The 57,671-nt window shown below is 40.5% G+C and carries 52 protein-coding genes and 1 pseudogene; 28 read left to right on the top strand and 25 right to left on the bottom strand.

Annotated features, from left to right (window positions below):
* Positions 1 to 151 precede the first annotated feature (151 nt).
* Positions 152 to 1,531 (top strand): SLC13 family permease, encoded by a 1,380-nt coding sequence (locus ACWIX0_RS04815; protein WP_454172419.1) that lies wholly within the window; start codon positions 152 to 154, stop codon positions 1,529 to 1,531.
* 22 nt (positions 1,532 to 1,553) lie between these two features.
* On the top strand, positions 1,554 to 2,567 hold the full coding sequence (locus ACWIX0_RS04810) for a DMT family transporter (RefSeq protein ID WP_454172417.1): 1,014 nt from the start codon (positions 1,554 to 1,556) through the stop codon (positions 2,565 to 2,567).
* 111 nt (positions 2,568 to 2,678) lie between these two features.
* Here the strand turns inward: ACWIX0_RS04810 and gpmI are convergent, their stop codons facing one another.
* The gene (gene gpmI, locus ACWIX0_RS04805; protein WP_454172415.1) at positions 2,679 to 4,490 is read right to left on the bottom strand and encodes a 2,3-bisphosphoglycerate-independent phosphoglycerate mutase; all 1,812 of its coding nucleotides are present in this window, start codon (positions 4,488 to 4,490) and stop codon (positions 2,679 to 2,681) included.
* A gap of 252 nt (positions 4,491 to 4,742) precedes the next feature.
* Here gpmI and thiD point away from each other — a divergent pair, with 252 nt between their 5' ends.
* Positions 4,743 to 5,546 carry a bifunctional hydroxymethylpyrimidine kinase/phosphomethylpyrimidine kinase gene (gene thiD, locus ACWIX0_RS04800; RefSeq protein WP_454172440.1) on the top strand — a complete coding sequence of 268 codons (804 nt, stop codon included), beginning with the start codon at positions 4,743 to 4,745 and terminating at the stop codon, positions 5,544 to 5,546.
* Between the two features lie 107 nt (positions 5,547 to 5,653).
* Here the strand turns inward: thiD and ACWIX0_RS04795 are convergent, their stop codons facing one another.
* From ACWIX0_RS04795 to ACWIX0_RS04760, 8 genes are all read right to left on the bottom strand, one after another.
* Positions 5,654 to 6,265 (bottom strand): HyaD/HybD family hydrogenase maturation endopeptidase, encoded by a 612-nt coding sequence (locus tag ACWIX0_RS04795; protein WP_454172414.1) that lies wholly within the window; start codon positions 6,263 to 6,265, stop codon positions 5,654 to 5,656.
* A gap of 174 nt (positions 6,266 to 6,439) precedes the next feature.
* A complete protein-coding gene (cybH, locus tag ACWIX0_RS04790; protein WP_454172412.1) occupies positions 6,440 to 7,141 on the bottom strand; it encodes a Ni/Fe-hydrogenase, b-type cytochrome subunit in 702 nt (233 codons plus the stop codon).
* Between the two features lie 81 nt (positions 7,142 to 7,222).
* Positions 7,223 to 8,962: a nickel-dependent hydrogenase large subunit gene (locus ACWIX0_RS04785; protein WP_454172410.1), complete on the bottom strand. Its 1,740-nt coding sequence runs from the start codon at positions 8,960 to 8,962 to the stop codon at positions 7,223 to 7,225.
* Positions 8,963 to 9,000: 38 nt separating this feature from the next.
* On the bottom strand, positions 9,001 to 10,134 hold the full coding sequence (locus tag ACWIX0_RS04780; protein ID WP_454172438.1) for a hydrogenase small subunit: 1,134 nt from the start codon (positions 10,132 to 10,134) through the stop codon (positions 9,001 to 9,003).
* Between the two features lie 395 nt (positions 10,135 to 10,529).
* Entirely contained in the window at positions 10,530 to 12,524 is a 1,995-nt protein-coding gene (locus ACWIX0_RS04775; protein ID WP_454172408.1) for an LTA synthase family protein, read from the bottom strand.
* Between the two features lie 381 nt (positions 12,525 to 12,905).
* On the bottom strand, positions 12,906 to 14,576 hold the full coding sequence (locus ACWIX0_RS04770) for a hypothetical protein (RefSeq protein WP_454172406.1): 1,671 nt from the start codon (positions 14,574 to 14,576) through the stop codon (positions 12,906 to 12,908).
* Between the two features lie 81 nt (positions 14,577 to 14,657).
* Positions 14,658 to 15,674 (bottom strand): hypothetical protein, encoded by a 1,017-nt coding sequence (locus tag ACWIX0_RS04765; RefSeq protein WP_454172404.1) that lies wholly within the window; start codon positions 15,672 to 15,674, stop codon positions 14,658 to 14,660.
* 12 nt (positions 15,675 to 15,686) lie between these two features.
* Positions 15,687 to 16,085: a YkgJ family cysteine cluster protein gene (locus ACWIX0_RS04760; RefSeq protein WP_454172402.1), complete on the bottom strand. Its 399-nt coding sequence runs from the start codon at positions 16,083 to 16,085 to the stop codon at positions 15,687 to 15,689.
* Between the two features lie 231 nt (positions 16,086 to 16,316).
* On the opposite strand from ACWIX0_RS04760, the gene ACWIX0_RS04755 reads away from it, so the two are divergent.
* The 3 genes from ACWIX0_RS04755 (at position 16,317) to ACWIX0_RS04745 (ending at position 17,335) form a co-directional block, all read left to right on the top strand.
* Complete coding sequence (locus tag ACWIX0_RS04755) at positions 16,317 to 16,520, top strand: hypothetical protein (RefSeq protein WP_454172400.1); 204 nt, start codon at positions 16,317 to 16,319, stop codon at positions 16,518 to 16,520.
* Positions 16,521 to 16,787, top strand: coding sequence for a type II toxin-antitoxin system YafQ family toxin (locus tag ACWIX0_RS04750; protein ID WP_454172398.1), 267 nt, complete (start codon positions 16,521 to 16,523; stop codon positions 16,785 to 16,787).
* A gap of 173 nt (positions 16,788 to 16,960) precedes the next feature.
* Positions 16,961 to 17,335 (top strand): hypothetical protein, encoded by a 375-nt coding sequence (locus ACWIX0_RS04745; protein ID WP_454172396.1) that lies wholly within the window; start codon positions 16,961 to 16,963, stop codon positions 17,333 to 17,335.
* Here the strand turns inward: ACWIX0_RS04745 and ACWIX0_RS04740 are convergent.
* A complete protein-coding gene (locus ACWIX0_RS04740; RefSeq protein ID WP_454172394.1) occupies positions 17,297 to 19,288 on the bottom strand; it encodes an ABC transporter substrate-binding protein in 1,992 nt (663 codons plus the stop codon). The genes ACWIX0_RS04745 and ACWIX0_RS04740 overlap by 39 nt on opposite strands.
* A 407-nt stretch (positions 19,289 to 19,695) precedes the next feature.
* Between ACWIX0_RS04740 and ACWIX0_RS04735 the strand changes: the two genes are divergently transcribed.
* Positions 19,696 to 22,299: a TonB-dependent receptor domain-containing protein gene (locus tag ACWIX0_RS04735; RefSeq protein WP_454172392.1), complete on the top strand. Its 2,604-nt coding sequence runs from the start codon at positions 19,696 to 19,698 to the stop codon at positions 22,297 to 22,299.
* 998 nt (positions 22,300 to 23,297) lie between these two features.
* On the top strand, positions 23,298 to 26,066 hold the full coding sequence (locus tag ACWIX0_RS04730; RefSeq protein ID WP_454172390.1) for a TonB-dependent receptor plug domain-containing protein: 2,769 nt from the start codon (positions 23,298 to 23,300) through the stop codon (positions 26,064 to 26,066).
* Positions 26,067 to 26,161: 95 nt separating this feature from the next.
* Here ACWIX0_RS04730 and ACWIX0_RS04725 read toward each other — a convergent pair whose 3' ends face one another.
* From ACWIX0_RS04725 to ACWIX0_RS04715, 3 genes are all read right to left on the bottom strand, one after another.
* Complete coding sequence (locus ACWIX0_RS04725) at positions 26,162 to 26,317, bottom strand: hypothetical protein (protein ID WP_454172388.1); 156 nt, start codon at positions 26,315 to 26,317, stop codon at positions 26,162 to 26,164.
* A 131-nt stretch (positions 26,318 to 26,448) separates the two neighbouring features.
* The gene (locus tag ACWIX0_RS04720; protein ID WP_454172386.1) at positions 26,449 to 26,583 is read right to left on the bottom strand and encodes a hypothetical protein; all 135 of its coding nucleotides are present in this window, start codon (positions 26,581 to 26,583) and stop codon (positions 26,449 to 26,451) included.
* Between the two features lie 163 nt (positions 26,584 to 26,746).
* Positions 26,747 to 26,902: a hypothetical protein gene (locus tag ACWIX0_RS04715; protein WP_454172384.1), complete on the bottom strand. Its 156-nt coding sequence runs from the start codon at positions 26,900 to 26,902 to the stop codon at positions 26,747 to 26,749.
* A gap of 26 nt (positions 26,903 to 26,928) precedes the next feature.
* Between ACWIX0_RS04715 and ACWIX0_RS04710 the strand changes: the two genes are divergently transcribed.
* The gene (locus ACWIX0_RS04710) at positions 26,929 to 28,653 is read left to right on the top strand and encodes a cytochrome-c peroxidase (protein WP_454172382.1); all 1,725 of its coding nucleotides are present in this window, start codon (positions 26,929 to 26,931) and stop codon (positions 28,651 to 28,653) included.
* Here ACWIX0_RS04710 and ACWIX0_RS04705 read toward each other — a convergent pair.
* On the bottom strand, positions 28,650 to 28,907 hold the full coding sequence (locus ACWIX0_RS04705; RefSeq protein WP_454172380.1) for a hypothetical protein: 258 nt from the start codon (positions 28,905 to 28,907) through the stop codon (positions 28,650 to 28,652). The genes ACWIX0_RS04710 and ACWIX0_RS04705 overlap by 4 nt on opposite strands.
* 191 nt (positions 28,908 to 29,098) lie before the next feature.
* Here ACWIX0_RS04705 and ACWIX0_RS04700 point away from each other — a divergent pair, with 191 nt between their 5' ends.
* A complete protein-coding gene (locus ACWIX0_RS04700) occupies positions 29,099 to 29,374 on the top strand; it encodes a hypothetical protein (protein ID WP_454172378.1) in 276 nt (91 codons plus the stop codon).
* A 112-nt stretch (positions 29,375 to 29,486) separates the two neighbouring features.
* Positions 29,487 to 29,669: a hypothetical protein gene (locus ACWIX0_RS04695; RefSeq protein WP_454172376.1), complete on the top strand. Its 183-nt coding sequence runs from the start codon at positions 29,487 to 29,489 to the stop codon at positions 29,667 to 29,669.
* Positions 29,670 to 29,671: 2 nt separating this feature from the next.
* Here ACWIX0_RS04695 and ACWIX0_RS04690 read toward each other — a convergent pair whose 3' ends face one another.
* The gene (locus tag ACWIX0_RS04690; RefSeq protein ID WP_454172374.1) at positions 29,672 to 31,528 is read right to left on the bottom strand and encodes an ATP-binding cassette domain-containing protein; all 1,857 of its coding nucleotides are present in this window, start codon (positions 31,526 to 31,528) and stop codon (positions 29,672 to 29,674) included.
* A 249-nt stretch (positions 31,529 to 31,777) separates the two neighbouring features.
* Between ACWIX0_RS04690 and ACWIX0_RS04685 the strand changes: the two genes are divergently transcribed.
* The 7 genes from ACWIX0_RS04685 (at position 31,778) to ACWIX0_RS04655 (ending at position 37,720) form a co-directional block, all read left to right on the top strand.
* Positions 31,778 to 32,266: a YkgJ family cysteine cluster protein gene (locus tag ACWIX0_RS04685; protein ID WP_454172372.1), complete on the top strand. Its 489-nt coding sequence runs from the start codon at positions 31,778 to 31,780 to the stop codon at positions 32,264 to 32,266.
* A 12-nt stretch (positions 32,267 to 32,278) separates the two neighbouring features.
* Positions 32,279 to 32,944, top strand: a complete 666-nt coding sequence (locus ACWIX0_RS04680) for a hypothetical protein (RefSeq protein WP_454172370.1) — start codon at positions 32,279 to 32,281, stop codon at positions 32,942 to 32,944.
* A 12-nt stretch (positions 32,945 to 32,956) separates the two neighbouring features.
* Positions 32,957 to 33,406, top strand: a complete 450-nt coding sequence (locus ACWIX0_RS04675) for a hypothetical protein (protein ID WP_454172368.1) — start codon at positions 32,957 to 32,959, stop codon at positions 33,404 to 33,406.
* Positions 33,407 to 33,416: 10 nt separating this feature from the next.
* Entirely contained in the window at positions 33,417 to 34,235 is an 819-nt protein-coding gene (locus tag ACWIX0_RS04670; protein WP_454172367.1) for a hypothetical protein, read from the top strand.
* 441 nt (positions 34,236 to 34,676) lie between these two features.
* A complete protein-coding gene (locus ACWIX0_RS04665) occupies positions 34,677 to 35,090 on the top strand; it encodes a DUF4492 domain-containing protein (RefSeq protein WP_454172366.1) in 414 nt (137 codons plus the stop codon).
* A 2-nt stretch (positions 35,091 to 35,092) separates the two neighbouring features.
* Complete coding sequence (locus tag ACWIX0_RS04660; RefSeq protein ID WP_454172364.1) at positions 35,093 to 36,604, top strand: cytochrome ubiquinol oxidase subunit I; 1,512 nt, start codon at positions 35,093 to 35,095, stop codon at positions 36,602 to 36,604.
* On the top strand, positions 36,605 to 37,720 hold the full coding sequence (locus ACWIX0_RS04655) for a cytochrome d ubiquinol oxidase subunit II (RefSeq protein WP_454172363.1): 1,116 nt from the start codon (positions 36,605 to 36,607) through the stop codon (positions 37,718 to 37,720).
* Positions 37,721 to 38,055: 335 nt separating this feature from the next.
* Here ACWIX0_RS04655 and ACWIX0_RS04650 read toward each other — a convergent pair whose 3' ends face one another.
* From ACWIX0_RS04650 to ACWIX0_RS04625, 6 genes are all read right to left on the bottom strand, one after another.
* Positions 38,056 to 39,180: an ABC transporter permease gene (locus ACWIX0_RS04650; protein WP_454172361.1), complete on the bottom strand. Its 1,125-nt coding sequence runs from the start codon at positions 39,178 to 39,180 to the stop codon at positions 38,056 to 38,058.
* 120 nt (positions 39,181 to 39,300) lie between these two features.
* Positions 39,301 to 42,675 (bottom strand): restriction endonuclease subunit S, encoded by a 3,375-nt coding sequence (locus tag ACWIX0_RS04645; protein WP_454172360.1) that lies wholly within the window; start codon positions 42,673 to 42,675, stop codon positions 39,301 to 39,303.
* The gene (locus ACWIX0_RS04640; RefSeq protein WP_454172358.1) at positions 42,660 to 43,628 is read right to left on the bottom strand and encodes a hypothetical protein; all 969 of its coding nucleotides are present in this window, start codon (positions 43,626 to 43,628) and stop codon (positions 42,660 to 42,662) included. Before ACWIX0_RS04640 ends, ACWIX0_RS04645 begins: the two co-directional genes overlap by 16 nt.
* A 161-nt stretch (positions 43,629 to 43,789) precedes the next feature.
* Positions 43,790 to 43,921, bottom strand: coding sequence for a hypothetical protein (locus ACWIX0_RS04635; protein WP_454172356.1), 132 nt, complete (start codon positions 43,919 to 43,921; stop codon positions 43,790 to 43,792).
* 115 nt (positions 43,922 to 44,036) lie between these two features.
* Positions 44,037 to 44,822, bottom strand: a complete 786-nt coding sequence (locus tag ACWIX0_RS04630; protein WP_454172354.1) for a hypothetical protein — start codon at positions 44,820 to 44,822, stop codon at positions 44,037 to 44,039.
* 25 nt (positions 44,823 to 44,847) lie between these two features.
* Positions 44,848 to 45,633, bottom strand: coding sequence for a DJ-1/PfpI family protein (locus tag ACWIX0_RS04625; protein ID WP_454172352.1), 786 nt, complete (start codon positions 45,631 to 45,633; stop codon positions 44,848 to 44,850).
* A gap of 133 nt (positions 45,634 to 45,766) precedes the next feature.
* On the opposite strand from ACWIX0_RS04625, the gene ACWIX0_RS04620 reads away from it, so the two are divergent.
* Entirely contained in the window at positions 45,767 to 47,239 is a 1,473-nt protein-coding gene (locus tag ACWIX0_RS04620; protein WP_454172350.1) for an HNH endonuclease signature motif containing protein, read from the top strand.
* Between the two features lie 16 nt (positions 47,240 to 47,255).
* Here the strand turns inward: ACWIX0_RS04620 and ACWIX0_RS04615 are convergent, their stop codons facing one another.
* Both ACWIX0_RS04615 and efp read right to left on the bottom strand, forming a co-directional pair.
* On the bottom strand, positions 47,256 to 47,576 hold the full coding sequence (locus ACWIX0_RS04615) for a hypothetical protein (RefSeq protein WP_454172348.1): 321 nt from the start codon (positions 47,574 to 47,576) through the stop codon (positions 47,256 to 47,258).
* 20 nt (positions 47,577 to 47,596) lie between these two features.
* Positions 47,597 to 48,160 carry an elongation factor P gene (gene efp, locus ACWIX0_RS04610; RefSeq protein WP_454150770.1) on the bottom strand — a complete coding sequence of 188 codons (564 nt, stop codon included), beginning with the start codon at positions 48,158 to 48,160 and terminating at the stop codon, positions 47,597 to 47,599.
* Positions 48,161 to 48,664: 504 nt separating this feature from the next.
* On the opposite strand from efp, the gene ACWIX0_RS04605 reads away from it, so the two are divergent.
* The 6 genes from ACWIX0_RS04605 to ACWIX0_RS04580 all read left to right on the top strand — a co-directional run bounded on the left by ACWIX0_RS04605 (position 48,665) and on the right by ACWIX0_RS04580 (position 55,591).
* Positions 48,665 to 50,254, top strand: coding sequence for a hypothetical protein (locus ACWIX0_RS04605; RefSeq protein ID WP_454172346.1), 1,590 nt, complete (start codon positions 48,665 to 48,667; stop codon positions 50,252 to 50,254).
* Between the two features lie 57 nt (positions 50,255 to 50,311).
* A complete protein-coding gene (locus tag ACWIX0_RS04600; protein ID WP_454172344.1) occupies positions 50,312 to 50,959 on the top strand; it encodes a hypothetical protein in 648 nt (215 codons plus the stop codon).
* Positions 50,952 to 51,386 carry a hypothetical protein gene (locus ACWIX0_RS04595; RefSeq protein WP_454172342.1) on the top strand — a complete coding sequence of 145 codons (435 nt, stop codon included), beginning with the start codon at positions 50,952 to 50,954 and terminating at the stop codon, positions 51,384 to 51,386. Before ACWIX0_RS04600 ends, ACWIX0_RS04595 begins: the two co-directional genes overlap by 8 nt.
* A gap of 22 nt (positions 51,387 to 51,408) precedes the next feature.
* A complete protein-coding gene (gene mshL, locus ACWIX0_RS04590) occupies positions 51,409 to 52,959 on the top strand; it encodes a pilus (MSHA type) biogenesis protein MshL (protein WP_454172340.1) in 1,551 nt (516 codons plus the stop codon).
* Complete coding sequence (locus ACWIX0_RS04585) at positions 52,931 to 54,064, top strand: hypothetical protein (RefSeq protein WP_454172339.1); 1,134 nt, start codon at positions 52,931 to 52,933, stop codon at positions 54,062 to 54,064. Before mshL ends, ACWIX0_RS04585 begins: the two co-directional genes overlap by 29 nt.
* 93 nt (positions 54,065 to 54,157) lie before the next feature.
* Positions 54,158 to 55,591: a glutamate-5-semialdehyde dehydrogenase gene (locus tag ACWIX0_RS04580; protein WP_454172437.1), complete on the top strand. Its 1,434-nt coding sequence runs from the start codon at positions 54,158 to 54,160 to the stop codon at positions 55,589 to 55,591.
* A gap of 13 nt (positions 55,592 to 55,604) precedes the next feature.
* Here ACWIX0_RS04580 and ACWIX0_RS04575 read toward each other — a convergent pair whose 3' ends face one another.
* Positions 55,605 to 56,027: a hypothetical protein gene (locus tag ACWIX0_RS04575; protein WP_454172338.1), complete on the bottom strand. Its 423-nt coding sequence runs from the start codon at positions 56,025 to 56,027 to the stop codon at positions 55,605 to 55,607.
* 50 nt (positions 56,028 to 56,077) lie between these two features.
* Here ACWIX0_RS04575 and ACWIX0_RS04570 point away from each other — a divergent pair, with 50 nt between their 5' ends.
* From ACWIX0_RS04570 to ACWIX0_RS04560, 3 genes are all read left to right on the top strand, one after another.
* Positions 56,078 to 56,320, top strand: coding sequence for a hypothetical protein (locus ACWIX0_RS04570; RefSeq protein ID WP_454172336.1), 243 nt, complete (start codon positions 56,078 to 56,080; stop codon positions 56,318 to 56,320).
* Between the two features lie 225 nt (positions 56,321 to 56,545).
* A complete protein-coding gene (locus ACWIX0_RS04565; protein WP_454172334.1) occupies positions 56,546 to 56,824 on the top strand; it encodes a GIY-YIG nuclease family protein in 279 nt (92 codons plus the stop codon).
* Positions 56,825 to 57,023: 199 nt separating this feature from the next.
* Entirely contained in the window at positions 57,024 to 57,146 is a 123-nt protein-coding gene (locus ACWIX0_RS04560) for a hypothetical protein (RefSeq protein WP_454172332.1), read from the top strand.
* On the opposite strand, the pseudogene ACWIX0_RS04555 reads toward ACWIX0_RS04560, so the two are convergent.
* Positions 57,121 to 57,671, bottom strand: a pseudogene (locus ACWIX0_RS04555) (hypothetical protein); the annotation flags it as partial. The gene ACWIX0_RS04560 and the pseudogene ACWIX0_RS04555 sit on opposite strands and share 26 nt — an antisense overlap.

Raw genomic sequence — 57,671 nt, 5'->3', positions numbered from 1 at the left:
AAGTGTTTCTAAGTGTTTCTAAAGGTAATTTTTTGCAAATATCATACAGATATTTTTTGTTTGTTTTTAGATTTTGGCTTTTTTAGATTAAAATCTAAACTTCATAGCTAATAATTTTTAGCAATTAGATTACCTAATCGTAAGGAAAAATATGGAAACACTACTAGCTATTATCGGTTTTGTGGCACTTATCGCAATGGTTTTATTGCTAATCTTTGACAAATCAACGCCCGCGATGACTTTTATCATCATTTCAAGCATTGTGGGTTTTGGGCTTGTAGGGTTAGAAGCGTTAAATATTGGTGCAGACATTGGCAAGACGCTTGGGCTAAAAAGTGGAATCTTTGGGCTAAAAGAGTTAGGAGATTTTGTCAAAAGTGGCATTAGTAGCGTTTCTGCGACAGCGGCGTTATTTATATTTTCGATTTTATTTTTTACCCTGCTTAGTTCAGCGGGCGTTTTTAATCGTATCATAAACGCGCTTTTGCGCTCTATCCCTGCAAACCCTTATGGTGTTTGCGTGCTAACTGTCATCATAGCAATCATCGCGCATTTAGATGGTTCTGGGGCTTCGAGCTTTCTTATCGCTATCCCCGCGCTTTTGCCCATCTATGTCAAAATGCAAATGCGCACGACAACTTTAATGCTGATTTTAACGGCGAGTATGGGCGTTATGAATCTTTTGCCCTGGGGTGGTCCCACACTGCGCGTAGCAAGTATCATTAGCCACGATGCCACAAAACTATGGCTAGAGCTTATGCCTATGCAAATAGTGGGGCTTATCTTGGCATTATGCTTAGCCATTTATATGGGTTTTGTAGAATCCAAAAGAATCGCGCTAGGGCTAAACCCTGCAAGTGAAAATGATTTTATCGATAGCGCGTTTGAGGATAGCAAAAAAGCGCATTTAACGCGTGATAATAGATTTTGGGCAAATGTGGCGTTGCTTGTTTTTGTGCTAGCCTTGCTTGTGTTTTCTGGACTGCCGGGGTATTTTCCTTTTATGATAGGCGTAAGTCTTGGCTTTATCCTAAACTACCCAAATCTAAAACACCAACAAACCATACTCAAAGAAGCCTCTAGTGCTGCGATGATGATGGCAACCGTCCTGCTTGCTGCAGGCGTGCTTATCGGCGTGTTTGATAAATCTGGGATTATGAAACTTATGGCACAGCTAATCTTAGAGATAATGCCACAATTTATGGGAGGGCATTTGGTGCTTTTGGTGGGGTTAAGTGCTGTGCCTATGGCGTTGATTTTTTGCACGGATTCTTACTTTTATGGATTGTTGCCCATAGTCATCGCTGTGGGAGAGGCATTTGGCATTAGCTCTAGTGCGCTTGGTATCGCTATGGTGGTGGCAAGAAATTGCGCGACATTTATAAGCCCTGTCGTGCCTGCGACACTGCTAGGGTGTGGCTTATCAGGGGTAAGCATAAAAGAGCATATCAAAACCTCATTTTTTTGGGTGTGGGGCATTAGTGCTATTTGCCTTGTAAGCGGTGCTATGCTAGGAATTATTAGCCTTTAGATTTTGGAAATGAGAATCTACTATGAAAACGGACAAAAAATCCACAACAAAATCTACCATAAAATCTGCGACAAAATCCGACACAAAATCCACAACAACGCTTTTTTGGGGCATTGTGCTAATGCTCCTCTCTACGATTTTCCTAGCCCTTATGAACGCGCTTTTAAAATACCTCACTATGCTTGGCTACTCATCGATGGAAAATGTCTTTTTCCGCGCGTTTTTTATGGTGCTTACGCTTTATAGCATAATCCTCTTTTTCCCCGCGCTCTCACGCATTTCCCCGCGCATAAAAAAGCCCAAACTGCAAGCAAAGCAAAAAGGCGGATTTTCCTCACTGCTTATGCGCGGGCTTTTTGGCGGAGTGGCGGTAAGCATTGCGTATTACAATTTCGCAACTATCCCGCTAGGCATCGCTACGGCATTTTTGCAATCCACGCCCATTTTTGTGGTGTTTCTCTCATTTTTCACGCGTAGTAAGCCTAGTGTATTTGCGCTAGTGGCGACTATCGTGGGCTTTATCGGCGTGCTTTTGGTGGCAAACCCTGAAGCGAGCGAGATTCCGCTTTTTAATGCGCTGATTGGCATCATCGGTGCGATTTTTGCCGCGATTGCGTTTCTTACCATTCCAACGCTAAAGCGATTTTACACAAGCGAAGCAGTCGTGCTGTGGTATGGCATAATGATGTGTATCGTGGGAATCATAGGAATGTGTGTTAGCATTGATAAAATGGGGGGCTTTATATTTCCCTCGCTTTTTGCGTGGATTCTCTTTATTTTGACAGGTGTGGTGGGGACAATCGGGCAATGGCTAATGACAAAATCCTATATGTTTGCCTCGCCAAATGTAGTCGCCCCTATCACCTATATGCGCATTGTGTGGAGCGTGTTTTTGGGCGTGTTGCTAGGCGATAGTTTCCCAAACCTCCTGCCTAGCATAGGAATCGCTCTAATCCTACTCTCTGGCGCACTTATAGGGCTAAATGCAATCAAAAAAGATTCTACAAAAGATTCTGTAAGCGATTCTACAAAGTAAGCAAAACTTGTAAAATCTACCAAAAATCTAAACCCCCCTGCCATAGTAAAATCTAAGCAAAATCTACCCTAGAATCTAAGTAACCAAAATCTACCCAAAATCTAGCAGTAGCTATATCAGCGGTGTATCCATTTCTTGTGGGATTTCTAAGCCCATTATTTTTAGCACAGTTGGAGCGATATTATTTAGCCCGCCTTCACTCACGCTTTTTACCCCCTCCGCTAGCACGAAACAATACACATCTCCCACCGTGTGGTTTGTCTTTATCTCGCCTTTGTCATTTTGCATTTCTTCGCAATTCCCGTGGTCGCTTGTAAGCACTACGGCATAGCCACAAGATTTTGCCACTTCATAGATTTTGCCTAGCTCTTTATCCACGGCTTGCACGGCTTGCACGGCCGCTTCATACTTGCCTGTATGCCCCACCATATCGCCATTTGCAAAATTTACCACCACAAAATCATTGCCCTCTTTTATCGCTTCACACACCGCATCTCCCACTTCTGCCGCACTCATCTCTGGTGCTAAATCATAAGTCGCCACTTTTGGCGATGGGATAAGCACGCGAGATTCTCCCTTAAAAGGCTCTTCTATGCCACCATTAAAAAAGAAAGTTACATGGGCGTATTTTTCGGTCTCTGCGATATGGGATTGGGTTTTGCCCTCCCTGCTTAGCACTTCGGCTAGGGTGTTTTGGGGCGTGATTTTGGGAAACAAAATAGGATATGGGAAGCTCTCATCATATTGTGTCATTGTGAGGGTTTGCTCCGCATTTTGAGGGCTTTTTAGCCCCTGCCCAAACCACTTAGGGCGATGAAATTCACAAAACGATTCATCGCTTAATGCTTGGATTATCTCCCTTGCTCTATCGGAGCGAAAATTTATCATCACTAGCCCATCTTTAGGCTCAAATCCACAAAATCCATTAAACGCCATTGGTTTGATAAACTCATCTGTAATGCCCTGTGCGTAGGATTGGCTAATATATTGGTGTGGAGTTAGGTTTGTGGTAGAATCTAGCTTGCCACGCTCGCTATCACTCGCTCGCAATGACGGATTGGTGTTAGAATTTAGACTAGATTCTGATGAGGATTCTACCCTCCCCCTAACCCCCTCCGCAAGGGAGGGGGGATTATTGTTTTTTCTAAAATCTTTGCCACCATTTTCTACGATTTTAGTCTGTGAGGTATTGCTTGTGGAGTTTTTAGCAGTTTGAGGCGAGGTTAGCGCACTTTGCGTGCGTGCCTCGTGGCAAACTGCTAAATCTGCGCAATGATTACCCGCAGATAAATCGCATTCGCCAAAAGCGATGATTTGATATGCTTCTTGTATCCTCTCCCACCGCTTATCCCTATCCATAGCATAGTATCGCCCGCTTATACTAGCGATTTTGATACTCTCTACCTCATCGCATAGATTTTGCACCTGCTCTAAATACCCTAGCGCGGAAGTTGGCAACACATCTCGTCCATCAGTGATTAGATGAAGCCATACGCGTTTGCCAAATCCTGCATAGATTTTTGCCACTGCCAATAAATGCTCCAAATGGCTATGCACCCCGCCATCGCTCATAAGCCCTAGCAAATGCACTTGCTTAGATTTTGTGGCGTGATTTTGCAGTAGCGGATTTTGCGCTAAAGAGCCATCTTGCAAAGATTTTTGTATCCTCACTAGATCTTGATAGAGTATGCGCCCAGAACCAATACTTGTATGCCCTACTTCAGAGTTTCCCATCTGCCCCTGTGGTAGCCCCACAGAATCGCCATAAGTGTGAATGAGGCTATAAGGCACATTTGCAAAAAGCCAATCATAAGTGGGTTTTTTAGCATTTGCAAAGGCATTGTAAGGCGAGGGGGGTTTATGTCCTATGCCATCAGTGATGATAAGCACGCATTTTTGTGGTTTTGTGAGGTTATTTTTCATAGCTATCCTTTAAAATTGCGGTAATCAATCGTTGCAAAATCATAAAATCAATTATGTTATTTAAGCACAAAAGGGCTAATTTTTTTTAACGCTTTAAATACATTTGCATAATTTAGAATCTAAGAATGCCTTTTGGTGTATAATCCGCTTTTTAAGCACCAAATTGCAATGATATAAGGTGCAAAAATGATAAAAATAAGGAACAATATGGAATCAAAATCAAACACAAAATCTAGCAAAAATATGGATTTAATCCCTCCAAAAAGCACGACTTTGCCCCCTGTGCTTAGCATTGCGGGGAGTGATTGTAGTGGCGGGGCTGGCTTGCAAGCGGATTTAAAAACCTTTAGCGCGCACAAACTCTATGGAATGAGTATCGTGCTAAGTGTGGTAGCAGAAAACACACAGCGCGTAATCTCTAGCTATGATTTACCTACAAAATCCATAGATGAGCAGTTTGAAGCGGTATTTAGCGATATAGTGCCACGCGCTAGCAAAATCGGTATGCTAGGCAGTGAAGAAATCTTAGAATGCGTAAAGCAAAATCTAGTGAAATACAAGCCTAAAAATATCGTGCTAGACCCTGTGATGTTTGCCAAAAATGGCTACCCGCTTATGCCAAAATCTGTGAGAAAAAAGCTAGAGGAGATTTTGCCTCTATGTGATGTGCTAACCCCAAATATCCCTGAAGCTAGCGAGCTAGTGGGATTTGAGATAAACGATATGGATTCTATGAAAAAGGGGGCGAAAATCCTGCACGAAAAGGGCGCAAAATCCGTGCTAATCAAAGGCGGGCATAGCATAAATCCTAGCGCTTCAAATGATATTTTTTATGATGGGCGTGAAATCATAATCCTAGAATCTAAACGCGTAGCCACCAAAAACACGCACGGCACAGGCTGCACGCTAAGTAGCGCAATCGCTTGCAATTTAGCTGTGGGAAAAGATACAGCTCAATCCGTGCGAGAAGCAAAAGAATATGTCTTTGGCGCGATACTCCATAGCCTAAATCTAGGCAGGGGAAATGGACCTACAAATCATTTTTTTAGATTTTAGTGGCAAACATTGGATTTTAGAGCGGATTTTAGCGTGGGATTAGATTTTAAAAGCAGACTTAAGGTGGCATTAGATTTTAAGGAAAAAGAGGCTTTATGCCACAAGATTTAATCAAAGCCTTTGTATGAGTTATCAGCGATGTCTTGCAAAGATAGAGGAGAATCTATCTTTGTAGCGACAAAGCCTAAAGATTCTAGCTGTTTTATCGCTTCTGCTTCCATAGTATGCACTTTTGATAATAGCTCGCTTGAAAGCGCGAAAGTCGTATCCTCGCCAATGATTTCAGGGATAATCCCTACGATATGGATTTTGGGCAAATCACCCATAATCTGCGTTAGTCGTAGGGTTTGTAGCATCTCGACTTCGTGCGCACTCCCCGCCCAAGAAACTTGCTTTGGCAAGGCGTCAAAAGGGAAGCTATACACATCGCCTATATCGCCACCGCTGACATCTACGGTATCTAGTATCAGCACAAAATCATATTCTACGATAAGCGGGATAAGGGCTTGGGCTAGCGTGCCACCATCGATAAACTCTAAGCTATGTTTTGGATTCTCGCTAGAATCTAGCTCGTTATATTTTGGTGTGATAGATTTTGATGGAGGGGTAAATGATGGAGGGGTAAAAGTGTAATTTAGCTTTAGGTAGTTCATCAAATGCACGCCTATGCCCTCATCGCCAAACAAAATATTGCCAATGCCAAGCACAAGGACTCTCATAAAACCCACCAACCTGCATAAATCAAACAAAGCCACGCAAAATAAACAAACTACAACATAAGCCCACAAACAAAAAAACGCAAGAATCAAACACGATTCTTGCATTGTAAAATCTAAAATGAAAAGGCTTGCTAGTCTAAGGCGACTTAAGCAATCATAATCCTAGATAAAATGCTAGACTTTTAGCTTGCCTTGATAGCGCACACCGCTTACGATACTATCTACACCACCATTTGGATATTTCACAGAATTCCAAACCGCTAGATAAATATGCACAGGGATAAACACAATAAACGCCCAAGTAAGTATATGGTGTATCACGCGCACATTAGCTATCCCACCGCACACGACTTCTACCCATTTAAAGCAAGCCCCTAGCACGCCACCTAAACCACTATGATAGACATTGCCATAAAGTGCTACACCTGTAAGGCTGATAAGTAGCACTAGCACGCCTAAGAAAAAGTATGTAGCAAATTGCAATGGATTATACGCACCATCGATATGTGGATGCTTGCCAATCCAAATATAAGTCTTTACCTGCTCTATCCACACTTGAGGTTGCAAAAACTGCCTAAAAGAACGCCTCTCTTCACTGCACCCATCTTTGTCAAAGAAAAACAAATACACACGGAAAATCGAAATGCCAATCAGCACAAACCCGCATATAAGGTGCAAACTCCTCACATAGCCCTGTGTAAATCCTGTGGGCTCGCCACTAGGAGTGGTTTGCAAAAATGGCATAGCAATGTAAAATCCCGTGATGATAAGCGCGAAAATGCTAAACGCCCTAAGCCAATGAAAAATCCTCGTAAGCAATGAGAATTCTTCGTGTGCCATAAACTCTTTTTCACCCGAACCAATCGCTTCTCTCATTGTATCTCCTTATTTTAGAATCTAAAAAGATTCCCTCCAAAAATACAGCTAAAATATAGCAAAATCTAGTTAGATTTTGGGTTAGATTCTAGCAAATGCTGGCTCAACTTTATATTGCGCAATCTCGTTGCCTTTCGTATCCATTAGATGCACCGCGCACGCGATACAGGGGTCAAAAGAATGGATATGTCGTATGATTTCTAGAGGCTGAGTTAGGCTTGCTACTTTTGTGCCTATTAGGCTCATTTCATAAGGTCCTTTTTTGCCTTGAGAATCCCTAGGTCCGCCATTCCAAGTGCTAGGCACGATGGCTTGATAGTTTTGGACTTTGCCATCTTTGATTCTTACCCAATGGCTTAGCATACCGCGTGGGACATTGCCGATAAATCGCCCTTTGTAGTCTTTTTTCTCATCGATTGAGTAAGTCGCACAAGTGCGAGTATCGACTTTTAGATTTTCTATTAGCGCGTTAAATGCTTTTAGCCCATTATCCACGATGACTTTTGCTTCTATACAGCGAGCAGCCGTGCGTCCTAGCGTGCTAAATAATGCCCCCACAGGCAACCCTGTCTGTGCTAAAAACTTCTGTGCCACAGGCGTGATGTAGGGATTTTTGGCAGCTAGTCCTACTACCACTGTGGCTAGAGGTCCTACTTCCATAGGCTCTCCATCATAGCGAGGGGATTTTATCCACGAGTATTTGCCATCTAGTTTTAGATTTTTGCTCTTTGTCTCTTTGCCATCTGCACCGATACTTGTGCCATCTTCAAAGCCCGTGTAGTTTGGCGTAGTCTGCCCATCATAAGGGTGCAAGCCTGCTTTATCGGTATTTTCATATTTATACCAAGAATGCGTTACTTCCTCTGCGATTAGGCTTTCATCGATTTCGTGCAAGGTGTTTAAATCGCCATTTTTGACTACACCTGTGCTGTATAGATACTCATCTTCTCCCACTTGGATTTCTCTAAATGACAAGAAGTTTTTCACCCCACAGCCCACTTGCGTTACAGAAGGCTCATTTGCATACACTTTGCCAGCCATTACCAAATCCGCCCAATAAGCGCGATTTACAAAATCAGCCACCGCGTCAAATTTGCCTTTCCATTCACCTAGCCTACTAGGGTCTAAAATATCCATTACAGAAGTTATACCACCTACGGTTAGGCTTTGAGGGTGAGGCTGCTTACCACCAAATACCGCCATCATTTTTGCCGCTTCTCGTTGAACTTCAAGGAGTTTTAGGTAGTGAGAGAGGACGATTAGATTTTGCTCAGGCGAAAATCTATAAGTCTTATGCCCCCAATACGCGTTTTGGAATGGTCCTAGCGCACCTTGCTTTACAAAATCCCCCACTCGTTTTTGCACAGCTTTTAGCTCATTTTCTCCCGCTGCCAAAGGCAAATCGGTGTATAAATACGCTTCTTTTGCTGCTTTTGCAGGATCAGCTTTTAGCGCGGATGTAATATCGCACCAATCAAGCCCGTGCAAAGTATAAAAATGCACAACATGGTCGTGCAAAAACAACGCCATATTCATTAGGCTTCGTGTTAGTTGTGCATTTAGCGGAGCTTTGATTCCAAGCGCGTCTTCTACCGCCATAATCCCCGCTTTATAATGGCTATAAGTGCAAACTCCACAGATTCTTTGCGCGATAAACCCCGCATCTCTAGGGTCGCGCCCTACGATGATTTTTTCTAGCCCTCGCCATAGCGTAGATGATGAAAACGCATCTTGAATCACATTATTATCATCTACAATCACTTCAATCCGCAAATGCCCCTCAATCCGCGTAATGGGATCTACTATTACTCGCTTTGACATATTCGCTCCTTTGATTAGATTTTGTGTTAGGTTTGTCGCTATTTAGCTTTTTGCGTGCTAGAGACTATGGCGTGTGCTGCGATACCCACAGCCGTAGCTGCTAAAATCACCGTGCCTACCGTATCAGCAGTCTTATCTGCCCCATACCCGCCAAATGCTGTATGGAAAGGCGTATTGCCAAGTGGTCGCTCAAATGGACTCATCGTATCCCAAAAATTTGGCTCTGAGCAACCGATACAGCCGTGTCCTGCTTGTATAGGCCAGCTTGTGTGCGAGTTAAATCGCAATTTTGAGCAGTTATTAAAAGTATATGGTCCTTTGCACCCGACTTTATAGAGGCAGTAGCCATTTTTTGCTCCCTCATCGCCAAATTTTTCCACAAATTCACCCGCATCAAAATGCCCTCTGCGCTCGCACAAATCGTGGATTCTGTGCTGATATGCCCAAGTAGGACGCCCAAAGGCATCAGTAGGAGGTAGCTTACCAAACAATGCAAAATAAAGCACATTTCCTACGATATTTTTTTCGCTAGGCGGACAGCCGGGGACTTTTATCATCGGTTTAGAGATGATTGCATCTAGTGGCTGGGCATTCGTTGGGTTTGGATATGCTGCTTGCACGCCACCATAGCTTGAGCAAGTGCCAATCGTAAAGATTGCTGCTGCGCCTGCTGCTGCGTCTCTGCATTCTTGCGCACCTGTGCGTCCGTGCGCGCCTATGGTTAGGAAATATTCGCTACTGCCTTTTGGGATTCCGCCCTCTACCATTAGTATGTAGTTGCCTTTGTGCTTTTGGATAGCGTTTTCTAGATTTTGCTCGGCTTGGTAGCCAGAAGCTGCCATTATGGTTTCGTGGTATTCTAGGTTGATAATATCAAACAAAATACTATCAATACTCGGGTCTTCGCTGCGCAATAAACTCTCAGAGCACCCCGTGCATTCTGCCATATGAAGCCAAATCACAGGCAGACGATTTGCTACTTCAGCAGCGCGCGCTGTAAGCGGGACAAAAGACGCAGGAAGCGATAGCGCAGCCGTCATCGCCGTAGCCCATTTCATAAAATCACGCCTACTAATGCCCTTTGATTCTAGCTCGTTATGCAGATTTTTATCTGCATTGTGAGCGGGCAAATGACTCAATCTATCTAGCCTATCTTTTGCTTGCTGATACATAGTATCTGTGGCATTTGTGCTAGCTTCCATAGAATCCACTATGCCTATGGAATCCCCTAAATGCTTGCTTTCTACGCTACTTTGCATAATGACACTCCTCATTTAAGATATTGCAAAACAAATCTTAAAATACTAAGATTTGTGAGAAAATATAGTAATACTATTTTTATTAAATCTACCTTAAAGCAATATCATTATTACAGCAATTTTGATAAAAAGGTAAAAATTATGCTTATCTTTTGAGGGATTTTACGCAAAAATATCTATAAAGTGTGAATATTTCTATCAAAAAGTCAATTATTTGTTAAGTTTATCATTCTCACAAACGCCACAAAAAATACCATCAAAACGCCACATTACACAAACCACAAAATCTACTATGCAACAAATATATGTCATTCTTTATGAAAGTTAAGCCTATCTAAAAATTGCATTTGCCTTAGCCTTTCATATTTTTGTCTAAAATCTCGCTTTTCTTGTGGGATTTGCTCAATGTTATTTTGGACTTCTAGCAATGCTTTTAAATCTTTAGCTTCGGTATGATATTTCCACCTAAACATAGAATCATTATAATAGATTCCCGCTCCATCAGCCCAAATGCTAGCATTTATCCCAAACTCACGCTCATTAGCCTTTCCTAACATATTACGGCCACCAAGCGAGATATATTCTGCATTATCCAAAAAAAGCTCAAAAATGGTAGGAAAAATATCCTTGTGAGAACCCACGCGCAACGCATCATAGTTTATAGCCCTACCGCTAGATTTAAGAGAATCTTGCAGTGAAGTTGGGATATAAATATATAGCGGGGTAGCAAAATTTAGCGCATTATATCGCGTAGCAAAAGCTCTCAAATCCCTCAAATGATGATCTCCTGTGGCAAACACCACCACATTGTTGGCTACTTTTGAGTGTTTTAACTCGCTTAAAAATTCGCCAAACGCATTGTTTGAATACAGCAGTGAGCCTAGCACTTTTTTGGTTTTTGCGTTTTGGTTAAATACATTTTGGACTTCGCTACTTAAGTGTTTTGCATTGATTTCATCAAACTCACTTGGAGTGATAAATGGCGGATGATTAGAAGTGGTAAGCGTGAAAATAGCAGTGGGTTTGGTAGCGTGATTTAGCACTTCTATAATGTCTTTATAGATATATTCATCATTGATTCCAAAGCTATTTTGATGCGCGGTGGCGTCTTTGTATTTGGCGATTAAGTGGGGCATATCATAGATTTTATCTATGCCTTGATTTTTTATGTATTGTGAGATATTTACCCACGAGCCAGAACTAGAAGTGATAAATATCACTTCATAGCCATTGTTTTGAAGCACGGATAGCGGTGTGTGCGCTAGCTTTATTTTTTGTGCTTTGCCTGTGGATAGATTTATTGTAGGGCTTAAAAAATACAAATCAAAAAATGACGGCGCAGTCCCGTTATTGGAGCTAAAAAATCGCCAAAAGATAAAATCTTGCCTATTTTTTGTTTGCGCAAAACTGCTTGTCAAATGCTCTCTTAACGCGCCCAAAACATCAAGTCTTATCGTATCATTTGTTGTGTTAGAATCTATTAAGCCATTTATCCCACCAAAAGAATAATCCAAACTAAGCGCACCACTACCAAAGCTCTCCATTAGATTTATCACAATATGTGGTTTTGGCAAATGTGTAGCAATATTAGATTTTGGTGTTGTTGATTTTAGGTAAAACATAGATTCTTGCAATGCTAAAAATTCTCTATAAAAGCTCTCTTTGTCCCCTATGTCATAGTTGCTATCGTTTTTGTATTGTGATAATGCCCAGCTAAATGCCAAAATCGGGTTTGGATTTAGCGCATTTATCGAAGCAAAGGTAGAAATATTGCTATCTTTTTCGCCTAAAGGAAATGAGCTAAAAGAGCCTCTAGCACCGATAAAAAGCACGCATAAAAGCACAAGATTTGCTAACAAAAAATAAGGAAGCCTTACTAAAATCTTTTTTTGCAATATCTTAGCATTTACCACACCATAACCAAACGCTATGACAAAAACCACCGCAACCAAAATCCCCACAGGATAATCTCTAAATATAATCCCCAAAATCTCTTTTGTATTGTCATCTTTTATCCCAAAGATAAAAATATCAATCTTTGTTTTATACATTTCATAATAATAAAAATTGACAATGCCAAAGAGGGCGCACACAAACCCAAGAATAAAAGCATACGCATTGCAAATACGGAAAAAAATCTTATGATTTTTTAGCCAAAAGCTAATAGGTTTTAGCACATAGACAAACGCCACATACACAAAAAGTGCGATGGCAACCACTCGCGTATCATACAAAAACCCATATTTGTGCAAGTTTAGCTTATCGCTTAGCCCCACGCTAGGATCTACAAAGGCGAACTGCATACAAAATCTAGCAACACTAAAAACAATTATGCTAAATGCAAAAAGCACAAAAATAGAAACAATATAATTTAGATTAAAAAGGTGTTTATTTCGTGTAGGGGGGGGGGGGCAAGTAAAGAAGTATCGCTATGAGGTTGCATTGTTTGGCACTCCTTGAAGTTGTATCTTTGCGCTACTTAAAAGACTTAAAAAACTCGCGATAAACTGCTAGCAAAATCAAACATAAACGCAAATAATGCAAAATAAAATTTGGGATTTTATCAAACAAATACCAACATATACCAACTTAGAAAATATCACCTTGCTAGATAAATATACTATCTTTAAGCCCACCACATAAGCGACACAAACGCCACAAGCGTCATAAATGGTAGCTACTTGCTACCATTTTAGTTTGCCCGTGCGATTTTCGTTTTTTAGGATTTTTACCATATCATCGTGGGCTTTGCATTCTAGCTCGCTTCCATAGAGTTTGCAGATTTCATTTAGATAGTGCGTGCCTTGCTTGCTATTTTTGCTTAAAACAGCTTTTTTGTAGCCATCAAATGACATATCAAGTTTTAGTTTTCTCTCATAGTTTGTTTGCTTGATTAGTCGCTCTAGCTGTTTTGTATCTGCGATGATTTGTGGGAGCATTTTTTCACAAAGCGCAGAGATTTCCTCATAGCGTTTTTTAGATATTTCAGCTTGTGCAAACACCCCAAAAAGCGTGTCAATCCCAAAATCTACCGCCTTACAAAATCCTACGACTGCGATAGAACCCACAATGATACATAGCGTAGGTGCGACAAATACCGCTAAAAATGGCGTGATAATCGCGCTTAGGGCATTTCTTAATGGTTCTTCCATTCCTGCGATAGCCACGACTATCGTGGCAGAAAATAACCCCTTTATGATAGTTTTTAGGCATTCTTTAAAGCTAGAGACTTTGCCTGTGATATAGTCGGTTATGGCGTTATATATCGATTTTGTAGCACTTCGCAACTCTTTCCAAATATGTTTTAGCTTCCCTGCGATAGATTGGAAAATCTGCCCCAAAAGCCCCATAATCGTATCGATTGCACCAAATCCACTTCCACGCACAAATACACCTTTTAGCTTGCTTATCACATTGTTTATTAGCCTTTTGATTCTCGTAGTTATGCTGACATTTTTGTCGCCATAAAAAGCGTCTTTGATTTCATAGATTGCGCCATTTGCTAGCGTGGCTAGTGCCATCACTATCGCATCTGATGCCCCTGCTTGCGCGATATGTGCGCTAGCCGCTACGCTTTGCGTGATGACTGCTGTGGTGCGCGGATTTTCACACATTATACGATTGCAAAGATTATTTGCCTCTAGCATTTCTAGTGCCTTTTGTGCCTTTGCTTTTTGCGCTTCATCTTTTGGATTTTTTACCATTTTTTCTAGCTCGGCTTTATGCCTTTTGTAGTCATCAAGTGGCATTTTTAGCAAATCATTATTGTCTAAATACCTATCCTTTAGCAAATTTTCTGTTTTTTTTATCACTTTTAGTTGCTCTTGTTTGATGATTTTGCCATTTTTAATCGTTACAGTATCGGTATTTGTATGGTTTTGTAGTTTTTTGCGATTACCCTCACGCGTATCACTATTTATGAGATTTTGCATACTAGGCGAGTTAAAATCCATATTTTTGACTTCATCGCCATAATTTGCCATTATAAAGTCATATTTTGCCTTGTCTTTAGCGTCAAGATTTTCGACTTTTTTACCGCTTCTTTGCATATTTTGAATCTTTTGAATCTCATAAAGCGTATCGGTAGTATAGGTTTTTTCGCCCTTATTAAAAAGCGCACTTGAAATATTTTGCATACCGCTATCTAGCTCCTCAAAATACTGCCCAAAGGCTTGTGGATTCTTTTTGTGTTGATTATAAACCCTTATAGATTCATTAGTCATTCCTACACTTGCGCCATAAGCCTCATAAGTATTTAGACTAAATATATTTAGCCCAAATCTTGCCAAAGTTTGATTCCCTATTTCATCGGTGATTTCTTTTATGATTCCATCGTATTGCATTGTAGCTGACATTTTCTTACTCCTTAGATTTTGTTAGATTTCATAGCAGAATCAAAGGGCGATTTTACGCCCATTGATTCATCTTTTTAGCGACTATTCGCCAAATTTGCTTTGCAATTCGTCCATTAGCTTTTTTGTCTCTTTTTGAGTGGCGATGATTTTTTTGGTAGTAGGTTCATCATCAAACAAAATGGGTGCATTTATGATGGCTTGCGTTGCCTCTGCAAGTTGAATCATATTTTTTGTGTTTTCTTGCTCATCTTCGCTCCATTCTGCAATTTCAATGCCTTTATTTTTGATGATATTTTTCACTAGACACATTGCCTCGCCGAAAGATTGCTCAATTTTTCGTAAGTTAATTTGCGTCTCTTTTGCCCTGTCAGCGATTGCTACCCAAAGCGATTTTTCAGCATTTAAATTCTCACAAATTACTTCAACCGCACTATGATAGCTCATTGCGTTATATTTTTTACTCTCCGCAGATTTTGCCCATATTAGCGTAGCTACGGCGATGACAGGTGCAGCTATGATACCACCTAGCACGGCAGTCCCACCAGCCACACCTAGCCCACCAGCAGCCAAAGAGCCACCGCCTAGCCACGCTAAAGTCGCATTTGTAGCAGCTATGCCACCAAGAGAGCTTATCGCCGTGCCTGTGGAGGCTGTGGCTAATAGCCCTACTGTGCCATACGCACCAAACCCAGCCATAGCTCCAGCCACTCCACCGCCTACAAGTCCGCCAAGCGCAGTTTGCAAATCGATGAGATTTTGCCTAGCTTCTTTGAATTTTGTCAAATCAAAATCTTTAAGAAACTCGCCTAAATCCTTTTGCTTTTCAAGTTTTAGCTTATCAATAAGTTTCAAATATCGTGGGAAAGTTTCCTCAATCACAAGCTTTTTATATTCTCCAAGTTCAGCGAAATTTCGCTCTGCCTCGTCTTTACGCTTTTTTAGAGTTCTCTCACTTGATTCATACTCCTCTTTTGCTTGCTCGTGCCAATACTCTGCCCTTTCTGAATCTTGATATGCGTCATAGATTTTCTTGCCACCAAATATCGCAGATGCAACTACTCCAACTCCCGCTAAAACAGGTATCAATGGTAATGCCATTTTGGGCTCTTTTTATGTGTTTGTAATGTTTATTCTAAAATTCTCGCTAATGCCTTGTTGCTCTTGTAAGATATTGCAACATTTTGCATTTAGCTTATAAAACTCCGCCTTTGATAAAACGCTAGAAAAATACTTCTCAAACATTTCATCAACCCTGCAAACTAATGGGCGCACTTCATAGATTTTGCATTCATTTGTAGCTAAATCTAAATGCTTACACACGCCATCTCCGCTATGATAATCGCTTAGCTCATCAATGTGAGCTATGCTTTTGCAGCAAGCCCCACATTTTGTGCATTCAAACGATTCTAGTTTGCCCTGTGCGTTTTCTAACGCCTTTGTTTTTTGTGAGCTGTTTAACGCTTTTGTGTCTTGTGAGCGTTTTAACTTTTGTGTCTTTTCTAACTCCATTTTCCTCTTTATCCACACCCCCTAAAATCTAAAATATAATGCAAGTATTTGCATTTGATATTAGACAAAAAAAAAAAAACGGATTTTAAATATGCGTGGGTTTAGCGTGGTGGTTTTTAAGGATTTTGGTAAAACCGCTAGCTAAATCCCATCGCTAAATCTCTAGCAATGACAAAATCACTAGAATCTGCTATAATCGCGCATAAATCTTTCAACTACAAAGGATAGCAAATGACGCTTACCATAGAAAACGCTGACAAAGAGCTAACAAAAATCATCAAAAGCATAGCAAAGCTCACAAAGGCAAAAGTAAAAATAAGCCGTGAAAAAGGCATAGACAAGGCTATAAGAGAGTATGAGAGAGAAAAGGATTCTCTTAAAAGTTACAAAGATTTCGCAGAATTTGAAAAAGAACTCTTAGGAGAAAATGTCTAAATGTATATGTTTAAGCCTACCTCACGATTTAAAAGGCAGTATAAAAAGCTAAGCACAGATGATAAACAAAGCGCAAAGGCAGTGATTGATACACTTTTGAGCGGGGAATCACTAGAAATAAGACACAAAGACCACAAATTGACAGGGCAATATGAGGGGTATAGAGAATGCCATATAAAGCCAAACTTGCTTTTAATCTACAAAAAAGAAGAGCGGGTGTTGATTCTTACTTGCCTTGCGATAGGCTCGCATAGTGAGCTATTTTGATATGTGCTTAAAACACTAGATTTGCACAAATCTAGTGTTTTAATAGATTCTTATGCGCTACCTTGCTAATCCCGCACTTTTTATCACCATACTAAAGCGTGCGCAAAATATCTAAAATGCAAGGGGCAACGATAAGATATTTTGTTTGCGCTTAATTATGGCAATTAGCGTTATTGCGAGCATTTAAGCGCAATGCGTGGCGATACACAAGCATAGATTCCCAAATAACGCTTTTTGTCGTTTGTGGTTATGGATTGCCACGATTTTGCTTACGCAAAATCTCGCCAAAATCTCTCAATAACAAAAAATTACAAAAAAATATAATTACATTAGATTTCCACGAAGTTTTGACAAATCCGCTCGCAATGACAAATCACAAGCATTCTTACACGCAAATCTTCCTTGCTAAAATTTACAATAAAAATCGTTGTGGTGGGGGCTTGGTGGTTTTGTTAGATTTTGGTGTTTTGTGGCACAAGCGATTTTGTGCCACAAAGACAAGCCCAAACCTACTCCCAAAACTCCCATACGGGAATCTCATAGCTTAGCCCGCTAACGCCTTCCACGCCCTTAATTTGTGAGCGCGCTATCGCTTTGTTGCGCTCTATGGCAAGCGGGATATACACGCCACTTTGCAAAAGCAAATCCAACGCCTTATGGGAGAGAATCTGCGCTTTTTGCGCGTTTGGCTCGGCGACTACGCGCAAGATAAGCGCGTCTATTTCATTTTTGTTTTCTAAGCCACTTTGCGCGATGAAATCCCCGTGCCCTGTGGGCGTGGTGTAGGAAACAAGCATTGAGAGAGGCTCATAGGGCGCGCCCCACGACTCGTTAAAGACTATATCAAACTCGCCATTTTTCTTGCGATTTTGGAGCATACTAGGCTCGAGCGCACGCAAAGAAAGCGCGATATTCGCGTGCTTTAGCTGGGATTGGAGGATTTGGGAGAGCATTTTTTGGCTGGGTTTATCGCCTGCGAATGCTATCTCTAGTGTTAGCGGGTTTGCCTGCGTGTAGCCCAAAGTAGCGAGAATCTCGCGGGCTTTTTGTAGATTTTGACTATATTGCGCGGGGGTTAGATTTGTGGATTTTGGTTTAAATTCTGAATTTGGCGCATTGATTTTTCGCGCTATGTTCGCGTTGTCATTTTGCGTTTGCGTAGCAAGCAAAAAATCTCTGTTGTTTGATATTTGAGATACTTCGGCTTTTTGCAAAGCCTCAGTATGACAAATATTGCCACCATTTTTAGATACTTCGCATTGCGTAGGGCGACAAAAATTATGGATTGCCACGCTATCTTTGCTCGGTTGCAATGACGATTTGAGAGAATCATACCCACGCTCTAGCCCCGCTCGCGCTACGGGAGAGGGGATAAAATCCGTGTAGAGAAAAATACAATTTGCAGGGCTTGCTAGCTCGCCATACACGGCGTTGATGAGCGTTGGCTTATCGATTGAGAGCGCGATAGCCTCACGGAGTCTAGAATCTAGACGCGTGGAGTTTAGCATTAGGCTTAGCACAAACGCCTCCCCTCCCAAATACGCCTTGATTGCGGGGGGGTTTCCCGCAGTATTTTGCGACTCCCCCATAGATTTTTGCGCTGATTGCTCCATAGCCTCTTGGAAAATGCGCGTGGGAATCTCATCATACCCATAGAGCATATCCACCTGCCCCGCGCGCAACGCCGTCATTTTGGAAGTGGGCTCAAAAATCACCTTGATACGCACAAAATCATAATAAAATCCGCCCTCATTTTGTAGCCTTTGTGCGTCCCAATAATGCGGATTTTTGGCAAATGTATCGAATGCCCCGAGCTTTGATTCTATTAGCATATACGCGCCCGTGCCGATGGGCTGTGGATTATGCTTTACTAAGTCCAAATCAGGCGGAAACGCTTTGGGTGCTAGGAAGCGATACGGGCGCACCAACGCTAGCTCGCTTAGCGTGGGCGCATAAGGGGCGTTTAGCACGAGGCGCACGCCGTAGTCATCGAGCTTTTCTACGCGCTCTATGTGGCGGGCTAGCCCACTCCACGAATGCCGTGCGCGGTTTTGCAAAATCGATGTAAAATTTAGCACCACCGCATCGGCGTTAAACTCCTCGCCATTTGAAAATCGCACGCCCTCACGCAAGCTAAAAGTATAGATTTGCCCATCTTTATCCACGCTCCACGAAGTCGCTAGAGCAGGGATAATCTCGCCATTTTTACCCACGCGCACCAAGCCTTCATAAAGCAGATTTTGCGCAAACATCGCGTTTTTGTTGTAGCCTTGTGGGTTTAGCGCACCGACATTTTCTTTATATGCGATATTGAGGGTTTTTTGGGGGTTAGCGTTTTGATTATTAGCAAAATCTTTGCCCGCATTTTTATCCAAATCCTTGCACGCAAAATATGTGCAAACAAGCAAGCCCAAAGACAATATCCCAAGTGCGACTACAAATATGACTATGATTTTAAAAGCCCTTTTCCACACTTCGCTAAATCCGCTCATTTTGCCCATTTTGTGCCTCGTTTGCATAAAGTTTTTTGTTTTGATTTTGCGCTATTTTTATCGCACACAAAACAAGCGCAAAATCTAAAAATTCCTAAAATCTACATAAAAATGCGTTCATTCTAGCCACAAAATCTTAACACAAATATTAACAAAATTTATATGGTAATACTAAAATAAATAAAAATTTGCTACAATACAAAAAATGCACAAAAATTGTGTAATTTCGTAAAGTTTTGTCAAAAAAGCTAGTTTTGATTTTGCAAATTTCTATCAAAATGTCAAATCATTGGCTATACTGACAAAGCTTCTTGTTTTTATAAAAAGCAGGACAAACGATTTTTGCGATATTTGCAAGCATTTGCAAAAAAGCACAACTTAATCAAAACTACACAAAATTCTACAAAGGAATCCAAATGAAACCTAACCATACTAACCCCCCTAACCTCATCAAAAACCCAAAATCCAAAATACCAAAAACCCCCATAATCCTAAGCATTTTAACCGCTAGCTATCTCTACGGCCAGATAAATAACCCACAAAATCTAGCACAAGAAAAAGACATACAAACTCCACAAAATCCACGAGAAACTGCCCAGCAAACGCAGGATTTGCCATACGAACCTTTGCAAGAATCTGCTCCACAACAATCAAACTTGCAAGGCACAAATCAACAAGAACCAAGCCCACAAGAACACGATGTGCAAGAACCCAATCCACAAGAACACATTTTGCAAGAATCTACCCCGCCAAATGCCCCTGAAACAACAACACAAAAAACAATGACAACGCCAACGACAAAAACCCCCACCACACAAACCACACAGCAAAAGCCCTTTGAGACAAAGGAACTAGATAGGGTCGTTACCACAGGCACGGCACTCCAAAGCGATATAGCCACGATTCCGGGAAATGTCTCTATCATCACGGCAAAAGCCATAAACTCCGCGCCAAATACCAAAATCACGGACATTATCGCTACCCAAGCAGGCGTGCATATCGATAACAACACTAGCTTCAACCCACGCCCAAAAGTAAAGATTCGAGGTATCAACTACGGCACGCTAGTGCTGCTTGATGGCGTGATTTTAAGCGATTTAGAGGGCGAGGCTAGAATCCTAAACCAAATCTTTCTAAACGAAGTGGAGCGCGTAGAAATCGCTAGAGGCGCGTCCTCTGCAGTATATGGCACAGGTGCGATAGGGGGCGCGATAAATTTCATCACTTCTATGCCAAAAAAGCTAGAAATCAAAGCAAATGCAGGCTATGGAAGTGCCTTTGTCGATGGGGAGGCAGATAGGCACACGGCAAGCGCATATTTAAGCATAGGAAATGCGTTTTTTGACAAACGGCTAAAGGTAAAAATACACGGCGGATTTAGACGGACAGAATCCTATGCAAACTCCCCCGCATACCTTAATAGCGCACCAAATAACGGCGTTAGCGGATTTTGGCAAGACAAAAGGGGGCGATATATACTTGGCACAAATGGCGAGAGAGAAGTAAATATCTATGACATAGGCTTAAAAGCTAGCTATGAGCTAGGCGAGCGAGATGAGATAAGCGCGACATTTAGGTTTTCAAACCACAACTACGATACCAAAAACTACAAAACCTACTTAAAAGATTCTAGCGGGAATCCTACTTTTTTGATAAATGGCGAAAATAAATTTATCGGGGCAGGGCAGACGGGGCTAGGGACTTATTCACATATCTTAGGTAGCCTAAACTACCTCCATAGCTTTGATAATGGCGTCTTGCGCGTGCAGGCTTCTAGTCTAAATCTACTTAGCAAGTGGCAAGATTCAGATTCTAAAGCTACGCAAAAACCAACCTTTGAAAGCGGGCAAGGCAGGGGGCAAGACATTGACACAAGCAATAATTATTTAGATTTGATTTATGAGGATTTTCACTATGATAGGCAAAAATTTACACTAGGTGCGCAAGCTCGCTACCACCGCATAGCCCAAACCACGCCAAAGCTTACAAATTGGCGGGATTCTAGCACGCGCAATGACTACTACAACAAATACGGCGGGGAAGCCTTTGTCGCGTCTATCTATGGCGCGCTAAATTCTACTTGGGTGGATTCAGCTAAGTATGGGACATTTGGCTCTAGTATCGCAGGCAGGTTTGATAATTGGGTAAATTTCAATAACTACATAGAGGACACAGAAAATTCTAGCAATGCCGAGCTAAACAAAAAATTTGATTTGACTTACTTGCCTGTATTTAGCCCAAATATAGCCCTGCACTACACGCCACTAGACACTTTTGCTGATAGCACCAAATCCCCGCAAAGCCTTATGTTTAAAACAAGCGTGGGCTATGGGTTTAGAATGGCTACGATGAGAGAAAAATATTTTTTTAACTTCAGCGCAAATGGCGAGCAAAGAGCGCATAACCCAAATCTAAAACACGAGCAAGCCATTAGCTTTGAAATCGGCACAGAGTATAAAAGCAAGTGGATAAATACAAGCCTATATTTTTACAACATAGAAATGTTTGATATGATATACCAAGCAGGCGATGGCTCTAGCTCTAGTCCATACAAGCGCGAAAACGCGGGCAGGGCTAGAATCAACGGCATAGAATACACCTTAGAGCTACCCATATATCACGCACTAAACTTCGGTGCAAACTACACATTGACAAACACAGAGTTTTTAACCAATACGCAAGGCAATAGCGCAAAACCTAGCACCAAAGGCAATAGCTTCCCCGCTATCCCCAAGCATAGCGCAAATTTCTCGCTAAACTACGCACCAAACTATGGAATCTATGGCTCTTTGTGGGCGCACTATACAAGCGCATTTTTTTATGATGATGCAAATACGCGCATTTGGGGGCTATTTGGTAGCTATGATGAGCAATTCACACTCAATGCAAAACTAGGCTATGCTTTTAGAAATGGCATCGATTTATCCGCGCAATTTCTAAATATGACAAACAATCGCTACTATGACTACTACATAGTCCCCGGAGCTAGCTTTTATCTCCAAATCGGGTATAAGCTGTGATTTGTCATTTGTCATCGTTAGATTGTAGATTTTGCTTAGACTTCGTTTAGATTTTGCGCTGATTTTGCCTAGAACCCGTTTAGATTATGCTTAGATTTTGCGCTGATTTTGCCTATTAGATTTTGATTAGATTCTGCGTTGATAGAATCTAAATCGTGGCAATCTATGTTTATGACAAAGTTTTTTTGCCATTTCGAGTGGATTTGTCAAATCCGCGTGGCAATCTATGGTTTTATCATAATTAGCTTTTTTTATTTTGTCATATTGAGGGCTTTAGCCCGAAATATCTCTAAAATCTAAAAACAACAAGAGAGATATTTCGCTAACGCTCAATATGACAAAAGTGGCGTTTGTCATATTGAGTGAGTGAAAAAAAAGCGTGGCAATGTTTTGCAATGACGATACCTACCCTCTTAATCCCTCTCCGCAAAGGAGGGGGAAAATCTGTCATTGCGAGCGGATTTGTCAAAATCCGCGTGGCAATCTATGGTTTTGTCATAATTAGCTTTTTTATTTTGTCATATTGAGGGCTTTAGCCCGAAATATCTCTAAAATCTAAAAACAAAAAATGAGATATTTCGCTCAATATGACAATATCCCGCTCATTGAGAATGAATAAAAATCCGCATAGCAATCATAAAATAGCCCAAAAATAACTCACAAAATAATCAACAAAACAATACGCATAAATAACCCAAATCAAAATCCCCCTGCAAATAAAAAATAGAGCAAAAGTAAATGGCTTTATGCAAAAATGCTTGCTAAAAATCATCAAACCCATTGCCAAAACCTACCAAAATCAATCTCTAAATATTCTACAATCTTTTAGAAATCCTGTTGAAAATCCCTTGTTTATGCTCTTTTGAGTGATTCTCATTATGCGCTTATTTTGAGAATGATAACATTCTTAATTTTTTGGCGATATTTTTGCAAAAATAAGCTATTATTTCGATTTTGCTTCTCACATACAAAATCATACAAAAACTAGGAGTTTTGCTATGCTACACACAAAATCTTGCCCAAAATCTTATGAAAATATTTATCCAAACGCTTGCCAAAATCTAGCGCAAAATCTACCCCAAAAAATATCCGCAAAATCCCCTTATATTCGCTTTTTATGCTATTTCATATCATTTAGCTTGAGTTTTGACAACGCATTTGGCAATCAAACTTCTAATAGCATTGTATCCCCCCCCCCCCCGATAGAATCTACTCAAAACCATAGCGCAGACTCCACGCAAAACTACAAAAATATCCAAGAAAAAATGCTAGAAAAAGTCGTAGCCACAGGGTATAAGGAGCAGGATTTTGCCACGCAAGCAGGTAGCATAGATAGAAAACTCCTAGACTCGCTCCCTGCGGGAAATGGCGATATAATCTCCGCGCTTAAAGTCTTGCCAAATGTATCGAGCAATAATGCCTCTGCTAGCTCTAAAACTCCCGGGGAAATAAGCCCTGCAAATGTAAGCATAAGCGGAGGTTTGCCCTATCAAAACAATTTTTTACTTGATGGGTTTGAAATAAATAACGACTTAGACCCCGCAGGCTCAAATTCTAATACACAGCCTAGACAAAGAAGCGCACTATCTCAAGGGCTAAATGTCGATACTAGCCTGCTAGATTCTATCACCGTGCTAGATAGCAATGTAAGCGCGGCGTATGGGAGGTTTAGCGGGGGTGTGGTGGAGGCAAATATCCGCAAGCCACGACTTGATAAAGGAATCACAAATGGCTGGCACGCAAATGTATCGTGGCAATACACTTCAAGCGCGATGACAACATATTATGAGCTAGAAAATAGTGCGTTAGCTGAACTAGGAGGTAGCGCAAATGAAAATTATCAACCAAATTTTTACAAAAATCTTATTCGTGCAAGCGTTGAGGGATGGATAACTAAAAATTTAGGGCTTATCACAAGCTATTCTACCGTGCACTCTATTATCCCACTTCAAAGCTACAACAACGGCACAAGCGAACAAAAACAAGACCAAAAACGCATAAGCGATAACTACTATTTCAAGCTAAACTATAATCCATTAGAAAATCTTACTTTAGAATACAGCTTTGCATATATGCCACAAAACAATACTTACTTCACACCAAATTTTAAAAACTCCCGCTACACAATGCGACAAGGTGGAATCCAAACGGGCGCAAAAGCACTATGGCAAACAGCTATGGGGCTATGGAGCAATACTTTAAGCTACTCGCGTTTAGAAAATTCTCGCAAAAGCGATGCGAATTATTACACAATGATAAACGGTAGTGAGGGGCAATATGGCTCGGTAAATCAAATCCAAAATACCCTAAATCTAAAAACAGATTTTGCTTTTTCCACACTTCGTCTTGGAATCTTTAGTCAAGAGTTTCGCACGGGGCTAGAGCTAATCTACGCAGACGCCACAAGAGATAGGATAGAGGATTCTCACATGTATATTTATGGGGGTAATCCACAAAATATCACAACGGGTTCGTGGAATGGCTTGCCCGATAGCTTTGGTTTTATCTCGGCAAACACTACGCAGTTTTATCATACGATGGGAATCATAAAAGCAGGAAAAACAGGTTTTGATACTTTTACTTATGGGCTTTTTGCAGAGGATAGTGCTAGCTTACGATTAGGCGCAGATAGGGAGGGAGGCGAGCTAAAAGCTAGATTTGGGCTAAGGCTAGATGGCGATGACTATATGAAAAAACACAAAATCGCCCCTAGATTTTCGCTAAGCTACATTACCCCCGCGCCAAAAGACTACCAATCCACATTTACTTTTGGGGCAAATCGCTACTATTCGCGCAATTTGCTTGCATATCGATTCTACTCTGATGCAATAAATAATCGCGTGGCATATTGGCGTTGTAATCAAAATGACGCGTGGAATGAGCTAGTCTCTGGCGTTACACCAACTTGTAATGGCGGTAGCCCTAGTTTTGGAACTATAAGCAATGGAATCGTCCAAACAGGCAATAAAATCCGTGATTTAGAAGTCCCTTATGATGATGAGCTAATGGGAGCTATTACCCAAAATCTAGGGAGTTTTAGCGCGACTTTGAAATACATTCATAGGTGGGGCAAAAATCAAATCACTACTTCTTCGCTTGCTAGCACAAGTGAATATTGGGGTAGCACATATATGTGGGGAAACGATGGACAAAGCAAAAGCGATATTGTTAGCTTTATACTGCAAAATAGCATTCCACTAGATACTTGGGGGATAAAGCATTTTTATCTTTTCGCGCTAGATTGGAACAACACTTCGCGCAATTTTAACACCCATAGCGCGGATTATGATTTAGATGATAATATCGTGTATAACGGTGTTTTTACGACTTATGAAGCTATGCCTGCCCAAAAATATAATCAACCTCTAACCCTAAAGCTAAACACCACGCATACATTTAATCTATGGCGCACAAAATGGCTATGGAATAACTTTTTTAGCTGGCGTGGCAAATATCAAAGAATCATTTTAGATAAATTAAGCAGTGGCACTTGTGGTGCTGCAAATACAGGCGGTTGCTATCAGTTTAGCGACAAAACACTTGGCAATATTTTTAATTGGGATATGCGTTTGGGATTTGAGATAGATTTGTATAAGGGGCAGACTTTGTATGCAAATTTTGATATTTATAATGTGCTAGGGAGCAAAAATCTAGTAACTCTAAGCGGGGAAGATGGCGTGCTACTCTATGGCGTGCCTAGCAATGCCTATGTGCTAGGATATTCGCTAGGGAGGCAGTTTTGGGCGCAAGTGGGGTATAAATTTTAGAGATTTTGCGTTAATCGATTTGATACTTTGCCACAAATCATCAATAAGGAGGCATAAAGGAAGCATAATTGGTTTAATATTGCCATATCACGCTGTCATTGCGAGATTTTGCGCGTAGGGTAGAAGCGTGGCAGTCCAAACGCCACTTTTGTCATATTGAGGTTTTGAAAAAGCCGAAATATCTCTCTTGTTGTTTTGCGCTTGAGATATTTCGGGCTAAAGCCCTCAATATGACAATGACAATGTGTCATTGCGAGCGCAACTCGTTGCGCGTGGCAATCTATAAAGTATAAACTTTCAAAATAACGCTTTTTGTGGTTTTTTCATTATAGATTGCCACGAAAATCCTAACGGATTTTCTCGCAATGACGATACCCACCCCCTAACCCCCTCCGCTAAGCGATCGGGAAATAACTACATTGTCATATTGAGCGATAGCGAAATATCTCTTGTTGTTTTTTTGCTTGAGATACTTCGGTCGCTCCGCTCCCTCAGTATGACAATGACAATTTATCATTGCGAGCGCAACTCGTTGCGCGTGGCAATCTATAAAGTATAAACTTTCAAAATAACGCTTTTTGTGGTTTTTTCATTATAGATTGCCACGAAAATCCTAACGGATTTTCTCGCAATGACGATACCCACCCCCTAACCCCCTCCGCTAAGCGATCGGGAAATAACTACATTGTCATATTGAGCGTTAGCGAAATATCTCTTGTTGTGTTGCGCTTGAGATATTTCGGGCTAAAGCCCTCAATATGACAAGGTTGTAGATTGCCACGACTTGCCATTAGCACGGCTTGCAATGACAAATAACGCCAACTACACAAAATCACACTAAATCACACTAAAAGGATAGAAAATGCAACAATCAACAAAAATGCTAAACACGACATTTAAACGCCTTAGAGACGCCCTCACGCACAACGCTATGGAATCCATAATCGCCGTTGTTATCGCCATTTGTGTCGCCTTTGTCGCGCTAGCAAAGGCAAACGCAAAAAGCACCGCCCAAAGCTCTAACATAGACTATGCCAAATATCGCGCTGCGTATGCCAAGCCTGTGGAGCAGTGGGCAAAACCTACGCTAGATAAAAGCGTAGAGAGTGAATGGGAGGAGTTTGCCCCCCTACCAAAATCCGCGCCTTTTCCAAAAGAAAATCCATACTCCTATGCCAAAAAAACGCTAGGCGAGAAACTATTTAACGACACGAGATTGTCTAAAAGCGGGCAGTTTGCGTGCGCTAGCTGTCATCATAAAGAGCTAGGGTATAGCGATGGAATGCCAAACTCTATGGGGCATAATGGACAAAAAGGGCGCAGAAACGCGCCAAATATTGAAATGAGCGGGTTTTTTCCATTGCTGTTTTGGGACGGCAGAGCGCAGGGGCTAGAAGCACAGGCACTAGGACCAATGATAGACCCCGTAGAAATGGCAAATACCCTAAAAAATGCGGAAAAATCTATCAAAGAAGCGAGCGAATATTACGCGCTGTTTGTCGCTAGCTTTGGGGATAGTGAGCTACAAAAAGCGTGGGCTTTAAGCGAGCCTAATGCGTTCAAAGAAGCAAAAGGGGAGGATTATGAACGATTTGTGCAAGAGCATATAAGGGAGGATTTTGGAGATAATGCGCGGGATTTGGATGGCGGGGAATCTAGGCAAAAATCTAGCTTAGATTCTAATTTGGATTCTAAAGTAAAAAATCTAGCTAATGAAATCAAACAAGAATCCAAAACCCCCCTGCCAAAAACTACAAAAGCAAAAACTACAAAAGATGAAAAACCAATGCCACAAAACGCAGATGATAGCCACTCAAAGCTATCCCACCTCCCACCGCTAAAGCGCGATGAAGTCAAAGCCCAAGCCCAAGCGGTATTTGGCAACAAAGCATTTCATAAGCTCACTAGAGTAGATTCTAGCAAAATCGATTTTAGTCAAAATGCTAGCAAAAATGTGGTAGCCGATTTTATCCCAAAATCTAGCCCAAAATCCACTACAAAAACCCCTGCAAAGCCACTAAGCAGGGCAAATATCGCCCGCGCAAAAGCCCTAATCACCATAGAAAATATCACTAAGGCAATCGCTACTTATGAGCGCACTTTAGTCCCGCAAAATACGAGGTTTAATCGTTTTTTAAAAGGCGAATATAGCGCACTAAGCGATAAAGAGCTATTTGGGCTAGATATTTTTCGCAACAAGGGCGAATGTATGAATTGCCATTATGGAGCGATTTTGAGTGATAAAAAGTTTCATAATATCGGTGTGGCGTTTTATGGGAGGGGGCTAGAGGATTTGGGGCGATATGAGGTAAGCCAAAATCCCATTGATAGCGGGGCTTTTAGGACGCCTAGTTTGGTAAATGTCGGCAAAAGCGCACCATACCTGCATAATGGCATCTCGCCAAACCTAGTAGGGCTTATTCATCTTTATGATGCGGCATTTCCTTTTGCAGATACGAAGCGATTTTCTATCGGCTATGATGCGAGCAATGACAGCCTAGCTCCAAAACTTGACCCGCTTATCCGCGAGCTAAAACTAACCGTAGAAGAGATAGAAGCCCTAGAGGCATTTTTGCTTACGCTTTAGTGTTGATTGTGGTTTTTTATAAGACTTATGTTTTTGCAAAAATTTGTGATTTTTTTAATTATAGATTGCCAAATAACGCTTTTTGTGGTTTTTTGATTATAGATTGCTACGATTTTGCGACTTTTTAACAAAATCGCAATGATGGATTTATCTTGGATTGCCACGCGGATTTGACAAATCCGCTCGCAATGACAGATTTTCCCCCTCCTTTGCGGAGGGGGATTAAGGGGGTGGGTATCGTCATTGCAAAACATTGCCACGCTTTTTTTCACTCGCTCAATATGACAAACGCTACTTTTGTCATATTGAGCGTTAGCGAAATATCTCTCTTGTTGTTTTTTGCTTGAGATACTTCGATTTCTTGTGAAACCTCAGTATGACAAATAAAAAAAGCTAATTATGACAAAAACCATAGATTGCCACGCGTTGCGTTGCAACGCTCGCAATGACAGATTTTCCCCCTCCTTTGCGGAGGGGGATTAAGGGGGTGGGTATCGTCATTGCAAAACATTGCCACGCTTTTTTTCATTCGCTCAATATGACAAACGCCACTTTTGTCATATTGAGCGTAGCGAAATATCTCTATTTTTGTTTTTCATTTGAGATACTTCGGGCTAAAGCCCTCAGTATGACAAATAAAAAAACTAATTATGACAAAATCATAGATTGCCACGCGTTGCGTTGCAACGCTCGCAATGACAGGGGAGGTTTGTCATATTGAGGTTTTGAAAAAGCCGAAATATCTCTCTTACTGATTGTCATATTGAGCGTTAGCGAAATATCTCTCTTGTTGTTTTTAGATTTTAGAGATACTTCGGGCTAAAGCCCTTAGTATGACAAGATTTTGTCATTGCGAGATTTTGCGACTTTGTTACAAATTGCAAAATCGTGGCAATCTACGATTTTTTGCAAAAAACCTTAGTTTGACATTTTTAACACCTAATCAATACAAAAAAACCAACATAGCAAAATCTATCTCACAAAAATTGACAAAACCCCACTTTAATGCTAGCTAAACTCAAATATACGCTTCCAAAAGGGATTTTGTATAGGCACTTTTGGGCGAGGCAAACACCTCATCTACACTCCCGCTCTCTACCACCACGCCACTCACACCACCGATATTTTTTGCCACACTTGTGCCATCTATCCCATTCTCACCCCCGCCTTCACCCCCATTTTTACTCCCGTGCAAGCCATCTAGCTTCGCGCTATTTGCTAGCACTATCACACGATGACACATAGCCTTTATCACGCTCAAATCGTGGCTGATAAACACATAGCTTAGCCCATATTTTTTTTGCAAATCCAAAAGTAGCCCCAATACCTCTTTTTGCGTGCTTTTATCTAGCGCACTTGTGGGCTCATCTAGCAATAAAATCTTAGGATTTTTTGCGAGAGCCCTAGCGATAGATACGCGCTGTGCTTGCCCACCGCTAAGGCTCTCTGGATAGCGATACAAAAACTCCTCATTAAGCCCCACGCTTTTTAGTAGCCCTAAGATACGCGCTATTTTTTGGGATTTTGCGTCTTTTTTGTTTTGTTTGCCATCGCCTTTGTCCTCCAAAGCATTTTCATCGCCCAACGCCTCTAGCAAAATCTCAAATACGCAAAATCTAGGATTTAGCGAATTTAGCGGGTCTTGAAAGACGATTTGCACGGCATTGCAAAAGGATTTATCACGCTTTTTTGGAGGCAAAACTACGCTAGATTCTAATATAGATTTCACGCTAGAATCTAAGTCGTTTGAAAAAACGCTTGAATCTACGCTTGACATAAGGTTTGACTTTATAGAGATTTCCCCGCTATGTGAGATAAGCCCTAGTATGCCTAGTGCTAGGCTAGATTTGCCACTGCCACTCTCCCCTATAATCCCCAAACATTCCCCACGATATAGCACCAAATCCACCCCGCTTAAAACCCAAAATCTTTTATGCGTAAAAAAAGCCCTTTTTTCATAGCAGATTCCCACCTTGCTTAGTCGCAGGATTTCTTTTTTTTGTGGGATAGATGTGTTTTTTTCAAGTTTTAGGGCGTTTAGTAGCATTTGTGTGTAGGCGTGATTTTGGCTAGATTTTGTTGCGTCTTTGCTTTGTTGGATTTTTTCTTGCATACCCAAAATCTTTGTGGGTGGATTTGTCGTAGCAGAGATTATCTCATTTGTTTTTCTTTGTTGCAATATCTGCCCATCTTTTATGATGATTAGATTTTGCGTGCAATACCTAATCACCCCCAAATCGTGGCTAATCATTATAAGCGCGACATTTTTTAGCCCCAAAAGCAAATCCAAAATCTGTCGCTGAATGCTCGCATCTAGCGCAGTCGTAGGCTCATCACAAATAAGCACTTTTGGGCTAAGCACAGTCATCATTGCGATGATTGCCCGCTGTCTTTGCCCGCCACTTAGCTGATGAGGGAAGCGCGATTTTAGCTCGCTTTTTAGCCCCACGCTATGCAATGCCTCATCGATAAGATTTGATATGTCGTTTTTGGATAGATTCCCTACTTTGTCTTTATGCAGGATAAACATTTCGCCTATTTGTTTTTGTATGGTGTGAAGCGGATTTAGCGCGCTTAGGGGGGATTGTGGGATATAGGCGATTTGGTGTCCGCGAATAAGTTGCAAATCTTTCGCATAGAGAGAATCGCTAGATTTTGTATGTTTAGCATTGCTTAAAATCGCTTTGTTTTCAAAGAGGATTTCCCCGCTTATGTGTCTTGGGCTAGCTAGCCCTAACAGGAGTTGGGATAGCAGGCTTTTGCCACTGCCACTCTCGCCTAGTATGCCTAGTCGCTCGTTTTTTGCGAGGCTAAAGCTGATATTTTGCAGAGCAAAATCCCCAAAAAAAGCATTTAGATTCTTTACTTGTAGCATTTACTGCCTTTTTGCTGTCGTTTTTTATGCTTGTGGTATAAATCCAAAATCTTAGCACACCACTACCAACTATCACGCAATTACCGCGCAATTTATCACGCAACAAAAAAGGGTTTTACCAAAATCCTTAAAAACCACCACACTAAACCCACGCATATTTAAAATCCGTTTTTTTTTTTTTTTGTCTAATATCAAATGCAAATACTTGCATTATATTTTAGATTTTAGGGGGTGTGGATAAAGAGGAAAATGGAGTTAGAAAAGACACAAAAAACAAAGGCGTTAGAAAACGCAAAAAAGACACGAGAGTTAAAACACTCACAAGACACAAAAGAGTTAAATAACGCACAAAAAACACGAGTGCTAAGAAACGCAAAATACACACAAGCGTTAAGCGATGCACAAAAAACAAAGGCATTAAGCAACGCACAGGGCAAACTAGAATCGTTTGAATGCACAAAATGTGGTGCTTGCTGTAAGAGTATAGCACACATTGATGAGCTAAGCGATTATCATAGCGGAGATGGGGTGTGTAGGCATTTAGATTTAGCTACAAATGAATGCAAAATCTATGACAAACGCCCCATAGTTTGCAGGGTAGATGAAGCGTTTGAGAAGTATTTTTCTAGCGTTTTATCAAAGGCGGAGTTTTATAAGCTAAATGCAAAATGTTGCAATATCTTACAAGAGCAACAAGGCATTAGCAAAAATTTTAGAATGAACATTACAAACACATAAAAGGAGTTAAAAATGCCATTACCATTAGCTATACCCGGTGCAATATGGGTAGCAGGCGCAGTAGTAGCAGGAGTAGGAGCATTAGCGGGCTTAGTTTATGCGTTCGGCGATGATGATAAAAAACCAAATAAGCCCAAAACAAAACCCAAGAAAATCATATTTTTGACGGGTGAAACGGGCGTGGGCAAAGATACGATATGGCATATACTTAAGGGCGGAAAATTTGAAAATCATGATGCCACTAGCAAACTTGAAAAAGATGAGTTTGAAATTTTTGAGAACAGGATATGCCTTATAAATACCGCTGGGGCTAGAGATAATGATGATGAAAATCTGCGAGCAAGGAGAGATTTGCAAATAGGCGCAATATATATTTATGTGTTTAGGGCTAATGATTATTTCGCAGATGACAATATCAAAAAGCAAATAGTTCTTGATTTGGAAGCACATAAAGAAATGTGCCAAAGAGAATCTTTTGAGCTTAAAATTATCGGCACACATAGGGATAAATGCCCCAAAGATATAGGCGAAGCCCAAATACAAAAACTAATCAATGAAATTGGCGACAAAGGCAAATATAAATGCCAAGTTTTTGATTTAACCCAATTTAATGGTAAAACAAAACAGCGCGAGTTATATGACTTTATCACAACTTCTAATGATTTAACCATAAGCTAAAGGGGACGACAAATGATAAGTGCTACTATACAAGGCAAAAATAAAGCAAATAATCGCCAACATACAACCGCACAAAATGGCAAACTTATCACAGGTGAAGCACAAAAAAAATGTGTAAATGCGATTTTAAAAGATTCTCAAAATGTGAATGTTGATGGGGAATATTATTGCGAACTTGAAAATAGAAAGTTTTTTTGTGCTTTGTATCACCCCGAATACGATGATATAGGACGGAGGCGAATCGCCCTAATCGTGTGGGACAAGGACACTTCAGACGAACTTATACAAAAAACACTTGAAGTGATGGGGCTTGAATACAATCACTTTTTGGAGCTAAAAAGTGAATTTGAAGCTAGAGTTGAATCTACTCAACAAGTCGGTGCGAACAAAAATAAACTTGTCGCTATAATGGGTGGCATAGCTTTGGTAGCATTTGTCGCCTATTTGCTAACAAAAAAATAAGGAGTTAAAAATGGAAAAAGAGCAAGAAAAAGTTTTGATTATAGATGAGAAAACGCAAAATGCGATGAGGCTAGACCCTGAATATGCGGAATTTAAGGAAGAGATAGAAAAGGAGGATTTTAAGATAATCTGCCTTGATGATACGCAAAACAAGGAGCTATTTAGTGGTGATAAAAATTCACCTATTGGAAATTATCAAGGAATAGCGGTTAGGAGTGATTTGTATCACACAGATAAATGCTACTATCCTATGTTGGATTTTGCGGAGAGTTATTTTGAACATTTAAACTTGGTAATGGAGGATATGGCAGCGTGTATGGGTGCTAGCGTGTGGGAGTTTAATTATTTGGAGGAACAATTTGAATCAAATAAGCAAAGCAGTGGTTTTGATGCTAGTGTAAATGTAAATGTCGCAAACAAAGGAGGAGGTGGCTTAGGATATGGGCAAACTAATGCAAGTGGCAATATTGACGAATGTAAATTTTCTAACTTTACAAAAACCAAATTCCCAACAAATAGAAAAAAATCGCCACAAGAATTTGAGGCGTATATCAAAGAACAAGAAATAAATATAGATATATTTGAGCCACATTTTAAAGACAGAATGCTTCGATATATAAAAGGCGAAAATGTGTTGGATTTGGAAAAAACGATTGATAAAAGTAAGCGCATTTCGCAGTATGTTAAAACCTGCCATAAATTAAGTGTAAATGCTAAAGTATGCAGAATTTTTGATATGAAATTCAAGCTAGACTTAAAATCCGAGCTAAATACCGAGCGCAAATATCGCACAAAGTTGTTTTATAAAATGATTTTCAATAAAGCATAGAACTCAAAATAAAGTAGGAATGCAGATATAAGAATGCTACTAAAAAACGAAAATCGCACGGGCAAACTAAAATGGTAGCAATGGTAACAAATAGATTATTTATTGGATTTAAGAAAAATTAGCGCGATTTTTTATACAGTTTAGTCGGCGTTTGGCGTGGTATTTATCGCGTCATTTAGCACGCTTGTATGACTTGTATAAATGGTAAAAAAAACATCTAAAGCTACACGCTAGATTTTGCAAAATCAAATATATGCCTTCGTATTGCTTAATTCTATTTTCTACACAAAAACTACATATTTACTCGATTTTTTACACATTTTTGTAACAAACTCTCAATACAAATTAACAAAATAGGCTTATAATTTCGCCTTTTTGATAATCTTTTTATAGATTCTGCTTTATAGATTCTGCAAGTCAAATACTTAAAAACGGGGCGAAATGACATTCCTAAAAAATATCTTTATCTTTTATGTCGATGGGTTTAGAAATATGACGCTTGGTAGAGTGCTGTGGGCGGTGATAGCTATCAAACTCATCATAATGTTTGGCGTGCTCAAAGTCTTTGTCTATGATACTTCGCTAGCCACTCTAGGCACAAGCGAAGCAAAATCTCAATTTGTGCTAGGCAATCTCACGCAACAAAGCGATTTCACGCACACAGGCGACAAAAATATGCCCGCAACAAATGCACATTTTAAAACCCCCGCGCCAAACACAAATACCACCGCAGACACCGCCCAACTAAACCAAAGCAAAATCCAACCAAAATCACACGATACCGCGCACATAAACGACATAAATCCCACACACACAAATCCCACAAATTTCACAAATCCCACACAAAAGGAGTAAATATGGAATTAAGTGTCGATTGGAGTAGAGCGCAGTTTGGACTCACCGCGATTTATCACTTTTTGTTTGTCCCGCTGACTTTGGGGCTTAGCTTCATCGTAGCGATTATGGAGAGTATCTATGTCAAAAGTGGCGATGAAAAATGGCTAAAAATTACGAAATTTTGGCTCACCCTTTTTGGCGTAAATTTCGCTATCGGTGTCGCCACAGGCATTATAATGGAATTTGAGTTTGGCACAAATTGGGCAAATTATAGCTGGTTTGTGGGCGATATTTTTGGCGCACCACTTGCGATTGAGGGCATTATCGCGTTTTTCTTAGAAGCGACATTTTTTGCGGTGATGTTTTTTGGGTGGAATCGCGTCTCAAAGCAATTCCACCTCCTCTCCTCGTGGCTCGTTGCCATTGGGAGCAATCTCTCTGCGTTTTGGATATTAGTTGCAAATGGCTGGATGCAATACCCTATCGGCACGATATTTAACCCCGATAGTGCGCGAAATGAGATGAGTAGCGTGCTAGAGGTGATTCTCTCCCCTGTGGCAGTGGCGAAATTCCTCCACACTATTGCGAGTGGCTATGTGATTTCCGCGCTTTTTGTGATGGGCATAAGCGCGTGGTTTTTGCTTCGCGGGCGGCATATTTGGGAGGCGAAAAGGTCTCTCATAGTCGGGGCTAGCTTTGGGCTTCTCACTTCGATTTTTCTCTTTTTTAGTGGCGATGAGAGTGCGTATCAAGTTACCCAAAAGCAGCCGATGAAACTCGCCGCAATGGAGGGAATCTATGATGGCGAGCATAGGGCGGGGCTTGTGGCATTTGGCATACTAAACCCTGAAAAAAAGCTAGGCGATGAAAAGCCGACATTTTTGTTTGATTTTACCATTCCCTACGCGCTCTCAATCTTAGGCACGAGGGATAGTGGCGGGTTTATTCCCGGGATAAATGACTTAGTCTTTGGCAATGAGGAAAAAAATATCCCCTCTCTAGATTCTAAAATCGCTTCAGGCAAGCTCGCCGTGCAAGCCTTAAAATCCTACAAAGAAGCAAAAGAGCAAAATGACACGCAGGCTATGGAGGAGCAAAAATCTATCTTGCAGGCAAATATGAGCAATTTTGGCTATGGCTACTTAGAATCAAAAGAGAGGGCTGTGCCACCTGTGGCGATTACTTTTTATAGCTTTCATTTGATGGTGGCGTTAGGTTCTGCGTTTTTTGTGCTTTTTATCGTGGTGCTGTATCTCTCTATGGCAAATGATGTGCAAAAGTTTAGAAAGATTTTATGGTGTTGCGTGGTGGCGATACCCTTTGGCTACATCGCAGCAGAGGCGGGCTGGATAGTCGCAGAGGTGGGCAGGCAGCCGTGGGCGATACAGGATTTGATGCCTGTGCATATCGCTGCGACAAACCTCTCGCACACCAACATTCAAATTTCATTTTTCTTATTTTTGTTTTTATTCACTGCGCTCTTACTCGCCGAGCTTGGCATTATGAAAAAAACCATAAGCAAAGGATTTTAGATGTTTTTTGGATTAGAATTAGCGCATTTGCAAGTGTATTGGTGGGTGTTAGAGAGTTTGCTAGGCGGGCTTTTGGTGTTTATGTTTTTTGTGCAAGGTGGGCAAGGGCTTATCGATAGGCTATCAAGCAATGAAGAGGAAAAATCCCTGCTTATCAATACTTTGGGCAAAAAATGGGAGCTAGGATTTACCACGCTAGTGCTTTTTGGCGGGGCGGCGTTTGCGGCATTTCCGCTGTTTTATGCTACGAGCTTTGGCGGGGCGTATTGGGTGTGGCTTGCGATACTCTTTTGCTTTATTGTGCAAGCCGTAAGCTATGAATACCGCAAAAAAGAGGGCAATCTACTCGGCGCAAAAACCTATGAAGTGTTTTTGAAAATCAACGGGATTTTGGGCGTGTTTCTTATCGGCGTGGCGGTGAGCACATTTTTTAGCGGTTCATATTTCACTCTAGATTCTCAAAATTTTGTAGAGTGGCAGAGTGAGTGGCGCGGGCTAGAAGCGTTGGCAAATCCGTGTAATTATTTGCTAGGCTTTGCACTCGTGTTTTTAAGCAGGATTTTAGCGGAGAGCTATTTCATAAACGCCATAGCAAACGAAAATATCACGCAAAAATCCCGCAAAGACATAGTAGTAAATACGGCGTTGTTTTTGCCATTTTTTCTTGGATTTTTAGCGTGGATTTGTTTGAAAGAGGGCTTTGGCATAAGTGAGAGTGGCGAAGTGGTAATGGTGGAGAATCTGTATTTGCAGAGCTTTTTGCAAAATCCATTGATTGTAGTGTTGCTTCTTATAGGCGTGGTGTGCGTGCTAGCGGGAATCTTTTTTAGCATTAAAGGCACAAAAGGGATTTTTGCTTTGGGCGTGGGCGTGGTGTGCGCGGTGATGGCGGTGTTTTTGAATGTGGGCTTGGGGGATAGCGCGTTTTATCCTAGTCTAAGCGATTTGCAAAGCTCGCTTACTATCGCAAATGCAAGCTCAAGCTACTACACGCTAAGCGTGATGGGCTATGTAAGCCTCACAATCCCCTTTGTGCTAGGCTATATCGTGCTTGTGTGGCGCAAAATGGATAGCAAAAAAATGGAGCTAAGCGATTTGGATTCGCATTCGTATTAGGTTTTGGTTTTTATGGTGCAATCGTGTGTGAATCGTGGGTGCGAAGTTGCTTTAATCTTGTGCGCGAAATTGTCTATGATTTTGCTTGTTGGGGTTTGCTAGATTTTGGTTTTTTTGTTAGATTTATATTCGTTTGAAAATTTTCTAAAAAGGAGCGTGTGAAATGCTATGGTCGTTATTTTTGATATGCTTTTGGCCTTTAGTCATCTTTTTGGCATATAAATTCATCGGGCTAAATATCAGCGAGCTAGATAGACGCGGGGAATAGTCGCTAAATCGCATTGTTTTATGTAATTTTTTGCGTTGTTTTTTTGCATTATATAGAGTTTTGAAACTTAGCGCGTTTGTTTATGTTTGATTCTAGGGTCAAAGGCATCGCGCACGCCCTCGCCTATAAACACCAGCACACAAAGCAAAATCCCCACGCCCAAAAATCCGCTTATGGCTAAATGTGGGGAGGTTAGGTTATTTTTTGCTTGCTCTAAGATTTCGCCAAGTGAGGGGCTACCCACAGGCATACCAAACCCCAAAAAATCAAGCGTAACAAGCGTGCTAATGCTCCCCGCCATAATAAAAGGGATATAAGTTATCGTAGCAACCATCGCATTTGGCAACAAATGCCTAAACATAATCCGCGCATTGCTAAGCCCTAATGCCTTTGCCGCTTTGACATACTCCATATTTCTAGCTTTTAGAAACTCCGCACGCACCACACCAACAAGGCTTATCCAGCTAAACGCAAGCACGATACCCAAAATCCACCAAAAACTAGGCACAATAAAGCTAGACAAAATGATTAGCAAAAACAAAATCGGCACGCTAGCATATATCTCTATGCCCCTTTGCCCTAGCAAATCCACAAGCCCACCATAATACCCACAAACCCCGCCCACACTCACACCGATAATCACGCAAAACACGCTAAGCACTAGCCCAAATGCGATAGAAATCGCAAGCCCATAAAGAAGTCTAGCAGCGACATCTCGCGCTTGGTCATCGCTACCTAAAATATGCTTAAAATCAGGTGGCGTAGGGGAATTGGTATCTAAATCTAAAATAATCGTATCATAAGAATATGCAATCAAAGGTTTTAGCACAAAGCTATCTTTTAATAATTCGTTTTTGACAAAAGGATCATTATAGTCTGGCTCACTCTCAAAATCCCCTCCAAACGCACTCTCGGGGTAGAATTTTAATAACGGGAAATAAAAGCTATGATTGTGATAAATTAGTAAGGGCTTGTGATTGGCGATTAACGGGGCAAAAAGCGAGACAAAGCACAAAAACAAAAACACATATAGTGAAAAAAACGCTCTTTTATTGCGCTTAAAAACTTGCCATTTTTGGCTAGCTATGGCGCGCTTGGTAGAGGATAGGGTTGGCTTAGTTAGCGTGGGGTTTGTGGAATTTGGCGTGAGGTGTTGGGCATTTTGATGAAGCGTTTGTGGGCTATGTAGCATATTTATCCTTAGAAATCATAAGTCATTTTGTCGCAAAGTTTTATAGCTTTTAAGTGGGTTTTGATTTGGTGGGTTTGGTTGGTTTATAAAGTTGCCATTTTATCAAAAACAATGTTTATGCTAAAGATATTTTTGCAGGATTTGGGATTTGGTGCGTTCTAACGCGGGGAGGGTAGAATCTAGCGCGGATATTTTGGATTCTATGCTCTCAATGCAGTTGATGATTTTTTCTTGCTCGCGTAAAGGTGGCAAGGGGATTTTAAGCGATTTGATTCGGCTAATCGAAGCGCGTAAGTTTCGACTAAATCCAAATTTGCGCCCTTCATTTTCTAGCCCAAATCCCGCGATTCGCATATTTGTGCTTTTGTCTTTAATGCGTAGCACTCCGCAATGGTCGGTAGGATAAAACGGCGTATTTTTCGGCACAAAACCTATCATAAAGTCGCCATCAATCCCCCAAAGCACGCTATCTCTGTCATAATCGCCTAGTTTTTCTAGCAATTCTTTGTTTATAAATCCAAAGGGTTTGGTTACATTTGCGCTATACACAGGGATTTTGCCTTGCTCGTGCAATTCACTATCAAGCACTCGTTCGCCGATTGTTAGCTCAAAAATGTCGCCATTGCTTAAAGCGACTTTATCCCAACCCTGTTTTGGTGGTGTGGGGAGGGATTTTAGTAAATCCGTCATTGCGAGATTTGACGCAGTCAAATCGTGGCAATCTATATTCTTGTCATATTGAGGCTTTGAAAAAGCCGAAATATCTCTATTTTGTGGATTTTTGGATACTTCCCCTTCGCTTTGCTCAGGGTCAGTATGACAATCGGTGTGGATTGCCACGCTCATTTCATTCCCTCGCAATGACGAATCGGGGGATTGCACCCACCCCCTAACCCCCTCCGCAAGGGAGGGGGAAAGAGAGAGTGGCGACTCCGCAAGGGAGGAATCAAAATAAGCCCCTCCCCTTAGCCGAGAGGTTTGGGGTGGTGTGTCATTCACAAAAGACAAATCAAGTCCCCTCCCGCAGCACGAGGGCGATTTAGGGGTGGGTAATATTTTAAAATCAAGGTTAGATTGTAGCGTGGTGATTTGGGATAATAGAGATTCTATAAGTAAATCTGTGTTTGTGGATTGCCACGAATCGCTTCGCGATTCTCGCAATGACGGCATAGATTCCCCCTTGATTGCAGAGGATTCTCCTCTTATTTCCCCCTCCCTTGCGGAGGGGGTTAGGGGGTGGGTATCGCTTATGCCACATTTATTTAAAATCGCGCTAATTAAATCCCTATACAACGCGATTAAGTCTTTTATATGTTGGCTTTGGGATTCTACGCTCTCGCATTCGCTTATGATTTGGCGTTGGATTTCTAGGGGCGGTTTGGGGATTTTTATATTTTTAAATTCTGTTTTTTGTAAATGTTTTAAGCCCATTCCTTTAAAGTAAAATTCGTTAATTATAGGTGTAATATTTTCTAAAAGCAAGTAAATAAATTTTGTAAAAAATTCATTTTCATTACGGCTTTTAATTGCGTAAGTATCGGTAGAATAGGCACTTTCCCCGTCATAAAATTGCACTAATGCGTTTCCGCCTGTGGATAAAAATATATTTTCTCCGCTTATCAATGCTTCATCGTAGCGATAAATGTTTAGCCCACTTGTGTAAAAAGGATATTTGCCTTTTGTGTTTTCTTTGACTTGATTGACTTGAATTTTTGATTTTGGATTTTCTGCTATTGCTTCGCCTAATCTTACCATCTCAAATTTAGAATTTTCAAAAAGATTATTTGCGCTATTTTGCGTGGCAGGATTTAGACTAATCGCTTTGCTAAACTCTGCGCGGGTAAAATCAAGCATAGATTTTATATCGCTTACAAAAAGACTATAAGAATCTGCTTCTTTGCTTTGTAGATTTGATAAAATCGCTTCTAGCTCACTATGTATATCTTGCGAATCTAAATCTTGCTCTTGGGCGCGTATAAAAGATTTGATACCAAAGGCAAGTTTGCTTTTGTCCTCTTTGTCATTTGGATTATAAAGTGGGGTGCTAATGTATTTGACAGAGTTGATATTGCGCAGGGCTTCTTTGCTTTTCTTTTCCTCATCGCTGTCATCTTTGCCCTCTTTTAACTCATCGTTTTCTAGCGTGGTGGTTTGGTATTTAATCCCCTCATCGCCCTTGCGTTTGCTCCAATCATAGCCTAAAAATTTGACTATATTTGCTTTGTTGCTTTTGTTTTGGGTGTTTTTGTCATTTGGGCTTTTTAGCACAAGCACTTTTTCATCGCAAATAAGCGCGTAATAAAGCATTTTTTCTTGCTCTAAATGGCGAATCTGCGCTAAAAACTGCTTCACATAAAATGCCTTTGTAGCTTCTTTAAATTCTGTGCTTTTTTCAAAATTATGAAGGGCTTGTTTTGATTCTTTTGGGCTTAGGTCTGGCATAAAAAAGCTTGATTGCTCAAATAAATCTTTTTTGTCGCTTTCTTTAATAGCTACTTTTTTAAACACTTTTGGTTTAGTGGAGTCAAAATCGCTTTTGTAGTCTTTGAAAACTTCATTTTGTGCTAGATTTTGTGCTAAATCGCCTCCACCCATAAACGCTCTAAACTCATCATAATCATAGCCCACAAAATCACAATATTCCCTCAAAAAGTCTTTTTTATCAAAATCATTTGCTATTCGCTCGTCATCAAATTTTGTTTCTTGCAAAGCGCAAATCAAATCTTTGGCGTATTTTTCTACCCTCTTGGCAAAAAGAATGATTGTCTGTGTGCCTGTGGAGCCAAAAGTGCGTGAGTTTAGCTCGACAATGGCGAGAAGTTTAAAATGTGCAAATAAAATCTCGCGCGTTTTTTCATAGATTTGTCCTTTTTGCAATACACTTACAGGTAAGACCAGCACCAAAAGCCCATTTTCTTTTAAAAACTGCTTTGCACGCTCGATAAAAAAGCATTCAATAGAGCCATTTTTGTCATAGCTTTTAGTATCGATGCTTTGACTTAGCTCAAAATTTGCTAATGCTTTTTGTGTAAGTGTGCTTAAAAAGCCTTTGACAGAGTAGGGTGGATTTGAAATGATTATATCAAAACTGCCATTTTCAAAATCCCTAGCAAATGCTTCTTTGACAAAATCTAACGCGTCTTGAAAAATCACTTGCGTTTGACTTGCATTATGCAGGACACAGGCTGTTTTGGCGACTTTGCTTAAATCTTTGTTTTTCTCGATGCCATAAAGTTTAGCATTTTGATTGTGCGTGATAAATTCTGTCAAAAAATGTCCCGCTCCACAAGCAAAATCTAGCACTTTTGGCTGTGATGAGAGCGTAGGCAATGAGGAAATAATAAAATTTGTAATAGGCGTAGGGGTAAAAAATCGCCCCTCTGTTTGATGCACAGAGCGGTTTAAAAATCCCTCAAACAAGTCGCCTAAAAATTGATTGTTTTCACTTTGGGTAATATAAAAATCTTGGATAAGGTTGCTTATTTGAATAAGCACTTTGAAGTTAATAAAAAATTCCTCCTCATTTTCGACTTCGATGAAGTTAAATTTTTTGATATTAAAATACTTTGTTTGTCAAAAATGCTTTCAATTTTGGCTTTAAATTCTCCTTTGTAGCGTTTGGCTTGGGTAAAAAGAGAATCTATTTGACTTTTTGAGATATTGACAACTTTTTTCTTAAAAAGCGTGTCAATGCCTTTTTCGTAGAGATTTAGCAATCTATCTATGTAGTGAAAAGGATTGTCATAACTCACGCCTTTGTAATAAAACTGCAAATCTTGCGGGTTGCTTTGCTCATCGATGATTTTACATAAAAATAAATCCACAAGCACATAAAATGTGTTTTCGTAGTTGCCTATGGCGTTATTTCGCAAAATAGTAGCAAATGTGTGATAAATGTTTGCAATCTCGTTGTAAGGGACGACTTGTAAGTCGCTAAGTGTGTATTTTTCTTTGCCTACTAAATATGGCAAAATATCATCTTCAAGCAATCCTTTTGTCGTAGTGGCAAACTGATAAGTCTCGCTCCACACTTTGAAATAATCTTTAGCATTGGCGTTTGCAGAATCCTCAAAGCCTAGTTTTTGTTTGTCTTTTTCTACTCCGTCATTTACAAGCTGTAAATGCTCTTTATTGTCTTTGGTAGTGATAATGTGGCTTTTGTAAATAATTTTGTTTGACGCAAAATCAAAATCATACGCTAAAAGGCACAAAAATGGTGTTTTATTTACCGCGTAGTAGCTAAAAAGCTGTCCGCCATCTTTAAGCATATTTTGCCATTCTTTGTCAAATTCTTTGCCATAGGTTTTGTTTTCAATCAAAATAAGATTTTCAAAATTTTGATTAAGCACCAAAATATCACCATAGACTTTCGGTTTATGTCCGACTTTGAAAGTCGGCTCTAAGATGATATGCCTTGCTTCATAACCTTTGCTTAAAAGTCTATCCACAGCCAAAAGGCAGACAAAATTTTCATTTGAGCTTAAATTTGTCGTGGTGTGGCGGTGGATAATAAAGCCATTGCTTGGTTTATCTTTGCTTGGATATTCTCCCTCGCTAAACCTCTCATCAAGCGGGAGGTAGCTGATTGTTTTTGCTTTAAAATCAACTTTTAGAGTAGTAGTATTCCCCCCCCCCCCGCTAGGGATTTGCGCGCTTTGAAAGTTTTGGTGAGAATCTGCGCGCTAGATTCTACAAATCCAAGTGAGAGAAGCAAATCTTGCAAGTTATCTTTGGTTATCATACAATGCCTTTTTTATAAAGAATTTCACACAAAATCAATCACGCTTTTAATGTAAAATACAAAGATTATGTTATCTAATAATCGTAATTTTTTTAGCACAGTTTTGCTTGTGGCATTATTGCGCGTTTATGATTTCATCTATGATAGGCTCTAGCAAGTCTTTGCGGGCAAAATCTAGCTTTTGATTTTTTAGCAATGCTTCTTGCTCGGGGGTTTTATCCTCTTTGGCTCTTAGCATAGCGCGATATGCCTCCATACGCGCTCTATCGCCACTATCTAGCTTATCAAAGTCAATCCCACCCTGCAAAAAGTAAAATCTAATGCCTTTTTGCTCATCGTTGGTTAGATTTTTGTCTAGGGCTTTTTGGTAGTTTAGCGCGTTTTTGGGACTGCTAAGCCCGATGATAAGGCAATATATTTGCGCGATATTTGGGTAGATTTTGGAAGTTTTGGTGGTAGCGTATTTATCTTGTGGATTTTGCGTAGATTTTGTGGCTTTTGTGGATTTTTGGGCTTTTGTGGCGTTTTTTTGGCTTGCCAAAAAATCTTTTAGACTTGCCCCTATGCTTAGCTCCCCACCATACAAAGCACCTGCAAAAATGATGATTTGGTATGGTTTTAGGGCTTGTGCTAACATATCCTTTGCATCGTATATGTCGCAGTTTATGCAGTGTATCGGGCTATTTTTTGCGTTTTTTATATTTTTTTGTATTGTTTGTTTTTTTGCGCCATCTTTTTTTTCACTTGCTTTTTTTGCACTCTCTTGCGTATTTTTCATATTTTTTATGGCTTGTGCTAGCCATTTAGCATATTTTTTTGTCGCTCCATACTTGCTTTTATACACGATTGCTAGGGTTTTTTGTGTATTGTTGATTTTTGGAGATTGCGCAGTTTGTTGCATATTTTTGGGTGTTTGGGGCTTTGTTTTAGATTTTGTCGCGCACAATCTTAGCATTTGATTTGAGATAAGGCACAAGCATTTGTTCGGCTATCTCGTTTGATTTTGCTTGCCCCAAAAGGTAGCTTATGATTTCAAGGGCAAATAAAATCCCTGTGGCAGGACCCGCTGCGGTGATGAGATTGCCATTTCTCACGACACTTGCATTTGGCTCATACTCGCCATTTAGGGGCTTTGGCTGTGGTGTTTTTCTTGCTTTGTTATCGTTTTTGTCCGTGCTAGATTCTGCGTTTTTGTCTGCATTATCGCTCGCAGACTCATCTGTGAATGCCTCACAGCTAGGGTAGCACGCAAACTTCCCACTTAGCACGCCTGCGCTATCTAGCACGATAGGCGAAGCGCAAATCGCGCTTACTAGCTTGCCCTGCGCTTTAAAATCTTGCAAAATATCGCGCAGTTTTTGACTAGATTTTAGGTTTAGCATTCCCTGCCAGCCCCCTGCCAAAGCTACGCCATCAAATCCCGCCAACGCACTAGAATCTAGCCCCTCCAAAGACACTTCCGCGCATATCTCTACGCCGTGCGCCCCTGTGTAGATTTGCACCTCTGCGATTTTTGCTCCGCTTAGATTTTGGTTTGCACCATTTCCACTTGCGCGCAAATCCTTTTTCACCCCTACTTCGTTAGAGCCATTAACGCCAGCGATGACTACCTCCACCCCAGCCCTACGCAAAGTATCTACAATGCTTACAAACTCGATTTCTTCAAACCCCTCTGCCAAAGGCGCTAACATTTTTTTTACTTCATTGCTCATTTTTTACTCCTTTTTAAAATTTAAATTCTATATTGAGGCTAAATATACAAAATCGCAAGGTTAGATTATATAATACTTAAGACTATAAACTTTTAAATCCTACAAAAATAGCAAGGGATAAAAAAGGACAAATATGAATCTCATAGATGATTTTACGCAAACCAAAGAATGTATTTATAAAGATGAGTGCTACTCTGTGCGGGATAATGGAGCGGTTTTGCGCCACGCTAAAGCAGGAAAAAAACCACGAAAGCTAGATAATATTTGGACTTTTGGTAAGGCAAATCTACAAAATGGATATTTATATATTGGAAATGCTCGCGTGCATAGGATTGTAGCCCTAGCGTTTTATGGAGAGCCACCGACAAAAGAACATATCACAGACCATATAGACACCAATCGCCAAAATAACCGCCCACAAAATTTGAGATATTTGACACGACTTGAAAATGCCTTGCTAAACCCCATCACGCGAAGCAAGATTGAATATTATTGCGGAAGTATAAGGGCGTTTTTGGAAAATCCAAGTATGTTGAGCGAGAGAGCAAAAAATAATGAGGATAAAAATATCGAGTGGATGCGGAGTGTAAGCACAGAGGAAGCACAACATTGTCTAAAAAACTTGCAACTTTTATCATCGCGCAAAAAAGATTTACACCAACATTTTGTGCGCGATGAGCATTCTAGAGAAAACCACAAAATGGGCGAATGGATTTATAAGCCTATTTATCCACAAGAAATTAACAACTATGACATAAAAGCATTATCGCCAAATGTAGCAGTGCAACGATATTGGACAACGGCTAGTGAATTTATATTATGTCCGAAAGAAATTAGCGATACGCCTTTGGAGGATTATTTTAGAAATCTAAAACGAAACGCGAATCTCACAAAAAATCATTTTAATTCATCTCGCATAGTAAAATTTGAAATGAGTGAGAATAAAGATGCGATTTTTGTGCTTTGTCAGATTAAAACAAAAAATAAAAAACCTTATGCAGTTACAAAAATAATCTATGAAAATAAATTTTTTGTGCATATAAATTGTGGCTATATCGCAGAGCAAGAAAAAACACGATATAAAGAGCTGATTCCAAAGTTAGAGGAAGCACAAAAAGCAAAGCACGACTTTTTGCTACAAATCCGCGAACAAGACATACAAAGACAGCAAGAGACTATCGCAAATGAGATAAATTTCAATATTGCAGATTGTGATATACAAGCAATATCGCCAAATATAGCTAAACAGCGAGATTGGAGGACACCCACAGAATTTCCCCTCTGCCCTAAAGAATCCAGCCAAACGCCATTAGAGGAGTATTTTTATAAGCTACAAAAAGGTGCATTGTTTTCACAAAATAAAAACAACTCCGCGACCGTGCTAGATTTTGCCCTCTCTAGTGATACAAAATCTTTGTTTGTGGTTTGTGGATTTCAGCAAGACACTATTAAGCCCTACGCACTTGTAGAAATCATCTATGAAAATAATATCTTTGTGCATATCAATCGCGGTAGCTTTTTTGAGGAGCAAGGCGCGGAAAAATATTTCACACTTGCACAAGGGCGTGAATGGCGTGGTGGCGAGGTGTTTGATGATTTTTGCTAGATTTTGTGGGTAAAATCTATCTCTTAGTCGCATTGATTCCTGCATTATAACTTTGCCAAAAAAGCATTTGATTTTGGGCATTTTGCAGTTCTTTCATTTGATAGTATTGCACTTGGTCGGGCGTGAGAGTTTTTCTGTTTTCTGTGTGTTTACCACTAGAATTATAGCATTCTACATAGTTGCCATCTTCGCTTATTTTTTCGATATATCGCCTACAATTTGAATCGCCCATTAGGTAATAATTCCCGCTTGAGACTAGATTTACAGTGGCTTGATAGCACCCGCTTAAGCCAAAGCACCCAACTACACAAGGCACAGCCAAAATCTTTTTTGCCATTTTTGTCCCCTTTTTACTCCCTACTTCACTTTCTCCACATATTCGCCTGTTTCGGTATTTACGCGGATAGTCTCGCCCTCTAGTATGTGAAATGGTATCTGCACCACCGCTCCAGATTCCAAAGTGGCGGGCTTTTTGCCAGCAGATGAGGTGTCGCCCTTGAAGTTTGGCGGGGTTTCTATGATTTTTAGCTCGACTATTTGAGGCACACTCACGCTTATCGCCTTGTCGTTGTGTAGCAGGACGCTGACATTCATACCATCAAGTAGCCATTTGGTTGCTTCGCCCACCTGCTCGGCACTCATCGCGGTTTGCTCATAGCTTTCCGTATCCATAAACTGATAGCTGTCCCCATCGTGATAGAGGTATTGCATAGGCTTTTCTACGATGTTTGGCTCTTCGCATTTATCGCCCGCGTGGAAAGTCTTTTCGATGACTTTGCCGTCCAAAAACGACTTGATTTTGGCGCGCACAAACGCCGCTCCCTTGCCCGGTTTGACATGCTGATACTCTACGATACGATAGGGGATTCCCTCGATTTCGATTTTTAGCCCTTTTTTAAGCTCGCCCATTCCTATTGCCATTGTTGCTCCTTTGATTAGATTTTGGGGGCTTCTTGCCACATTATGATTGCCCCGCTTTTGATTTTGCATTTTAAGTTTAAATTTTAAAACGCAAGGGGCAGAATTGTAACAAAGATTTTGCAACAAGGCAAGTTTTGGGGGGATTAGGCTGTAAGTATCATAGCTCCAAATAGCATTTACGCCCTATGCTTTTGCGAGGTGTTAGGGCGTGAGATTTACCTCCAATCTACCCACATTTATTAGACATAGCCACAGGTTGTAGTCGCTGTTTTATTTTTGACTTTTTGATTATGTTTTTGTATATCGCAACATTTAGCATTTATCGTGTGGCGAAAATGCCAAATAAAGTTACCAATCTACCCAAAAAAATAAAAAATAGCGAAAATTTTTCAAAAAAGATAAAAATTATTTGACAATGCGTAGATATTTTTGTATGATTCCCGTTTTTTTTGATTCCACAAAATCTACAAAAAAGCTATAAAATTACAATATTTAGGGATATAAATGTCTCATATTTCCATAAAACGACTTGCTTACTATCGCCACTTCGCACACCAAACTACTCAAAATGAAAATAAAAGCGAAGCTAAAAATGGTGATGAAAATCCTAAAATCTTGCTAAATTATGCCCTAGCACCTATTAAGCCCAAAGCCTCTCTTACAAAGATTTCTTGTGCAAAATTTAGCGAGCTAATAATGTGCAATATCCAAGAAAAAGAGCTAGAGAGCCTAAGCAAATGGCATAATACCCAAATAGCTAGCGACTACGCGCCACACAGCGATATTTATGCCACGCTTTATCAGCATTGTCTAAAAAAAGGGATTTTTGAAAATGACATAAAATATCTACTATCTTTTGTGAAGTCAAAAAATGGGCATTTGCGAGTGTTTGCGATGAGGGAGGAGGAAGCGTATTGTGATATTTTAGTCCCTTTTTTGCTTTTGCCTTTTTCACTTCAGCAAAATCCTAATGGCGTATTTTTGCTAGATAGTTGGCTTATGCTGTATAAAAATGGCGAATTGCTTTATGATAGCTATTGCCCTAGTGTAGCCGAGCTAAAAACAGGGCTAGCATTTCTAAATGTAGCCTATGGCAAGCAAAATCCACAAATCCTATATTTAGATGGATTTATCGAAAAAATGCTAGATTGCGCTAAGCAAGGCGAGTCCCAAGACACCATAGATCCTAATGATTTTAGTGATTCTAGCGATTTGCAAGCCCTTTTATCTCTAGCAAGTTTTAAAAAGATAGAATCAACCAAAGAAAAACTATGTTTTGATTTTGTGCTACAAAGCGAGCTACAAAGCCAGACACAAAATCAACCACAAAACCAACATAACCTAGATTTTGCACATACGCTAAATATCCCAGATACTCACCCACCCTACCAAAAAATCCACACCCCACACATACCAAAGCCACTTTACAACACTTCAAAAAAGCATTTTTTACAAACTAATAGCTTTTGGGCTAGCATAAAGGCGTTTGCTTGTTGCGCGCTTGTTTTTGCCCTGCCTTGCTGTAAGCTAGGCTATGCCTCATACCTCCAATCACAAGCCACTAAACTAAAAGAGGCAAACACCATAACCAACCAAAATCTACAAGCAACAAACAATAAACATACTCTGCAAAATATCGAACATCTACATATCGCCCTGCGCACTCTAGCGCAAATCCGCAAGCCATATACGCCTAGACTTGAGATTATTTCAAATATCTCTACCATAGCGAGCAAAAACGCCGTGTGGATAGGAAATCTAGCCATATATTCTAATGAAAATAGCACTATGCAATCTAGCATAGATTTTCGCCCAAATTTTCAAAACAACTCTCAACAAACTTTTAGCGAGGATTTGCAAAGCGTTTTTGTAGAACGCAGTAAAAACCATAAAACACCAAATACCATAATGCTAGGAATCTATGCAAACAAGCCAACACATATACAAAACTTTATCAAAGAGATTCAAAGTAGCGCGTATTTTGCGTTTGTGGATTATCAAACAGATATAAATGATTTGACAAATGACGCTCAACAAGAACCTAAAGATATTTTTAGCGCAAATATTTTCGCACAAATTGCCACCACATTGTAGCTTTCATAGTTGCAATCAACATGTAAAAAAGATTTTCAAAACGGGGTAAAAACCAAAATGCTAAACAAACATTTTTTACAACGAACCACAAAAAAAGCCACGCATATTTTTATCGCCCTAGATACGCATTTTGCGCATAAAAATAAAGAAGCGATTTTAGCATTTTGCCTGCCTATTTTATTATCTGTATTTGTTTGCTTTATGTGGATTTTCCCTCTAGCTGATAGCAGACTAGAAAATGCAACTTTTGCATTGCAACAGCAAGAAAATCTAGCAAACGAGCTAGCAAAAATATCAACCCAAAACATAGACATAACAACAAACAAAAAAATGCTAGATTCTTTGCAAGAAAAATCCCTAAACAATGAGGCGTTAGGCTATCTTTTAAAGCCATTTAGATTTGAAAAACTCTCTAACCACGCTAATAATCCTAAAAACACCTCCGCAAACCCCGCACCACAAACCCAACCACAACGCACAAAAAGTCAAAATCTACCCCCGCAAAATCTTACGCAAAACAATCTATTTTTTAGCACCACAGGCGATAGCGAGGCATTAGAAGATGTGCTAGAGATTTTAGAGACAAATCCCTTTATCTTTATCCAAAATCTATCCATAAACGCACCCTTTGCAAGTGCTTTAGAAATGAGGGTTGAGGCAATCAATTTTGGCGAGATATTTGATAGGATCGCGCTAAATGAATAAGGTAGCAGATTTTCTAAAAAGCATTTTTTCTCGCATTGTAATTTCTACTGCTTCTACTGCGATTATGTTTTGCTTAGCGCATTTGCAAGCAAAAGAGTCGATAAATCCACACGAATTTGAAGCATTGCTAAAACCAAAACTACAAAAAGAATACCGCATTTTAAGTGTGTTTGGCGAAAAGGAGCTAGAGCTACGCATAGAAGCCATACTAAATCACAAAGTCCTAATCCACGACAAATGGTATAAACTAGGGGATAAAATCGGCTCTTATTACATAGCCCATATCACGCCACACACCATTACGCTAATGGATAAAAAACAAAGTCAAAAAACCCTCCATATCAAAGCAAAACATAGCACGCAACTAGCCCAAACAAAACAAAATCTAGCCCCACAAGAGCCAAATCCAACATCACAAAACAAATAACATATAAAAGGAATATTACAAAATGATTTTGCCAAAGATTTCAAAAATACCAAATCACTTTAGATTTTATGCCATTTTTGCACTACTCCTAGCCCTATCAAACGCCACCGCAAAGCAATGCAATCAAAAATCTTTCACCCTCCAAAGCAGCCCAAATCTATCCCCTAGAATCCTCCTTGAAGAGCTAGCATCTCAATGCTCCTTAAGCCTCTCTTATGAAAATGGCGCAAAAAAGGCACTAGATAGCACAAAAGTCGCGCTAAATTTCAAACAAAAACGATTTGATGAGATCATCTCCACTATCGCAAAAGCTAGCGATTTGCACTATGAGCTAGAGGGCGGGCTTGTAAGGTTTAACCACCTAAATACCCGCACCTTTCACATAAACTACATTTCCACCGCCCGTGTCGCTAGCTCAAACACCGATGTCGTCTATGGACAAGAATCCCAAATGAACTCTTTAAGCCCCTATGGTAGCTCTTATGCCTATCAGCACCTCCAAAATCCCATAAACTCCCAAAGCCCACTTGGCGAAGATGTCCAAAGCAAAGCCCTCTCACAAGGCACACAAAGCCCGCTTTTTGGCAAAAGCGGGACCAAAATCTACTCCATTGATGAGCTAAATTTTTGGGGGGAGCTAGAAAATGAGCTAATCGCCCTAGTCTATCAAGAGCAAGACAGCTACAACCCAAAACACCCTAGAATCATCATCAACAAAGGCGCAGGACTCATCACCATAAACGCCACCAACGCCCAGCTAGATAGGGCAAAAGACTACCTAGATAGCCTCCAATCTCGCCTATCCCAGCAAGTCCAAATCGATGTGCAAATCTTTACCATAGAGCATAATGATAGCAACACCATAGGCGTAAATTGGGGAAAACTCTATGAGCTAAGTATCAATACCCAAAATCCAACCCCAGAGATTTTTAGCTCCCAAAATGGCAATCTAAACTACGGCGTATATGTTTTCTCACAAAATCTACAACTAGGCGACATCGTGCAGTTTCTAAACCAATACGGCACGACAAAATCTATCTCAAACCCAAAAATAATCACGCTAAATAACCAGCCAGCAATCATTTCAGTAGGCAATGTCTTGCGCTATTCACAAAGCCTAATCTACCAAACCTCCACCAACTCTAGCACTATACAAAACACAGGCTACCAATACCCTAGCGTCTTTAGCGGTGTCTTGCTCGATGTAACGCCATCTATCCAAAACAACCAAGTAATCTTAAAAATAAACCCTTCCATAACCGCCGCCAAAGACCCCTCCATAGAAAACCAGCCAACCGCGCTATCCTCCCCGCCAAATCTCTCTACCAATCAGCTTTCTTCTATCGTGCGCATAAATGACGGGCAAAAAGTGATTTTAGGCGGGCTAATCAACGAAAGCCACAATGTCGTTACCAAAAAAGTCCCTTTGCTAGGCTCGATTCCGTTGATAAAATATCTTTTTTCTTACAAAAAGACGATAAAACAAAAGCGCGAAATGGTGATTATCATCACGCCAAAAATCATAGGAAATGAGGATATGGAGTATGATTTTGAGGTTGCTACAAAGAGTTAGAGATTTTATCAAACGAGTTTTGCACTCATCACGCAAAAATAAATATCCAAATAAAGCCACCAAAAAGCCTACCAACGCTTATATTTTGACTTCTTTTGTGTCAAAATATAAATCAAAATATATCGCTAAAATCGCTTCAAAAATCGCCACTTTTTCTACAAATTTTGCCACAAAGATTTCGCGTTTTTTGCGCAAGTTTTTGCGTGATTTTTTGCGCGTTTTTTTACAAAATACGATGATGCGACAAACCCTCCACAAATTCACACAAATTAAAATCCATATTTCCCGCTTTTTTACCCACATTTTTTCACATATTATTACGCCGTTTTTAGCCAAATATTTCACTAAGTGTTTAGCAAGCATATCAAAAACCCTTAGCACCATAAAGCACTCCGCATACAAAAACCCTTTTATCAAAAAAGCCGCTCAAGCGACAAGCGCATTTGCTAAAAAGCATTGTCGCCACTACAAACGCAAAATCTCTCTCAAATCCGCCCGCCTTATCAAAATCATAAAAACCTCCAAGCATACCGCACATTATATCGCCTTATGTTTTTACGCGCTATGCGGGGTTTTTGCATTGTTTAGTGTGTTTTTGCTAGGATTTCGCTACGGGGTAGAATCCCTGCTAGATTCTGCCCTGCCAAACGCCAAAAAATCTAGCCTTTTTAGCTCATTTATCGATTCTAGCCTAGCCAAATCAAACCTAACCCTAATCTCAAAAAAGTATTTAGCCTCCCTACAAAATCAACAAGATTTTGCCACCCAAGCAAAAACCCCCCAAGACAACGCACCAAAGGATACACAACAAGAATCTAAGCCAAAATCCCCACCGCAAATGCCAAAAATCGATGAAAACAAATATGTCTTTTATGGCAACTATTCGTTTTCACACGCGCTAAATCTCGCAAAAAACGCAATATTAGAGAGGGATTTTGTGCGTGCTAGAATTTGGATATATAAAGCGTGGGACATACAAGAGTATAGCCAAACTGCGTGGGAGCTATACTTGCAAAGCTATGAAGAAGACGCGGGGGCTAGTAATGAGGCAAGACAAGAGGCAAAAATCCTTTTTGATTATGCAAAAGCGTATTATGGATTTTAGCTAAAATCTTTGCAAGCCCAATAAAACACACAAAACACCTCAAAATGCCTAAAAATCAACGCAAAACCCTCATAAAACAATGTAAAATAAACCATTTGCAACAAAATCTACCAAGACAAAACAACTAAAACAAGGACACCGATGCGACAAACCTCACAAAAAACCCTAACCCAAAGCCAAAAAAATGCGATTTTAGATAAACTAAAATGCCTAAAAAAAGCTAGCCATTCCCTAGCCCTAGCAAGCGCAAATGCGCGAAATTCTGCCCTGCTTAACATTGCCTCCCTGCTACAATCAAACAAACAATCCATAAAACAAGCAAACGCCCTAGACATAGACAACGCACGCAAAAATAATCTCTCCCCCGCGCTAATCCAACGGCTAATCCTAGATGATAAGCAAATAGATTCTATGTGTAAATCCGTCCTTGAAATCCACCATCAAAGCGAAGTGCTAGGCAAAGTGCTAGGCGGAGGCGTGCGCCCTAGCGGGATACGCATCTGCCAAATCTCCGTGCCATTAGGCGTGGTGGCTATCATCTATGAATCCCGCCCAAATGTAACCATAGACGCCGCCGCCCTATGCCTAAAATCTGGCAACGCAGCCCTGCTAAAAGGGGGCAAAGAAGCAGAGCATTCTAATCAAATATTAGGGCAAATTATCCAAGAAGCCTTGCATTTAGCGGGGCTTAGCAAGGATTGTTTGCTTGCGCTAACGCCAACTTTGCTAAAAGACATTTTTCAAGAAAAAAACGCCCAAAATCTTATGCAAGAGACAATGATCGAAATAATGCAAGCACGAGATTTCATCGACTTGCTAATCCCTCGCGGAGGCAGGGGGCTTATTGATTTTGTGATAAAGCATTCAAAAATCCCCGTAATATTCCACGAAGCAGGAATCTGCCACGCATATATCGACAAAGATTTAGACAGCATAGGACAAAAATACGCCCTAGATATTTGCCAAAACGCCAAAATCTCTCGCCCAAGTGCTTGCAACGCAATCGAATGCGTGCTAATCCACAGCGATATTGCGGGCAAAATATTGCCAAAACTTGTAAAAAATCTCGCCCAAAATGGCGTAGAGAGCAGAATCTGTGAAATGGGAATAAAGATTTTAAAATCATCAAAAAAAGATTTTAACACGAAAGATTTTGAGGCATTAGCTAGCAAAATCAAACTCGCAAGCAAAGAAGATTTTGGCAAAGAGTTTGGAGGGCTAATAATCGCCATAAAAGTAGTAAAATCTATCGATGAAGCATTGTCTCACATCGCAAAATACGGCTCAAAACATAGCGAAATCATCATCACCCAAAACCTAGAATCTAGCCAATATTTTTGCGCCAATGTCGAGGCAAGCGCGGTATTTGTCAATGCTTCAAGCAGGTTTAATGACGGAGGGGAGTTTGGGCTAGGCGCAGAAATCGGCATAAGCACCCAAAAACTCCACGCACGCGGACCTATGGGCGCACGCCACCTAACCACCACCAAATACATTGTGCAGGGCAATGGCAACATACGAGAGTAAGATTTTGCCATACTTAAATGCAAGTTTTTGTCAAATGGCTCGCTTGCGTTATTCTCACACCTTTTGTCATTGCGAGTAAGACTTTGCCCCCCATCATTGCGAAGGGAGTTAGGGGGTGGGTATCGTCATTGCGAGCGGATTTGACAAAATCCGCGTGGCAATCTATGATTTTGTCATAATTAGTTTTTTTATTTGTCATACTGAGGGAGCGGAGCGACCGAAGTATCTCAAATACAAAAAGAAAAGAGATAATTTCGCTTACGCTCAATATGACAAAGTTTTCGTCATTGCGAGCGGATTTGCAAAATCCGCGTGGCAATCCATAAGTAAAAATAACATTGTCATATTGAGGTTTCGTAAGAAACCGAAGTATCTCAAAGTGTAGCTTCTTTAGAAAATCTAAAAATGCAAATAGAGATATTTCGCTATCGCTCAATATGACAATGTAGTTATTTCCAGATCGATTAGCGGAGGGGGATAAAGGGTGTGGGTAGATTACCCAACTTCGTCATTGCGAGCGGATTTTTGCAAATCCGCGTGGCAATCTATGATTTTGTCATAATTAGTTTTTTTTATTTTGTCATATTGAGGGCTTTAGCCCGAAGTATCTCAAATACAAAAACAACAAGAGATATTTCGCTATCGCTCAATATGACAAAGTTTTCGTCATTGCGAGCGGATTTGACAAAATCCGCGTGGCAATCTACTCATTATATTTTGTCATACTGAGGTTTCGTAAGAAACCGAAGTATCTCAAAGCGTAGCTTCTTTAGAAAATCTAAAAATGCAAATAGAGATATTTCGCGCTTGCGCGCTCAATATGACAATGTAGTTATTTCCCGATCGCTTAGCGGAGTGGGTTTGGGTGTGGGTAGATTACCCAACTTCGTCATTGCGAGCGGATTTTTGCAAATCCGCGTGGCATTTTATAATCAACAAACATAAAGTAGCGCAATGCAAAAACAAGGCTTTGTCTATATTTTATTTAGCAAGCCAAATGGCACGCTTTATGTGGGCGCAACAAACGATTTAGCAAAGCGTATTTTTGAGCATAAAAATAAACTCACAAAAGGATTTACGCAAAAATACAATGTCGATAAGCTAGGGTATTTTGAATCTTATGAGAGTATGGAATCCGCCATAATGCGTGAAAAACAACTAAAAGCGGAAAAAAAGACAAGCCAAAATCAACTTAATCCAAAAGCAAAATCCAAAATGGGAGGATTTATATGAAACATTATTTTAATAGATTGCCACGCGTTGCGTTGCAACGCTCGCAATGACAGGGGAGGCTTGTCATATTGAGGCTTTGAAAAAGCCGAAATATCTCTACTATCGTCATAGTGAGCGATAGCGAAATATCTCTTGTTATCATACTGAGGAAACAAAGCGACCGAAGTATCCAAAATCTTAACGCGATTTTGCAAAATTTTTGGATACTTCGCTACGCTCAATATGGCAAGGTGTTATTTTTGTGGATTGCCACGCCGTGCAAGCACGGCTCGCAATGACAAAAAATCGCCTATCGATTATATATCATAGCGCAGGCGGATAACGCCTGTGATACCGCCTTGCTCTCTACCTGCTTTGCGCAAATACGAGTTATACCAGCCGATATGTGGGACGATGGTAAAGTTTTTGGAGATTTTGTAGGGGACTTGGAAAGAGACTTTGTAGCTGTGAATCCATTCATTTGCTACGGCATAATTTAATGGATTTCCATTACTAGGAACAGTCGCGCCATTTCCACCATAGCTTAGCTGATAGCCCGCACCAAGCGTTAGGGCTAGGGCGTCATTTGCTTTGTAGCTTAGCTCAAAAAATGTCCCTGCCCTCTTAGTGTTAAGCCCTGTGGCTATGCTCCCGTAGGTAAATTGCCCAATGCCATAGCTTGTGCGCTGCTCGCCGTATAAATCCCCATTTACACCATAGTTTGCAAATACCGATAACGACACAGGACCAAATACAGGTTTTACCCCTGCGATTAGATTCCACGCGTGAGCACCTGCGTAAGCATTTGTTCCTGCTACATTGTTAATTGTTGGCAATGTCCCACCGCTAGCACTCTCATTATAATATT

This window comes from Helicobacter sp. T3_23-1059 (genome assembly GCF_053654515.1).
Note: the sequence above shows the minus strand (reverse complement) of the source record. Positions and strands in the feature narration are given on the sequence as shown.

Bases quoted from the DNA above. Each gene is read 5' to 3' on its own strand.
- ACWIX0_RS04815 (WP_454172419.1), top strand. From the start codon at position 152: ATGGAAACACTACTAGCTATTATCGGTTTTGTGGCACTTATCGCAATG.
- ACWIX0_RS04810 (WP_454172417.1), top strand. From the start codon at position 1,554: ATGAAAACGGACAAAAAATCCACAACAAAATCTACCATAAAATCTGCG.
- gpmI (WP_454172415.1), bottom strand. From the start codon at position 4,490: ATGAAAAATAACCTCACAAAACCACAAAAATGCGTGCTTATCATCACT.
- ACWIX0_RS04795 (WP_454172414.1), bottom strand. From the start codon at position 6,265: ATGAGAGTCCTTGTGCTTGGCATTGGCAATATTTTGTTTGGCGATGAG.
- cybH (WP_454172412.1), bottom strand. From the start codon at position 7,141: ATGAGAGAAGCGATTGGTTCGGGTGAAAAAGAGTTTATGGCACACGAA.
- ACWIX0_RS04785 (WP_454172410.1), bottom strand. From the start codon at position 8,962: ATGTCAAAGCGAGTAATAGTAGATCCCATTACGCGGATTGAGGGGCAT.
- ACWIX0_RS04780 (WP_454172438.1), bottom strand. From the start codon at position 10,134: ATGTATCAGCAAGCAAAAGATAGGCTAGATAGATTGAGTCATTTGCCC.
- ACWIX0_RS04775 (WP_454172408.1), bottom strand. From the start codon at position 12,524: ATGCAGTTCGCCTTTGTAGATCCTAGCGTGGGGCTAAGCGATAAGCTA.
- ACWIX0_RS04770 (WP_454172406.1), bottom strand. From the start codon at position 14,576: ATGTCAGCTACAATGCAATACGATGGAATCATAAAAGAAATCACCGAT.
- ACWIX0_RS04765 (WP_454172404.1), bottom strand. From the start codon at position 15,674: ATGGCATTACCATTGATACCTGTTTTAGCGGGAGTTGGAGTAGTTGCA.
- ACWIX0_RS04760 (WP_454172402.1), bottom strand. From the start codon at position 16,085: ATGGAGTTAGAAAAGACACAAAAGTTAAAACGCTCACAAGACACAAAA.
- ACWIX0_RS04755 (WP_454172400.1), top strand. From the start codon at position 16,317: ATGACGCTTACCATAGAAAACGCTGACAAAGAGCTAACAAAAATCATC.
- ACWIX0_RS04750 (WP_454172398.1), top strand. From the start codon at position 16,521: ATGTATATGTTTAAGCCTACCTCACGATTTAAAAGGCAGTATAAAAAG.
- ACWIX0_RS04740 (WP_454172394.1), bottom strand. From the start codon at position 19,288: ATGGGCAAAATGAGCGGATTTAGCGAAGTGTGGAAAAGGGCTTTTAAA.
- ACWIX0_RS04735 (WP_454172392.1), top strand. From the start codon at position 19,696: ATGAAACCTAACCATACTAACCCCCCTAACCTCATCAAAAACCCAAAA.
- ACWIX0_RS04730 (WP_454172390.1), top strand. From the start codon at position 23,298: ATGCTACACACAAAATCTTGCCCAAAATCTTATGAAAATATTTATCCA.
- ACWIX0_RS04725 (WP_454172388.1), bottom strand. From the start codon at position 26,317: ATGACACATTGTCATTGTCATATTGAGGGCTTTAGCCCGAAATATCTC.
- ACWIX0_RS04720 (WP_454172386.1), bottom strand. From the start codon at position 26,583: ATGATAAATTGTCATTGTCATACTGAGGGAGCGGAGCGACCGAAGTAT.
- ACWIX0_RS04710 (WP_454172382.1), top strand. From the start codon at position 26,929: ATGCAACAATCAACAAAAATGCTAAACACGACATTTAAACGCCTTAGA.
- ACWIX0_RS04705 (WP_454172380.1), bottom strand. From the start codon at position 28,907: ATGTTTTGCAATGACGATACCCACCCCCTTAATCCCCCTCCGCAAAGG.
- ACWIX0_RS04700 (WP_454172378.1), top strand. From the start codon at position 29,099: ATGACAGATTTTCCCCCTCCTTTGCGGAGGGGGATTAAGGGGGTGGGT.
- ACWIX0_RS04695 (WP_454172376.1), top strand. From the start codon at position 29,487: ATGACAAGATTTTGTCATTGCGAGATTTTGCGACTTTGTTACAAATTG.
- ACWIX0_RS04690 (WP_454172374.1), bottom strand. From the start codon at position 31,528: ATGCTACAAGTAAAGAATCTAAATGCTTTTTTTGGGGATTTTGCTCTG.
- ACWIX0_RS04685 (WP_454172372.1), top strand. From the start codon at position 31,778: ATGGAGTTAGAAAAGACACAAAAAACAAAGGCGTTAGAAAACGCAAAA.
- ACWIX0_RS04680 (WP_454172370.1), top strand. From the start codon at position 32,279: ATGCCATTACCATTAGCTATACCCGGTGCAATATGGGTAGCAGGCGCA.
- ACWIX0_RS04675 (WP_454172368.1), top strand. From the start codon at position 32,957: ATGATAAGTGCTACTATACAAGGCAAAAATAAAGCAAATAATCGCCAA.
- ACWIX0_RS04670 (WP_454172367.1), top strand. From the start codon at position 33,417: ATGGAAAAAGAGCAAGAAAAAGTTTTGATTATAGATGAGAAAACGCAA.
- ACWIX0_RS04665 (WP_454172366.1), top strand. From the start codon at position 34,677: ATGACATTCCTAAAAAATATCTTTATCTTTTATGTCGATGGGTTTAGA.
- ACWIX0_RS04660 (WP_454172364.1), top strand. From the start codon at position 35,093: ATGGAATTAAGTGTCGATTGGAGTAGAGCGCAGTTTGGACTCACCGCG.
- ACWIX0_RS04655 (WP_454172363.1), top strand. From the start codon at position 36,605: ATGTTTTTTGGATTAGAATTAGCGCATTTGCAAGTGTATTGGTGGGTG.
- ACWIX0_RS04650 (WP_454172361.1), bottom strand. From the start codon at position 39,180: ATGCTACATAGCCCACAAACGCTTCATCAAAATGCCCAACACCTCACG.
- ACWIX0_RS04635 (WP_454172356.1), bottom strand. From the start codon at position 43,921: ATGATAACCAAAGATAACTTGCAAGATTTGCTTCTCTCACTTGGATTT.
- ACWIX0_RS04630 (WP_454172354.1), bottom strand. From the start codon at position 44,822: ATGCAACAAACTGCGCAATCTCCAAAAATCAACAATACACAAAAAACC.
- ACWIX0_RS04625 (WP_454172352.1), bottom strand. From the start codon at position 45,633: ATGAGCAATGAAGTAAAAAAAATGTTAGCGCCTTTGGCAGAGGGGTTT.
- ACWIX0_RS04620 (WP_454172350.1), top strand. From the start codon at position 45,767: ATGAATCTCATAGATGATTTTACGCAAACCAAAGAATGTATTTATAAA.
- ACWIX0_RS04615 (WP_454172348.1), bottom strand. From the start codon at position 47,576: ATGGCAAAAAAGATTTTGGCTGTGCCTTGTGTAGTTGGGTGCTTTGGC.
- efp (WP_454150770.1), bottom strand. From the start codon at position 48,160: ATGGCAATAGGAATGGGCGAGCTTAAAAAAGGGCTAAAAATCGAAATC.
- ACWIX0_RS04605 (WP_454172346.1), top strand. From the start codon at position 48,665: ATGTCTCATATTTCCATAAAACGACTTGCTTACTATCGCCACTTCGCA.
- ACWIX0_RS04600 (WP_454172344.1), top strand. From the start codon at position 50,312: ATGCTAAACAAACATTTTTTACAACGAACCACAAAAAAAGCCACGCAT.
- ACWIX0_RS04595 (WP_454172342.1), top strand. From the start codon at position 50,952: ATGAATAAGGTAGCAGATTTTCTAAAAAGCATTTTTTCTCGCATTGTA.
- mshL (WP_454172340.1), top strand. From the start codon at position 51,409: ATGATTTTGCCAAAGATTTCAAAAATACCAAATCACTTTAGATTTTAT.
- ACWIX0_RS04585 (WP_454172339.1), top strand. From the start codon at position 52,931: ATGATTTTGAGGTTGCTACAAAGAGTTAGAGATTTTATCAAACGAGTT.
- ACWIX0_RS04565 (WP_454172334.1), top strand. From the start codon at position 56,546: ATGCAAAAACAAGGCTTTGTCTATATTTTATTTAGCAAGCCAAATGGC.